Origin of the sequence: Methylophaga sp. UBA2496 (genome assembly GCF_002341635.1) — a bacterium.
Lineage (GTDB): Bacteria > Pseudomonadota > Gammaproteobacteria > Nitrosococcales > Methylophagaceae > Methylophaga.
This window is the reverse complement of the sequence record NZ_DDOK01000004.1, coordinates 460,874-513,135: the sequence shown is the minus strand read 5'-3', so window position 1 is coordinate 513,135 and position 52,262 is coordinate 460,874. Positions and strand designations below refer to the sequence as shown.

The window sequence follows — 52,262 nt, the reverse complement described above, 5'->3', positions numbered from 1 at the left end:
TGGAAGAGCGACTCGGTTGTGTGTTGTTGGCGCGTTCAACGCGTCAGGTCAATTTAACGGAGAATGGCACCGCTTATTACCATCAATGTAAAGAACTGGTTATTGGCCTGCAGCAGGCCAATGAACAAGTCAATCAGCAACAATTGCAACTGAGTGGGACATTGAGAGTGAGTGCGGCAGGCGGGTTTGCAGAACATTTTGTCGCACCGGCATTAATGACATTTGCTCAACAGCATCCTCAATTGACCGTGGAAATAGACTTTAATAGTCGTATGGTGAACTTTGTAGAAGACGAAGTTGATTTTGCCGTGCGTTATGGTGAATTAGCCGACTCCAGTCTGATTGCCCGCAAATTAATCAGCCGGCCGATGATGGCCGCTGCAAGTCCTGAATATTTAAAACAGTATGGCACGCCGACACATCCCAACCAGTTAAAAAGTCACAGCTGCATTATTTCCAATAACGACCACTGGTTGTTTAATATGGACGGTAATCCAAAGAGTGTCCGGGTAAGAGGTCGATGGCGCTGCAACAATGCCAATGTGGTCGCCAAGGCCTGTGAACAAGGCTTGGGTATTGCTTATATGCCGAAAAGTACGTTTGATGAGGGTATTAAACATCACAAGCTTGCTGCCATACTCGAACCTTTCTGGGGTAAAGGAGCAAGCAGCTGGATTGTCTACAAAAACCGTCATTTTCAGCCGCTTCGGGCGCGGTTGGCTATAGATTTTCTCATCTCACATTTTTCCACTTGGAACGATACTTAATTTCAATTCTGCTTAAAACAATCACTTGTCGCATTCTCATCAAAAATATATGATCCGTATATGTTTCGTATATTAGGATGTGTTATGGGGATTGTTAAAATAAGCGATGAACTGCACGAAGAAATCCGAAAATCCAGTTCGGTTATGGTCCGCTCCATCAATGCTCAGGCGGAATATTGGATAAAAATAGGCATGCTGGCGGAGGCGAATCCGAGTATGTCTTTTTCTGAAATTATCCGTGCCCAAATGCAGCATGCCGATGTCGATATAAAGCAGATTGTCGGTGGCTAAGATCAAACTGAAAAATACAGACGAATTGGCTGTGATGCGTGAAGCCGGATGGTTACTCGCCTCGGTGTTCCGTTATCTGGATAATCACGTGAAAGTGGGTATCACGACTATGGATATCAACCATCTGACCGAGCGGTTTATTGTTGACCAACTGGGCGCTCGTCCAGCGAGTAAAGGGCAATACGGTTATCAGTACGTGCTTAATACCTCCATGAATCATGTGGTCTGCCATGGTGTTCCCTCAGACAATCAAAAACTGAAATCGGGCGATATCGTGAATGTCGATATCACGTTGGAAAAGGGTGGATTTATTGCTGATTCCAGCAAAATGTACATGATGGGGGACGTCACGCCGCTTGCTAAGCGTTTGGTCGATAAAACCTATGAAGCCATGTGGGAGGGGATTCGCATTGTGAAACCTGGCGCAACGTTAGGTGATATTGGTCATGCGATTCAGCTTTATGCCGAGAGGCAAGGATATTCTGTTGTTCGTGAATATTGTGGACACGGTATAGGTCGGGAAATGCACGAAGAACCGGCAGTACTTCACTTTGGTCAGCCCGGGAAAGGTCTGGTTTTGCAGGAAGGGATGACCTTCACCATCGAGCCGATGATCAATCAGGGAAAGGCAAAAGTGAAGACCAGAAAAGATGGATGGACGGTCGTTACGGCTGATAAAAAGTTATCTGCTCAATGGGAACATACCATTGCGGTCACATCGAACGGGTATGAAGTGCTGACCCTGCGGGATGAAGAACGTATTCCTGAATCTTTATAAAGATCAAAAGCCCTGCTAAGGGTGCATTTGATGTTTGCTGATCAAAAAAAATACTCGTCGATTTTTCGGTTGGTAGCATTAATCATGGGCGGGTATGTTATCCATTGTTGTAACGACGGATGGCCGTATGCGAATTCAAAACCCGGACCAAATCAAAAACTACTATCAAGCGTTGCTGAACCGTGATGAAGCTTATGTCGGAATTTTCTATGTGGGCGTCATCACCACGGGCGTTTTTTGCATCTCGATCTGTCGTGCCCGAAAACCAAAACCTGAGAATGTCGAGTTTTATAGCACGTTTAAAGATGCGCTGAATGCTGGTTATCGGCCATGTAAAATCTGTCGACCTACCGAGAACGCCAATGAGGCACCCAAACAGGTGACGGCAGCGATTGAGTTAGTCAGAAGCCATCCGAAGCAGAAAATTTCGGATGATCAGTTGCAACAACTCGGTATCAGTCCAGAACAAATCCGCCGTTGGTTTAAGAAACACTACGGCATGACATTCCAAACGTTCCAGCGGATGTATCGTATTAATACTGCCTTTCAGGAATTAAAGCATGGCAAAACAGCGACGGATACTGCTTTTGATAGTAGCTACGAATCACTCAGTGGATTTGGCTATACCTTCAAGAAAGTGATGGGGCGGTCGCCAGCACAAAGTCTGGAGAATAATGTGATCACAATAAATCGATTTACCACACCCTTGGGCCCTATGTTTGTTGGTGCGACAGAGCAGGGAGTCTGTTTACTGGAGTTTGTCGATCGGCGAATGCTCGAAACCGAGTTTAACGATCTTCAGAGGCACTTAAACTGTCCTATTGTAACCGGCGAAAATGAACACACCAAACAAGCCAGGCAAGAGTTGGAAGAATACTTTGCTGGTATACGTAAGCAGTTTACTGTTGCACTACACACCCCTGGGACCGCGTTTCAAACTCAGGTCTGGAACGTGTTAAAACAGATTCCTTATGGCGAGACCACGAGCTACCAGGCGCAGGCAGAGCGAGTTGGAAACCCCAAAGCCGTGCGGGCAGTGGCCGCTGCAAATGGTGGGAACCGTGTTTCCATTATCATCCCGTGTCATCGGGTGATTGGGAAAAATGGAACCTTAACAGGCTATGGGGGTGGCTTGGATCGCAAACACTGGTTACTGGAACACGAGCGTCGTCAACGGTAAAAAACAGAGGACAGATTTATTTTTCTCCTGAATGACAGCAGTTTTCTGAGGGTTGGTAGCGTCCGGTTGAGTCAACATGGCCCTTTGCTTCATAGCGGTCGTGATGTCGCACCCAATCAGTGAGATTAAAATTCGGGCCGGTTTCATTACGTCTTTTCGCCGTCAGATCGAGCAGCATATAAGTCCCTAATATTTCCTCGGCACCGCGCCCGTATGCGGAAAAGGTGTGAAATATTTCACCGGGGTAATCGCTGTCAAAACAGAATTATGTTGAGTGTTAAATAATTATCAGCTTCAGATGGTGAGATGGTAGAAGGGGCCGGTAAGTTGTGATAAATTGCTTTACATTGTGTTCTTTTCCAGGCACATGCCCTGAGGGACGACCCTGAGGTGCTGGTTCACGATTAATGGGGACGACCCCTTCAATTTAAGAGGTTGTCTGCATGAGTTGGTTAATTCTGTTTTTGGCTGGTTTATTGGAAGTGGTTTGGGCAATAGGACTCAAGTTTACGGAAGGGTTTACCAAGCCAGTTCCCTCACTCATCACGTTAATTGCAATGATTGGCAGCTTCTATTTGCTGAGCTTTGCTATGCGTTCCTTACCCATGGCTACTGCTTATGCCATCTGGGTGGGTATCGGTATCGTCGGAGCATCAATAGCCGGGATAGTTATCTTCCAGGAGTCCATCTCTTTCTTAAAAATGGTTAGCTTGCTCCTCGTGGTTACTGGCATTGTTGGGCTCAGGATATCGAGTGTTGCCTAACTTTAAAAGCCAAATAGTCAGCTGACTTGATTACGGATTAATACCAAATTGAAACGATAGAGGTTGAGGACAATGTCTGATACAGCGATTGTTTTAGGTGCAACGGGTGCTGTAGGAACGCAGTTGGTGACTCAGTTAAGTCAGCGGGAAGACGTTGCGAATATCATTTTGATATCTCGTCGTGCGTTCGATGTATTGCTCAATTTCCCGGATGCAATCACTTCAAAAATCACCCATCAGATTATTGATTTTGAGCAGCTGGAGCAGCAGGCAAAACCTCTGATTCCAGCAGGTTCTGTTGCTTTTATTGCCTTGGGGACCACGCAAAAACAAGCTGGTAGTAAAGCGAATTTTCGCCAGATTGATCATGGTTTGGTGATCGCATTTGCACGAGCCTGCAAAGCGGCTGAGGTCAGTAAACTGGGTGTTGTAACCGCGTTCGGTGCCAATATTTCTTCGGTCAGTTTTTATAATCGGGTTAAAGGCGAGGTGGAACGCGATATACAGGCACTTAATTTGCCGAGTGTGTTTTTTGCTCGACCTTCACTGCTGCTGGGGCGGCCGGATGATGATCGCTTTGCAGAAAAACTGGCAGATTCGTTACTCACACCCATTTCATCGTTTTTACCTGCTTCTGTGCGGCCTATTTCCACAAAAAGTGTTGCGTCTGCATTGATTGATGTGACTTACGATGCTGAAAATACTGACTCGTCGCTGGTTTTATCGAATGGGACTATGCATCAGCGTGCTGTCAAAGATTAACGGGTTCTGACGTTCACACACTGAATAACGTGTTTGATGTGCCAAGAGGGGGAGTATATGCAAAAGTCGCTTACCAGCCTCAATCGTGAGCAATCTGCCGGGGAAGAAATAGCCAACGCTGTCAGTCACGGAACAGGACTTGTCGCGGCTTTGATCGGCATGCCTTTTTTAATTGTCCATGCCACCCGGCTGGGTGAAACGGCCTTTGTTGTTGGCGTCAGCGTGTTTTGTGCCACGATGATATTGCTTTATCTAGCTCCACCCTATATCACGCATTACCTGTCGGCAAGGCAAAACGTGTTTTTCGCCGTATTGAACATTCTGCAATTTATTTATTGATTGCTGGCACCTACACACCATTTACGCTCGGTGCACTCAAAGGCCCATGGGGCTGGACGCTTTTTGCTATTGTCTGGGGGCTGGCCTTTACCGGTGTTGCCCTCAAAGTGTTTCAAAAACGACACCATCTGGTTTTTTCCACCGGCCTGTATTTACTGATGGGTTGGGTGATTGTCATTGCCATCCGGCCATTGCTGGAAAATGTGCCTGTTGCCGGATTATTGTGGTTAGTGGCCGGCGGCGTGTTTTATACCGTCGGAGTCGTGTTTTTTGCGATGGATTCACGGCTGAAATATGGTCACTTTATCTGGCATTTATTTGTTCTGGCGGGCACGGCCTGTCATTTCTTCGCTATTTTTGGGTATGCTGACTAGAACCTTTTTTATCTGGCGACCACTGACCCCTTTAAAACCTCGGCCAAAAATGGAAACGGGTATAGTTGGATCCTCATACTTGAATTGTTCAAAGACTTTTTATGAGTAAAAAAATTCAAGTCGAAACTACCACGGGCAGTAAGCCTGTCTTGTTGCAGCCGGCGGGTAAGATTCTTGCAGAAATAGTTCGACAGAAAGAAACAGCATTTCGCACAGCCTGGGCGCATTTTCAAACCACGGAAGATGACCCTGAGGCATTACACGATATGCGTGTTGATCTGCGTCGGTTACGGGTTTGGGTAAAACTGACCCGCGGTGAAATCAAAACCAACAAGGCCGTTGGTAAACGGCTTAAGGCCCTGGCCAAGGCGAGCAACCCCGTACGTGACCACGAGGTGACTTTGGCCTGGTTGTCACTGGCCCAAAAACAGATTGGCGATAGGCCTGCTTTGGCGAAGCTGATTGAATATGGGAAACAGGCGTATCAGCAGTCCACCGAACTGCGATTTTCTCCAAAGCAGAGACTTGAACCTCAGATCAAACAAAAAATGGGTATTGGCTTAGGCAAATGGCTTGAACAAACCGTGGAACAGCGTATTGAGCTGATTGACCAACTTCTGAATGCTGGTATGCAAGAAACGCATCTGGCACGTATTGAAATTAAATATCTGCGTTATCTGCTCGAACCCTTTACCGAAACAGTAAGCAACGCGAAAGCGCTGGTTGAGTGGTGCAAAAAGGTTCAGCAGTTACTGGGGGACTTCCACGATATGCAGGTTTTTCGCAGTCATTTGCCAGAATTCGCCCGTTGGGTTATCGATCAAGAGCTGGCAGAAGTTGCCTTATTAACCGGCAAACAGTCCAGAGCGATTACCAAAGTGTTTGCCAATGCCCGCGAACCCGTCATTGCACTATCTGGATGGCAAGATCAGGAACTGCAGCGACAATGGCATAATTGGATCGCTGTGCGGGAGAACTACTTATCTGTATTACAAGCACTTCGAAAAAATACAGATACACCTAAACAAATGCAGATATGAATCAGGAGGGGGGCAAATGAATTCCATAACTGAACAAAGCGGAAGCTGTTTATGTGGCAACGTCAGTCTGGTAGCCACCCCCAAAAGTTATCATATGGGGGCTTGTCACTGTGAGACCTGCCGAAAGTGGGGTGGAGGGCCATTGCTGGCGGTAGAATGTGGTGGTGATGTAGCGTTTGAGGGGGCTGAAAATATCTCAATTTATGATTCTTCAGAATGGGCTGAACGCGGCTTTTGTAAAACATGTGGTACCCATTTGTTTTATCGCTTGAAACAGGGTGAAATGTACGCCATTCCAGTTGGGTTGTTTGATAATAACGATGAATGGCAATTGGCTGAGCAGGTGTTTATTGAGAGCAAACCGACATATTATTCATTTGCCGAGAAGACCCGAAATCTTACCGGCGAGGAGTTGTTTTCCCAGTTTAGCGACAGCTGACTCAGCCTGAATTGACGCCGGCTTTTTCAGCTGAAACTCATGGCTCCTCAGACGGGTTCACCGCTAGCTGCAAAGTATCCTTACCGAATGACATTCGTATTTCAAGTTTTTTCTATTTGAGTGTGTAAGAAGCCAATTTATCCGGTTCATCATGTGACGGATTTGTTTTCATATCATCGAGTACTAAAAAATAATAAATGTCATATTCCTGCGATCTATTGTGCTGAGTTCCGTATTCATCTTCCGTGAGCAAGTTTATTCTGCAGGTTCTTTACTGGCTGAAAGCCCAACTGCAAAATAAAAAAAGCGAAACCTTTATGAGTGAGAGAGATAAAGCCTTTTTCGATAGAGCGGATGCATTTATCAAATTGGCTAATATGCAAATGGCGAAAAGTGTAGAGGCCGGTGAAGTCAGTGCATCATTTATGTATGGCTTAGCCAGATACAGTGCGTGGTTCTGTGCTTCTGGATGGACTAATGCCATGGATATGGCTGATGCGCGGGATGAAACCGTCGATTTTTTTGTCAATGAATATCGACGTATGTTGGAATTGAATATGGATGATTATATTCAGAATTTCGACAATTATGTTCAGGCCTCTGAACAACTGCAAAACAAAGGGTAAGCGAGAGCTTACCCTTTTTTTATATCCTTTCAAAGCACATCATCAATACGTTTTTCGTGGTGTGTAATTGATCCCAAAATATCATTTCAACTACTATTTCCGATAGCTCTGAACAGCATCAACGCTTCATGCTATTCAAATTGTTGGATGATTAGAGTAGATTCATATGGGAAGATGAAAACGATTTATTCCTCCTCTGGATATTAACATTAAGGCGTGCTCATGAAACTGCGATTAACCATCTTAACTTCATTGGTTTTACTGAGCGGTTGCGCGGTTGAGGAGCCGGTAATGGTTTATGAGAGTCGAAATGCTCTGCAATGTGAAACGTCAGGGATCTCACCCACTGACAGTGCAGAAAAATTATCAACGGCAAATATTGAGGTAATTGAAACTCACTGTGGTCAGCGAACCGGTGTCGCTTATCCGGCTGCGTGTGGTATGGGGACAGGGACTATACTGATTCACCAGATACCACAGGCGGATCTGGTTGCTGCCCGGCAGATTGGTTTTCAAGCCGTTTCTGAACTGATAAATCTTGATGAAGGCACTGGTTATGAATTTCTTGAATGTGATGAGAACTAGCACTATCAACTGGTAAGGTGATGTTAACGGCCAAACTCCGTTTTTTATTGATAGCTGCCTTGAGTCTTGTCTGTGTAGGGATGCTGACCACTTGTGGGGAAGAGTCAGAACCGGACACATCCGTTGCACCACTTGAGCCGAAAACAGTTGAGCGGGTGGAGCAGCGTCCCGCCATGCCAAATATCTATATTGATCAAACCATTACCCCTGTCTCTGCCGGGAACCGGCGTGAACTATATGCGGATTTGCTGAATATCTGCAAGGATGAGGGCGTTTCGATAAAAGCGTTGAGCGAAAATGAGCGGAATCGCCTGGGAACCATTCGACTGCAGCGCTGGCTGGATGAGACCAGAACTGCCTATCGTCTGGAAGCATGGGATTATCAACTGGCTGAACCACAACAGCAGCCACACTGTCATTTCGAACTTGTCAGCAGTGGTCGGCATGTATTGATTGAAGAAGCAGGAATACGCAGTGTACTGCTTGATAATAATCAGCTGTATGAGTCTGAACGACTGACGAATATACAAACCAGTTTGTTGTTGCGAACACCGGCTCGTCAGGATACCAATGCGACTGATCAGTTGCGGAAGGTGGTTGAGCAGCCGTGTGTTGAAGCCACTATTGATGAAGCTGCACTCTGTACATGGGCGGGTGGAATCGAATGGGGATTTGAACCGCGTTCTGACACCATCGACTCGGTAATGGACGCGCAGGATCATCAGCTATTCAGATCTATTATTCTGCGACAGGAACCTGCCGGAAACGCGTTGGATAAAATCAGGACGGTGACATTCAATATTGGTGACAGTCTTGATGAAGCAGCGATGCAACCTGGCCCTGCAACCGCGTTGCCTGCTCGGCAACCGTAATCTTAAATCTTGCTGCTGTTAACACTGTTTTAACATGGCGCTGCCAAACTGCAGCGATTTTATCGCATTGGAGTAATTGAGTTATTTCACTGCTGTTTTATGTTTAAATGCAGACAAATTTAAACCTTGTTGAAGAACAACACTCGAGGGGCGATGAAAGTTCAAGCCCCTAAAATGACTAAGCTTACATACCGCAGTAAAGGAAACACGACTGATGGAAAATCACATCATTGATGTGCGCAATCTCAGTAAACAATATCCTTCCGGGTTTCAGGCGTTAAAGCAGGTTAATCTGCAAATCAAACGTGGTGAGATCTTTGCTCTGTTAGGCCCAAATGGCGCTGGAAAAACCACGCTGATTAGCATTATCTGTGGACTGGTTAACGTCGGTGAGGGCCAGGTGTTGGTAGGTGGTTATGATGTTGTCAAACAGTATCGTCAGGCACGCAAACAAATTGGTCTGGTGCCCCAGGAATTAGCGATAGATGTGTTTGCATTTGTGTGGGATACCATGGTGTTCAGTCGGGGCGTTTTTGGAAAGCCGCGTGATGATGCATACCTGGAAGAAATATTAAGAGCCTTGTCTTTATGGGATAAGCGGCGTGCCAAAATTCAATTTCTTTCCGGTGGCATGAAACGCCGTGTGTTAATTGCAAAAGCCCTGGCGCATGAACCCGAAGTATTGTTTCTGGATGAACCGACCGCCGGGGTGGATGTGGAATTACGCCGTGATATGTGGCGGCTGGTGGAAAAGCTACGCCAAAGAGGCACCACCATTATTCTCACTACACATTACATTGAAGAAGCCGAAGAGATCGCGGATCGAATTGGCATTATTAATCATGGCGAGATCCTGCTGGTGGATAACAAGCAGGATTTAATGAAAAAGCTGGGCCGCAAGCAGCTTATCTTACAGTTACAACATCCGATTACTCAGTTACCCGGTGAGCTGAATGGTTTTGTGTTGCATATTGGCCAAGATGGCAAAACGCTGACCTATGATTATGTTGATAATCAACCGACCAATCATGTGACGGAGGTATTGGCGGCAATTCATCGTTCCGGGATCGAGCTGAGTGATGTGCAAACCAAACAAAGTACCCTGGAACAAATTTTTGTCAGTCTGCTGGAGGAGTCAAAGTGAACTGGTATGCCATTAAAGCCATTTATTTATCCGAACTCCACCGTAGCTGGCGCACGCCGCTGCAAAGTATTGCTTCGCCGGTGTTGTCTACTTCGCTTTATTTCATCGTATTCGGATCGGCCATCGGTTCGGCGATGACTGAAATTGGCGGTGTGAGTTATGGTGCCTTTATTATTCCGGGCTTGATCATGTTGATGGTGTTGACTGAAACCACTTCCAACGCCTCGTTCGGCATTTATATGCCCAAATGGTCAGGGGCTATATACGAAGTTTTGTCGGCACCGGTTTCGGCATTTGAGATTGTGGTTGGTTATGTGGGCGCTGCTGCTACCAAATCGATTATTCTGGCGATGTTGATTTTGCTCACCGCCAAATTATTTGTGGATTACTCGATTCTGCACCCGTTATGGATGATGCTGTTTCTGGTGTTGACCTGTATTACTTTCAGCATGCTGGGTTTTATTCTTGGTGTAGTGGCGGATGGTTTTGAAAAATTACAGGTTATTCCATTGATGGTTGTCACGCCTTTAGCTTTTCTGGGTGGCACGTTTTATTCGATCAGTATGTTGCCTGAGTTCTGGCAGAAAGTGACTCTGTTCAATCCGGTGGTATATCTGGTTAGTGGTTTTCGCTGGAGTTTTTATGGTACAGCCGATGTCAGTCTGACATTCAGTCTGATGATGATTACTGCTTTCCTCATCATGTTTATGATGTTTATCTGGTGGATTTTTAAAACGGGCTATAAGGTAAAAGTCTGATGGATGATATGTTGCTATCAAACTGAACAGGACGGAGTAATAAACCTTTAAAGCCAGAGATCTTGCAGTTGTTTGAAATTCCATTTGCTTGGATCTTCAGGCCCATCAATGGTCTCTTTACAACTTGGCAGGGAGAGATCGATTACCTGGATCTGAATAGGTGCTTTAGAACGCAGGGAAAAAAACACTTTAACTTTTGGCGTGACAAGCGAACCTTTACCGGGCTCTATCACTACGGCCAGCTTTTGTGAAGAAAGTCGTACCAGAGAACCGACCGGATAAATGCCCACCATTTTTACGAAAGCATTAAAAAGCGGCTTATCAAAGTGCCCCTCCCATTTTGCCATTTCCCGAATAGTGCCAGCCGGATCCCAGGCTTGTTTATAAGCGCGTTCAGATGTGACAGCGTCATAGACATCACAAATGGCCGCCATACGGGAATACAATGATATTTCGTCACCTTGTAACCGGTTGGGGTAGCCCAAACCGTTCATTTTTTCGTGATGATGCAAAGCGATGTCGACGACCTCTGGTTCAGCACCGGAGTTCTGAAGTAATTTGGCGCCGGCAACCGGATGTTTTTTCATGATGTTGTATTCTGCATCAGAAAGTTTTCCGGGTTTGTTCAGCACTTCCAATGGCATCAGGGATTTACCAAGATCGTGCATTAATCCGCCGACACCAGCCAACTTAACCTGCTCTTCATTCAGATTGAGTTGGCGTGCCATCGATATCATCAATGCACACACCGCCAATGAATGCATGTATGTGTAGTCATCATGAGTTTTCAGACGAGCTACACTGAGTATTGCGGCTGAGTTTCGCTGCACCATTAAATCAATTTCATTCACTAACGGTAAAGTTGTTTGGGGATCAATGGCTTTACCCAATCGGGCATCTTGGTACATTGCCATAACCTGTGGTTTAGCATCATTGAAGAGTTTCCGCGCGCGATTAATATCCTCTTCCATTGAAATTCGCGCGACAGATTTTTTATCTTTGGCGGTTTGCTGAGGAAGTGAGTCTGATAACGTTTCGGCAGCGGGTGGTGATGGTGGCAGGGAGGGCGATGTTTTAGAAGCTTCACCTTTATCCTCATCGATCCAGACTTCCTCAATGCCTGCCTCAAGAATTTTTTTAATATCATCGGGATCGGTTAATAAAAAACTACTACGTAAAAACGGGTGTTTCATCCATGAACCGCCCAGCTTTTTTATATACATACCAAGCCGGAGTTCACTAGAAGCAATGCGTTGTGTCAAAGTCGGCTACCTTTAGTATTAATTTTTGCTGATATTGTATATAGGCACGCTGTGAAAAAAATGTATTTCAGCACAAAACTTGTGGTTTTAGCTGTAAATTCAGGAAAATCCTTGTCACCTTATTCAGCTAACGCTGAAATGAGTGAAAAAAACAGGGCGTTTTATGGCTAAAATCAGAAGGTTGACTGATGGTCATTTGAGCCCAATATAAGAAGCGGTTTTTTGTTGTAAGCTGAAATCAGCTACTTGCATGATTCAAAATAGACGTAATGAAATGATGGTGCTACTTTGGTCGGTGACGTATTGAGTAAGCTTTATCGATGTCGGCTTTCTAGTTGATGTTTATCGCTAAGTAGTCTGAATGGCGATAAGTTGAATCAAGACAGAATGATAAATCGGCAAAAAACAATATTTATCAATCAGATATGGATAGAGAAATGCAAGAAGATAATCAGCACGTAAGATCAGAACTGGAAGATCTGTTAAATCAGGCAATCGCAGAGGGATTTGTAGAGGTTCCGATACTGCCTGAGGTCGCGAACAAAGCGTTTATGCTGGCCAATGATAAAGAGTCTGATGCCAGTCAAATGGCGCAGCTGATTGAAAGTGATCCATCGCTCGCTGGCCATGTAATGCGTATTGCCAACTCGGCAGCGTATACACCGATGTCAAATTTGACATCACTTCAACAGGCGATTGCCCGTCTGGGTATGGTGACTGTCAGTGAAATTGCTATCAGCGCCGTACTCAATGCGAAATTATTCAATACTCCGGGCTATGAAGGCTATGCGGAATCCATCTGGCAGCAGGCGTTGGCGACATCATTGTGGGCTAAAGAGATTGCCAGTCACTGCAACGTGAACGTCGAAGTCGCTTTTCTGGCAGGATTGATTCATTCCATTGGCCGTCCGGCGGTACTTCAAACGCTGATTGATGTTGCCGCGCAACAGAGTTTGCCTCTGGATGATTCGATTGTTCATCAGCTGGAAGATAAATACTGGCTGACCGTTTCGCAGATGATCGTTATTCGCTGGCGTATGCCGGCTCTGGTCATTGAAACCATTCAGCATCTTGAAACGCCTTCGACTGACAAGGAGGCAAGTCAATTGGCCGCAGTCGTCAACATGGCTAAATATGCTGCTGATGCCATGCTGAATGGTGAGTTGGCAGATAATTTTCCTCAGGCATCCATCGCCATTGTTGAATTTGAATCAGCAGATACCCAGAAACTGTTAACCAGGAAGGATCAGATCAATGAACGACTTAAACAGCTGGCGGCTTAATCATTGTTATTGAGATATTCATTTTTCAGCTTTACGTAGTTCTGACAGGCATATTGGAAATAATTCAGTTCGTCCACCGTTAATGGGCGAATCTGTTTTACAGGAGAGCCGAAATACAGGTAACCGGATTCAAGTTTTTTTCCCGGTGGTACCAGCGAACCCGCACCAATAACCACCTGATCTTCGATAATCGCGCCATCCAGTATAGTAGAGGACATGCCGACAAGCACCTGATTCCCAATCGTGCAGCCATGCAACATCACCAGATGGCCTACTGTGACATCATCACCAATGATCAGGGGATGGCCTTCCGGATTAAATTCACTGGCATGGGTAATATGTAAACAGGAGTTATCCTGAATACTGGTTCTCGCGCCGATACGAATCTGATGCATATCACCACGGATGGATACCAACGGCCATACCGAACTGTCATCGCCGATCTCGACATTACCCATAATCACAGCACTGTCATCTACCCAAACCCGATTCCCCAATCTGGGGCTGTGACCTCGAAAAGATTTCATAACCATCTGTTAACTCAGCAAAGTAATGCCACATAACACCAGCAATGCCACATTAGCGAGCAGGCCAACCATAAAAAACCAGGTTCTCGGGCTGGGGTTTTGCTCAGTAGCAATGGCGTAATAGAGTCCCATATGCACAATACGGGCAATCGCAAATAGCCAGACAAAGATACCGGTCCATAGAGCATTTGCACCGATTAAAATCGCCATAAACGTCGTGCCCAGCAACAATGGCAGATTTTCCAGTGAGTTCATAAACGTGCGATGGGCTCGAAATACAAAAGCGTCATGACTCAGTTCTTCAGCAATTTTGCCGGGAATTGCACCAGCTTGCGAGGCTTTGCTTTTGCTGGCGATAAACCATTGAATAAGCAGGGTCAGCAAAATAATAAACAAGCCGGAGAAGGTCAGATGATACATGTTTGCTAATGTCATTTTTTTGAAGTCTCTTCTTTATATCAGCCGGATGATGGATGGATTTATGAATCCCATCAACGCCAGCTTAACATTGATTGTTTGCATCAGGCGGTCACTATGAATGGTGAAAAAACGCTGTTACTCAGACATCATCTGAATGTCAGCGCCTTCAAGCCGGGCGCGAGTGAATAATGCCTTAGCTTCAACGGTATTCAGTCGAACACCATACGCTGCGTAAGGGAAATCAGTCAGTGGGGCACGGTTTTCATTGAAAAATGGCCACTGTTTATTTTTCCGGTAAAAGGTTTCGACAAAACTGGTTAACGCGATCACACCTTGTTGTCCGTTTTGTTGATTCACTATCCATGGCCCTCCGGAATCACCTCTTGTTGGCATAGGTAAGGTAAATTGATAACGTTCATTTTCCACCCGATTCATGGCTAGCAGGGCGGAGGTTGAGCTGATTACGGCATATTTTGCCAGAAACTGCGCGCGAAATTGCAGGTGCAGTAGGGGGTCAAGCTGTTCGTAGATTTCAGGTACAAAGTGGTAGAAGTCATCTTCTGCAGATAAGACGGTTTTGTTCGCACAGCGAGGGACATTAATGTCGGCATCGTTAATTCCTCGGCCATACCCACATACCAGAACTTGTGGGCTTTCAAGTGAGTTGACGATTGGAATGGCTGCAATCCCTTCAGGCGCGTTTCCGTCAAATATCAGTACGGCCAGATCGGTGGCCAGATTGCGTTCAATTTCATTAAAACGGGTGTAAAGCGCCGCACGTAATACGGGTACCGGCTTGCCTAAAAATATCTTAACAACCGGGATTCGCGTGTTGGGGGTTAATTTAGAGTCACGCAAGCAGTGAGCAACCGTTAATACGGTCAGTGGCTGAGTACCTACTACTACAGAACTGCATTCGTCCTGTTCCGTAACCTGACTGTTGGTGCCGCCATACCATTTAAGTTGCTCAATATGAATCTGGCCCGTTGAAACAACGTCAATCGGTGTTGGTTCACCATGAATAACGCCATAGGCGGGCATCATGATAAAACAACCCAAAACCACTTTGAAAAAATCCAGCATTCAAACAACCCTCCTGAAAACGGAAAGTCAGATTCAAACGGTTATAAAGCAGAAGGCAGTTTTTTCAGTCGAAAGTTCGGCAGGCTGTTGTAATAGTAAGGTAAATGAACCTCACCCCATTATCATATTGGATGTTGATAATGGGGCGAACCAATTGGAGTGAGGAATGTGCAGCTGAATCAACAAGCCCTGGATCAAGGTGAACATTCGCCAATCCGCTCGCCAGAATAATCAGTTTTCATATTTACCGGACCTATTGGGGTGTTCATCTCACTGGTCATTTTGCCCTCAATGCGATTACCTTTAAAGTTGGCATAACCCTTAAAAATGGTTGTCATACCATCCATATTGCAGCTCGCAGCGTAATCAACTCGGTCACGTTTGATATCTGATTGCGTAATATCACATTCCTCAGGCATATTGATGACGTCTTGCCCCTTGTCCAGCTGTGCCTGGGTCAGGCATTCCTGATTGCTGGCCGTTTGAGGCGGGAAATTCATAGGGCCTTCCATGGTGGTGGTGCTGGTGTATTCCCAAAGGCCGGGTTGCAGGTTGGGCGTTTCTGCCAAAGCGGTGGCAGAGATTGAGAACAGACTGGCTATTAATACGGAAAATCGAGTGAGAGATTGCATAATCTGGTTTCCTGAATATTTGGAAAGGATTGCTGAATAAAGCCAACAGATTGAATCTTGCCTGTGACTGATATGGAGTGCAACTGGCAAGCGATAAAACCGGACTGAAATTAACGTTATATGAGCAATAATTGAGCGTAGGCAATAAAGTGGAGCATCTCAAACTCAACCAAATCATCTGGCAAGTGGTCGCTATGATTCCTGAGGGAAAAGTTGCAACTTATGGTCAGATTGCTCGGATTTGCGGTTATCCGGGGCATGCACGTTATGTGGGAACTACACTAAAGCAACTTCCGGATGACTCTGATTTACCCTGGCATCGCGTGATTAATGCCAAAGGTGAAATCGCGTTTCCGGTGGGCAGTGATGGCTACCAACGGCAACGAAAATTACTGGAAAACGAGGGCGTGCAGTTTAAGCAAAATAAAATAAAATTGTTGGATTATCGTTGGGAATAGTGGCAGTCAGATGATTGTCACTGCTGCTTTTGCCATTGTTTAATAGATTGTTCGGCCTGCCGGATTTCGTTTTCAGACATTTTTTTGAGTAATACGGCTTTAATATGCTGAAGATCTTCAGCACCATTTTGTTCCGCTAAAGACCACCACATATACGCCATTTGATAATCCTGCATTACCGCCAGGCCTTGATAGTACATATTCCCCAGGTTGCTTTGCGCCTCGGCGTAACCCTGATTTGCCGCAAGTTGCATCCATTTAATTGATTCGGGATGATTTTGTTCAACCCCTTGGCCCAATTTGTACATGATGGCGAGATTAAATTGGGCTGGAGCATAGTTGTTCTCAGCAGCATGGCGAAACCATTTTGCTGCCTGGTGATAATCCTGTTCGACGCTTTGCCCGTTGAGATAAAGAAACCCCAGTGTATTTTGGGCAATAGCATCGCCCTTGCTGGCGGCACTTTTGCATTTTTCTAAATAGGCTTCTTGGGTCAGTGGTACAGATTTGGTCACAATGCTTTTCCGAAGGAGTTCAACACGAACGCTATGATAGCAGCTCGCGGTTTCAACAGAAGAAATCTCAACGACGTACGCTGACTGCTTTCCAGAAATGGCGAGACCAGTAGCTGTTGTCCATATTGGAAATCATTACACCACGTGTTGTTGAGGCATGCAGGAATTTGTTCTCTTCCAGATAAATTCCGACATGGCGGCCATTGCGAAAGAACACCAGGTCGCCGGGTCGCAATTGTTGCCGGTTAATGCGTTGCCCCATACGCGATTGCTGTTCAGTGGTTCGCGGCAAATCCATACCGAATACATCACGAAATGTCACTTGAACAAAAGCCGAACAGTCGATGCCTGAACGATTGACTCCGCCAATACGATAAGGCGTGCCTTGCCATGCTTCATGCTGTTGATAGAGCAGTAGCATGGCCTGTATTTCATCGTAATAGTGAGCCTCATCTGCTGGTTTGGGGAACTCCGCTCTTTCTGGTGTTTTTGTGAGACCAGACGGAGTTGTTCCACAAGCTGAAAGCATGGCGAACATTGGCAACAAAAATAAGCATAAGCGCCAATGTGGCGTGATGAAAATCAAGTGTTTTGTTCTGGTCATTAGTTTTTATGGTGTTAGTTTCTTAATTATTCAAACAGATTAAAACCCATAAAGTTCTGCCGTTACAGGTTATTTTCATGATTTTCAAAGTAATAACAAAAAAAGGACATCAGTAACTTTTGTCAGCTAAGCTGGCGTTAGCTTAGACAAGAAGCAGATGGCAGTATTTTTGACTTATATGCTTCCCTGGCCAGAGATAATGTATACAGGTAATCCGCTAATAGTTAACATGGTAATAAAATTGCCATGAACTTTCAGTAAGTTATTAACTACCAATGCTCTATCTGCTGTTAATACATAGCCAGCTTGATAATTAATGACTTGATTATAAGGTGATTACATGACGGACCAAATTTCTGAGTTAGTACTCATTATCCTCATTGCAGGGGCGACTCTGGCGTTGTTCTCTAGTAATAGTCGATGGCGTTTTTTAGAGGATAATAAGTGGGATAATGAAATAACGGCGCTGACGATTGTTACCCTGATAAGTATGGTTAGCCTTCCCCTGATTGATGCCACGTTGCCATGGTTGGAATTTGCCGATTTGCGGTATTATGACGAAATTGCGTGGTTTGGTGTTCTGAGTGGCAGTTTGGGGATATGGCTGTTGTACAGAGCGGTTCGTGATTATAGTGCTCCCGCTAATTACCAGAAAAAACTGGTTGCCAAAGGGATTTACCGATACATACGTTATCCCTTTTATTCCGCGCTTTTAGTCCTGGCATTAACGCAATTATTGTTATCGCAGAATTGGTTGGCCGGAGTGGCAGGGTTAATGACTTTTGTATTGGTCTATTGCTTGAGAGTACCTCGGGAAGAAGAAGATGGGCTGGAGAAATACGGGCATCATTATCTTGATTATATGTCTCAGACGGGTGATATATGGCCGCGGCTCCCTTTAAAACATCAGGATTGAACATCGTTATGGAAAACATTTATGCTTAATATTCGCCCCCTTTCTGCTGAGCATTTAGCCACCCTGATGGAAACGGCTACTGTGATCGAAAAGGACAAAAAAGGACCTAAAGTGGCCGTACTAGCTGATGGCCAATTTTTAAAGTTTTTTTATCGTAAACGGTTTTTTAACAGAGAATTGCTGGCGCCGGCAGCGGTTAAATTTGCCCGTAACGCTCATCAATTAGAACAGCTTGATATCCCAACGCTGAAAGTGAAGGCATTGCATCGCATTGTAGGTGAATCACACACTGTTGCTATTTACTCCCCTTTGGCAGGCCGTACTTTACGAGACATTGTTAAATCCAATGAAGCCGATGCAAATCTGATGTACCGCTTGGGTGTGTTTTTAGCCTTGGTGCAGCGCCGGGGAATTTATTTCCGCTCAATCCATCCCGGAAATATTATTGTCAATGAAATGGATTTTGGCCTTATCGATATTCTTGATATGCGTTTTCAATCCTGGTCTTTAAGTCGTTGGGCCAGACGTCGCAACTGGCGGCATTTTTTCCGGTATCCACAAGAATGGGTAAATCATGGTGATTTGATTGAAGCGCTCATCAAAGGCTATCGTCATTCTGCTGATTTGCCTTTGCGTGAACTGAGCTGGATAGATCGTATCGTTGGCAGAGTCATCTCAACCTAGGACTAGGTTATCTTTCAGCCTTTAAGTTGTCAGTCATTTGCGGGTATTTTTGCGTAAAATGCCCGTCCATGACAATCAATAACGAACTTTCCAATCAGTATGACGTAATCATTATCGGCGCCGGTGCCGCCGGGTTGATGTGTGCTATTGCTGCCGGACAACGCGGTCGACGGGTGTTGGTACTTGAGCATGCCAATAAGGTGGGTAAGAAGATACTGATGTCTGGTGGTGGTCGCTGCAACTTTACAAACATGTATTGCAGCCCGGAGAACTTTATCTCCAATAATCCGCACTTTGTGAAATCAGCACTCAGTCGTTACACCCCATGGCATTTTATCGAGATGGTTGAACGTCATCAGATTGCCTATCACGAAAAGAAACTGGGGCAACTGTTTTGTGATGAGTCTTCGAAAGATATCGTGCAGATGTTAGTCACCGAGTGTGAGTGGGCCGGGGTAACCATCAAGACCAATACGCCGGTTAAGGTGCTGGAAACTGCCGGACAAAAGTTGGTTGAAACGTCAGAAGGTAAATTGCAATGTGCATCTCTGGTCATTGCGACGGGTGGCTTATCGATCCCTAAAATGGGGGCGACAGGATTTGGTTTTGAACTGGCCCGCAGGCTCAATATTCCGCTGTTACCCACGCGGGCGGGTTTGGTTCCCGTAGTACTGGATGACCACAAACTTAAACCGCTGGCTGAATTAAGTGGTATTTCCCTGGACTCCATCACCGAAACAGATACCTGTTCGTTTCGTGAGAATATTCTGTTTACCCACCGTGGTTTAAGTGGCCCGGCAATATTGCAGGCATCCAGTTATTGGCAGCCCGGGGAAGTGTTGAAAATAGATATGTTTCCCGGAATCGAGTTAACCGCTTATTTAATGGAAATGCGTCGTGAAAAATCCAAAACGGCTCTGAAAACCATACTGGCCGAAAAACTGACCCGCCGCGTCGCACAGCTTTGGTGTGAGCAATGGATTGAAGACAAACCTGTTGGTCAGCTTTCCGATGCTGATATTGAACAGATTGTTGCGCATTGCCAACCCTGGACAGTTAAACCTTCGGGTACCGAAGGTTATCGAACCGCCGAGGTGACACTGGGAGGTATTGATACCAATGCTCTGTCTTCCAAAACCATGGAAAGCAAGGAGCATCCGGGATTGTATTTCATCGGTGAAGTCGTTGATGTTACTGGACATTTGGGTGGGCACAATTTCCAGTGGGCCTGGGCTTCAGGCCATGCAGCCGGGCAATTTGTTTGAGTAGGCATTAAGCCTCAGTAAATTCAATAATACCAAGCGAGGAGAGATTACTGACAATGGCAACAGAAATTCTTCCACATCTGATGTTTGATGGCGATGCGAAACAAGCCATGTTGTTATACGTAGAGCTGTTCCCCGATTCTGAAATTATCGAATCAACCGAATATACTTCTGGTGAAAATAAAGGCAAATTACAATTTGGCAGGTTTTCGTTAAACGGGCGAACCTTTAATTGCATTGACAGCCCAGTCAAGCATGACTTTGACTTTACCCCGGCGTTTTCAATCTTTGTGAACTGCGAATCAGTTGACGAACTCAGCACCCTATTTAAAACCCTTGCCGAAGGCGGTCAGATTCATATGCCGCTGGATAATTATGGCTTCAGTCAGCAATTTGGCTGGTTACAAGACCGTTTTGGTGTTTCATGGCAGCTGAATTTCCCCTGAAAGTGCACCGTACACGATTCAGCTATTTGAATAATCGTGCATATTCCGCTTCCAGTGTTGTATGGGTAGCCCAAAACGGTGGGGGTGTTTGATTATTAAGCTGTGCCAGAAGAAATTCCAGATGCACATGCCAGCCTCCCGCTACAGAAAGCTTTTGTTCCGATTTAAGCAAGCGGGAGTGGGTGACGGTTAACCGAACTTTATCGCCATGCTCGGTTAATTGAAAACGCACCTCGGAGTTTTCATTGTCTCCCATCGGCCAGGTATAGCTGAGTAAAAACGGCGGGTCACAAGCCGTTATATTGCCTCTAACAATATGTTCACCGCCATAGTCGGCATATTTTTCAGGTGGCAGATCTCCAGCGGTGGTCAATGAATTATTGTTGAATACCAACGTCACTTCACCACCCATTTCCAGCTCCATGGGACCTGCAGCCAGCCATTTTTGCCGTAACTCAGGCTCAGTCAAATAACGCCAGACACGCTCAATCGGGCCAGGCAATGTTCGTTCAATCTGTAATGTGTCAGGGGTAATTAATTCACCATAAATGTTGGACATCACATTGACTCCTTATGAGATTAATTTGACTCTGGTTTACTAAGCAACTGCTCCAGCGTATCCAGTTGCTGATTCCAATAGCGCTGGTAATGCTGTATCCATTCAAGGCCGCCATGCATCGGTGCTGCATTCAGTTCGCAGATATGACTCCTGCCTTGCACTTTGCGATTAATTAAACTTGCCTGTTCCAGAACCCGAATATGTTTCGAAGCCGCTGCCAGTGACATATCAAACGGTTCGGCAAGCTCACCGATCGACCGGCTTTGCAAAGCCAGAGCCTGCAACATTGAGCGCCGTGTTGGATCAGCCAGAGCATGAAATAAAGTATCTAAATTTGTCGCGTTATATTTAACCATGAGGTTTAATATCCTCTCATTATTAATTATTGTCAACCATTTGGTTTAATAATGTGCTAAACCACTGTTATGGATGGAGTTTTGTGATAGGTTCGGTGAAAATAATGCTTGCGGTAAAGTGTAAACTGTGAAATATTTCACAAAAAATATAAGAGATGCGAATGATGCGTATCACTTTATCTCCAGTCAATGCAGCTTGAGCCCAGATGGTTACTAACGTTGTATTTTGTCTTAATAGCGGGCTTTCAATGCCTGGACTTTATCGCTTTGTCCCCCCATTTCCCAATGCTGTCTGTTTGGAAGAGTCATCTCCAGTGATATTTTTCCCGACCTTTGAAAAGGAGTTCAGCCCATGAATCCAAGAAAACTCAGCCTGATTCTGATGCTGGCGGGTATGGTCATTTTGCTGATATCGCTGGTGTGGTTTTTTGCAGCCTACGCATCCACTCTGGATACAATGAGTCGTTATGGCAATAAAGATGTCATCACGCAAATGATGGCGTGCATCTATTCCTCGCCACCGATTTGCCGTGGAGCGGCGGCATTAAGCGATGGTCTTTCCTACAGCCCTATGATTTTCTGGCTGGGAATCCTCTTGTTACTGGCTGGGGTGGTCGCGTTTTTTTCGCTGAATAAGCAAATAAAGCAGTCGCCAGATTTTGATGATCGGGTTGGAGAGAACCTGAGCAGTGACAAACTATTAGGCTTTATCGCTAAGGAAAAATATACACGTTACAGCTATATACTGTTTCTGGTGGGCGCTGCAGGGGGGGTATTATTGCCGCCACTGGCGGTAGCTGCTTTGTTGGGATTTATATTGGCCATGCTGGGATATTTTGTCTGTTCACAACAGTTAACCAGTTTGGATAAAAACCATCTTGCAGTGCTCAGTGTGGTGTACATCGCTTCAACGCTACTGCTTTTAATGACCATTGGCAGTGCGTTGTTTCTGTTGGTGGCGTTGCTACAACTTGGGTTGTATTACATCGGTTTTAATAGCTATCGGTTTGGTCGGGTTATCAAAGTCAATAATCTGAAAGATGAGGTTGTACTGGCTTTTAAACCTATACGTGATCGGTTTTCTCATGGAGAGAAAAGCTGATTTTGTCTTCCTGAACTTCTGACTTTATGAGGTAATGTTATGAAAACCACACTCACTCTGCTCAACAATATTAAGTCGGCAGGCTGGAGCCGGTTAAGTCCTTTATTGTTAGCGATAACACTCACTGCCTGTGGTTCTGATTTTCAGGAAGGAGCCTATGTCGATGCACAATATGGTACAGGTTATGAGTTTAATGCCGATGGTCAGGGACAGCTGATTGGAGGAGTACCTGGTGCCTATAGTTTTACCTATGAGGTCGACAGCAATGAAGTGGTGACTTCCGGCGATATCAATCTCACTTTCAAACGCATTGATGACAAAACCCTGGAACGACCTGATGGGACTCGGCTGACCTTGAAAGAAGAATAAGCCATTTACCATTAATACGGCTGGAAAGAACTTATCAGAACACAGGTGTATTGATTTGAGGGTGTTTATTTTTCTCAAATCGATGTATTTGCCAGACAAAGAAAATGCCCGTGATCATCACAGCGGCCGCCATCCACATGGAGGACAGGTAATTACCTGTCAGTGTCGACAGATAACCCGCCAGAGCGGGTGCGATAAGTTGGGCTATACCGTAACTTATGGTCAGTTTTGCCATAGCCTTTGCCGGGTTATGAGGAAATTTGTGCCCGACATAAACCAGCATGAGGCTGACAATCCCGGCAAAGGTCGCTCCAAATATCAAAGCGCCTATCAGGTTGAAAAAAAACGATTCACTGACAAGCGGAATCAGAATTGATAGGAGAATCATCACATAGGCTGTCATGATGGCTCGGGTTTCACCAATGCGTTCTGCCACTTTGTCCCAAATAATGCAGGATGGAACTGCCGCAATACCCAACATCACCCAGATTAAACTGCCTTTGCCCGACAGGCTTGGCATGCCTTCCAGTATCGCTACAATGAAAGTGGCGCTGATAACATAACCCACACCAGCACAGGCATAAGCGGCAATCATCAAACGCATCCACTTTGAATTAGGCGCAGCAAAATCAGCTGATGGAGTGTGTTGTAGAGCAGGGGCAGGCATCAGAAACCAGGCGGGCAAAAAAAACAAAATACCAAATAACCCCATAACCAGCCATTGCTCAGCCCAATTGTAATAAGGCGTTATCAACACAATAACAATACCGGGTATCGCTATACCCAGCCCCAGCCCTGAAAAATGAATTCCCAATGCGGATTTGTAGCCGTTTTGTTTCAGCCAGCCCATCACAAAGCCGGCGGCGAGAATAATCCCTGCGGTGCTGGTAAGGCCACCAATAAATCGCAAAATACTCCATAAAACGATATCGGTGGTGACGGCCATTAATATCGTACTTAATACGGCCAGAACAAGATTGATGCGATAAAACAGAAACTTGGTTTTGAGGCTGGTTAAAAACGAAATCAGCACCACACCAGACAGGTAACCGATGTAATTAAATGTTGCCAACCAGCCACCGCTGAGTTTATTCAGTGACGTTTCGGTTAACATGATCGGTAAAAAAGGCGTATAAGCAAACCTGGCAATTCCCACCGTCAGGATTAATGCACAGATACCAGCCAATATCACCTGATAGCGTGGCGAAAGTTGCAACCAGTTTGCGTTCATAAAAAATATGACCTGAGTGAAAATCCGTCCTACGTTTTACCATAAGTTTTCACACGCTGCGTTGTTGTGAAAAATGTATCCAATAAACTTGAGAGATTTAAAGTAAAGGATTGCCATCCTGTCTGTTAATCCCCACTTAATTCCATCCAGCTAGTCTTATGAACCAACCGTCTAACGGAGTTATCAATGAAGAAATTTATCATCCCTGTTTTGTTACTTTGTATCGGCTTCGGAAGTTACTGGGCGATAGCTGAACAGCAGGAGCCCGAAGTTATAAGCTATATCAAAGAACAGGGTGTCACCATTATCGACAGTTTTGACGCACCTGCCGGGTTGACCGGTTATGCCGCCAATATTCAAGGTCAGCCGATGAGCATTTATCTTACCGAAGACAAACAGTATGCGTTGATTGGTAATCTGATAAATGCACAGGGCGACGATTTGGGCGAAGAGGCTCTGTATGAACTGGTCAGCGCTCCACAGAATGAAAAAGTCTGGCAAACACTGGAACAGGCGAAATGGATCCAGGATGGGCCACAAAACGCCAAACAGATTATTTACACCTTTACTGATCCATATTGTCCGTATTGCCAGCGATTACGCGAAACTGCCGAGCCATATATTGCATCGGGTGAGGTGCAGTTCCGTCATATTATGGTAGGCATACTGCAGGAAAACAGCATTGAAAAATCGGCATCAATTTTAGCCGCTGAATCCCCGGAACAAGCCTTGCAGCAGCATATTCAACATTCTGGAGATTCGGCTAAAAATACGGATGAACAAACATCAGCCGAGGGTAAACGGCGGGTTGAGGAAAATAATCTGTTGATGGAACAGTTGGGGTTAATGGCGACCCCGACCAGTGTTTATAAAGATCAAAACGGTCATGTACGACTGGTGGAAGGCATGCCGATGGGTGACGAAATCAGCAGGATGTTTGGTCAATGATGTCGATTAATCTCGGTCCATTTTCCTTGCCACTGGAGCCGTTGCTGTTATTTGGCAGTGCGCTTATCGGGATTCTGGTGGCCTCAATTCTGTCCAGAAAAAATCAAGGTTCGGTGACTGATCCGTTGTTAATGATGTTGCTATTCGGGTTGGTGATTGGGCGTATCGTGTTTGTCATCAAATTTGCTGATCAATACGACTCAGTCTGGCAGATGCTGGATTTCCGTGATCGTGGCGTGGATTGGATTTCCGGGACGATAGCGATGGTGCTGTTTTTGCTTTTGCAAATCAAACGTCTGTCACAGCAACGTATGGCTTTATTCGGTGGCGCAGTCTCAATTTTACTGTTTTTTTCAGCCTCTTCGCTGCTGTTAAATTTAGGTGGTGATCAGGTTGTCATGCCTGAAATTGCTGTAGAACAGCTTAATGGCGAAGCAATATCTCTGAATCAACTCACTGAAAATAATGTGACGGTGGTGAATTTATGGGCCAGCTGGTGCCCGCCATGTCAGCGTGAAATGCCTGCCTTTCAAAAATTACAACAGCAGTATCCTGATATCCGGTTTGTGATGCTCAATCAGCAGGAATCGCTGGAAAAGGTTGAGGCGTTTCTCGCTGAAAATGACTTGAAATTTGAGCATGTTTTACTGGATAAAACAGGAAAAGTCGCAGATGCCTTCAATGCTTATGGTTTACCTGTCACGTTGTTTTTCGATCAGCAGGGAATGCTGATGGAGAGTCATATGGGGGAGGTATCTGCGGCAAGATTAACGGCAACGTTAAAAAAGATAACAGAGTAATCAGCAAGTCATTCTGACCCGGTTAAATGTATATTTTATGGAGCTATTTATGGACCTGCAACTCGAAAATAAAATCGCTTTAGTCAGCGGCAGCACGGCGGGCATTGGTTTTTCCATTGCAAAAGCACTGGCAGATGAAGGGGCCAATGTAATCGTCAATGGACGTTCGGAATCCTCCGTCAAACAGGCTGTTGAATCATTAAAAACAACTGCAAAAGGCACTCTGCATGGATTTTCTGGGGATCTGTCTCTGGCATCTGAAGCGGAAAAATTAACTCAGCAATATCCCCGCGTAGATATTCTGATTAATAACCTGGGTATCTTCGAGCCAGTGCCGTTTGAAGATATTCCGGACGAAGACTGGCTGCGCTTTTTTGATGTGAATGTACTCAGTGGTGTGCGATTGACGCGGGCCTATCTGCCAGCGATGAAACAGCAAAACTGGGGCCGGGTAATTTTCATTTCCAGTGAAAGCGGAGTGCAGATCCCTGAAGAAATGATTCATTATGGCATGACCAAAGCGGCTCAGATAGCCATTGCCCGTGGTCTGGCCGAACAGGTTGCCGGTACCAATATTACGGTGAATTCTGTATTACCCGGGCCAACACGCTCACGAGGTGTCGAAACTTTTGTGACGGATCTCGCCGCCAAAGAAGGTCAAAGTCTCGAAGCCTTTGAAAAAGACTTTTTTGAACATGTCAGACCCACTTCTTTGATTAAGCGTTTCGCCACCACGAATGAAGTCGCTTCAATGGTCTGTTATCTATCCAGCCCATTAGCTTCGGCCACAACGGGTGCCGCTGTTCGTGTTGATGGTGGGGTTATTAAAAGTGCTTTTTAAGTATTCAACATGACCGGAATGAGTTATTCGTGGATTTTTTTGAGTTTTTATTTTTAACAAGAGATTTTTATGACAGCGTTATTTACTGAGTTTTCGCTAAAAGATGTGACATTACGCAACCGCATTGCGGTACCCCCGATGTGTCAATACAGTGCTAATGATGGATTGACCAATGACTGGCATCTGGCGCATTACACCCAATTAGCCCGTGGCGGTGCGGGGCTGGTGATCGTTGAAGCGACGGCAGTTAGTCCCGAAGGAAGAATAACGCCAGGATGTACTGGCATCTGGAATGACGCCCAGGCAGAAGGCATGGCAAAAATTGCTTCAGCCATTAAAAAAGCAGGTGCTTGTCCAGGCATTCAGATAGCACATGCGGGACGTAAAGCCAGCGCCAATCGTCCATGGGAAGGCGATGACCATTTAGCGGATGATGATCCGCAAAGCTGGCAAACCATAGCGCCTTCTGCCGTTGCATTTGGTGCCAATTTGCCCAAAGTCCCCAAAGCCATGACATTGGAGGATATCGAGCGGGTTAAGGCTGATTTTGTTGCCGCTGCCAAACGTGCGAGAGCCGCAGGCTTTGAATGGCTGGAATTGCATTTTGCGCATGGTTATCTGGCACAAAGCTTTTTTTCAGTTCATTCCAATCAACGCGACGATCAATATGGAGGCGATTTGGCCGGTCGTAGCCGATTCTTATTGGAAACATTACAGGCGGTACGTGACGTCTGGCCAGAAAATCTGCCATTAACTGCTCGTTTCGGGGTGATTGAATATGACGGCCGTGATGAAGAAACGTTGAGTGACTCTATCCATCTGACCCGCCAATTTAAACAAACAGGTCTGGATCTACTCAGTGTCAGTATTGGGTTTTCCACCCCTGATGCAAATATTCCCTGGGGACCGGCATTATTGGTACCGATTGCCGAACGAGTGCGGCGTGAAGCTGAAATGCCAGTCGCTTCAGCCTGGGGTATTGATGAACCTGACACGGTGAACCAGGTTATTACGGATCAACAGCTGGATCTTGTTATGGTGGGACGAGCCCATTTAGCCAATCCTCATTGGCCATACCTTGCAGCTAAAACCTTAAAAATTGCTGATCCTGCCTGGGTGTTACCGGCACCTTATGCACATTGGTTATCGCGTTATCATGCTCCAGAGAGTTGAACATTAAACAAGCGCCAGCAATGCAATGATCTCTAAAATAGGAAACACCGAAATTCAGCCCTACCATAAAGGCAGTTGCCATTGTGGTGAGGTTGAATTTGTTGTGCATTTGCCAAATGGTATTGAAGATCCTCGTCGTTGTGATTGTTCCATGTGTCGGAGAAAGGGCGCTATCGCAGCGTATGTTACGATGTCTTCCCTGCAAATTACCAAAGGGGCCGATAAGCTCTCTTCGTATCAATTTAATACCATGACGGCCAAGCATTATTTTTGTTCGATTTGTGGCATTTATACCCATCACCAGACCCGAGCAAATCCCGACTTCTTTGGCTTTAATCTCGCCTGTCTGGAAGGGGTGAATCCTTTTGAGTTGGGTGAGGTTAGAGTTAATGACGGAATTAACCATGTCTCAGATAAACGTTAACGGAAATTATTTTGCCAAATCCGTTTACTCAGCGTAATTTGCTGCTACGCAATTCATCTCTCAACACATAATCAGGATCTCACTTGCTAAGCTACCGCCATTCCTTTCATGCTGGCAACTTTGCTGACGTGCTCAAACATATTGTCTTAATTGAGATTTTGCAGCACCTCGGTAAAAAAGAAAAAGCCTTTGACTACATAGACACCCATGCTGGGGCTGGCCTTTATCATCTGGCTTCAGCTCATGCTGAGAAACTACAGGAATACCAGAATGGTATTGCTAAATTAAAGGTGGCTGACTGGCCGGAACTGGCCACGTATTTTGCTGTGATTGATGCTGTTAACTCTGGTAAATCGCTGGAGTATTATCCTGGTTCTCCGTTTATTGCTCTGCATTGTATGCGGCGTCAGGATCGGACCTGGTTGTATGAGTTGCATCCCGAAGATGCCGGTCTTTTATTACAAAATACCCAAAAAGTGAAGCGGGCACGGGTGATGCGTGAAGATGGTTTAAAAGGCTTATTGTCTTTATTGCCACCGGTTTCACGACGTGGATTGGTATTGATTGATCCATCTTATGAAATCAAATCTGATTACGATTTGGTATTTCAAACAATCGAAAAAGCTTATGCAAAATTCCCTACTGGCAGCTATGCCATCTGGTATCCAGTGGTTGAACGAAGTCGAATCACTCGCCTGGAAAAACAATTTAGTAAAAGTGGCATCAAAAATATTCAACGTTTTGAGTTAGCGGTCACTGCCGATTCTGACGAGCGCGGCATGACCGCATCGGGCATGATCGTGATTAATCCCCCTTGGCAGTTAATGGAAACGATGAACAAGTTATTGCCAAAGCTGACCAATAAATTGGCGGTTGATAGCGGCGCTTTTTATAAATCAGAAATACTGGTAGCAGAATAATCCCCACAGACATAATCTGCATTAAAGTCTGTGTTAAGCACTCATGTCATGATAGCGCCAGATTCAGTATTACGGATTTGCAATCACCATGAGTCATTCGGTTATCTACAGAAAACCCCATGGCAAAACGTTCAGTTATCGTTATGCCAATGGTAAAACAGTTAAGAACGCCGCCTTAAAACGCTGGATAAAAAGTCTCGCTATTCCACCTGCATGGGAAGAGGTTGAAATTCAGCAGGATCGCGATGCCAAAGTTATAGTGACTGGACGGGATAATCAGGGCCGAAAACAATATATCTATAATCCGAACTGGGTCGAAACGGCCAGCGAACAGAAGTTCAAACGCATTTTGCGATTTGCCGAACAATTGGAAACCATGCGGCGGGTAACCGGGCAACATATCCAACGAAAACCGATTGATCAAATCACCGTGCTCGCCTGCATGACCCGAATGCTGGATGATGCGTTTTTCCGACCAGGCAGTGCCAGCTATACCCGGCAAAACCATACGTATGGTTTGACCACATTGCGGGCAAAACCCTGGGTTATTTTCGTCGCCAATTTAAACGTTACCGTGGGAAATTTCTCAGTCTGGATGAAAAAGCGACGATGAAATTATTAACCGCATTAATCAAATCATAAAAATTCTTACGTTTACTGCAAATTGAACCGTTAGCAGGACAACCGGCACGCTATATATTTGTACTTGATTGCTGCTACTATTCGCCTGAGTTCTTTGTAAGAAGGACTAAACGATTACACCGACTTCAATTAAGAAGATAAACGAGTCTAATCAATTCATTAGCTGTGAAGACTTAACGCAAAGGAGAGAGCGAATGGACGGTTTTTATGCAGCGTGGCAACCACGTGTATTGAGTATTCTGCGAATCGTGACTGCATTTATGTTTATGCAGCATGGTGGACAAAAATTATTTGGATTTCCGGCACCACAACGTTATGAATTTGATTTGTTTACGCTATCCGGTGTTGCCGGTGTATTGGAAATCGTTGGTGGCTTTTTGATCCTCATCGGCCTTTTCACCCGGCCGGTAGCGTTTATTTTGTCGGGACAAATGGCCGTGGCCTATTTTATTGCCCACGCGCCGCAGGCATTCTGGCCATTGCTCAATAATGGTGAGCTAGCGGCATTATTCAGTTTTATCTTTTTGTACCTGTTTGTTGCTGGCGGTGGTGCCTGGAGTGTAGATAGCCTTCGCAAACGTCACCCATAAACCAGATATATAAACGAATACGTTTAGGGGGATTTTCAACGTCATCCGACTGAAACGGCAGGGATGAGTATGATAAGTACAAAAAAGCCCGTTGTATCGAACAACGGGCCTTTTGGGATGTAATGAGGCTTTTTAGAAGTTTTGGAATAAAGCTAATGCAGCAGCATATTCTTCACTGTTTTCATCCAGCTCCACCACGCTTATACCGGTATCAATGCCCAGTTTCTGGAAAGACAATACTTTATCCCTTGTGTTTGGATCCAACGCTTTACTGGTATTAAAGTAGCTTTGCAGGTTGGCGACCTGAACTACGTCAGTCAGATCCGGACCGTTCTGGCTGTTGCGATTAAGATTGGCATGTTCTGCTGCAACAGTGACGAGAGTTTCCGGGAAATCCCAGCTTTTCAGAATCGCAGCACCAATTTTTGGATACAGATTCTCAATCAATGTGTCCAGACGGCGAGTATCTTCCAGCAGTTCAGGCATATCGGCGGCTTTCATCAAAATCGGTAATGCACCAATTTCATGGAGCAGGCCTGCAAGTAGCGCTTCATCGTTTGCAATATGGGGGTGTTTGGATGCAATGACCTGACTTGCTGCGGCAACTTCGATGCTGTGTTGCCATAAATCGCGCATTCTGTTTTCCAGTCGCTTATTGGTAGGACGGAACATTTGTTCCATTACCAGGCTGGTCACCAGGTTGCGTATCATTGGAATCCCAAGCCTGGTAACCGCCGTTTGCACCGATTCAACTTCGACTCGACCGCGATATAATGGACTGTTTGCCACTTTTAAAAGCCGGGCAGATAGGGCTGCATCAGTTGTAATTACATCGGCGAGCTGCACTGCAGTTACGTCTGGATTATTGGCAACTTCACGAACCTTGAGGGCTACCTCAGGCAGTGTAGGCAACACCAGTTTTCCCTTTTGGAGATCATTAATGATCGTCGTGTACAATTGGTCTTGTTGACTCATATTAATCCACTGTATTAAATCAATTTGAAGTGTGAATGATTTTCAGTTATTTTGCTTGGTTTGCCAACCGTTTTAGCTAATAGCAGGTGCTCAGTTGAACGACGAATTTCCCAGAATCAAGCGTCTTCCGCCATACGTTTTCAACATTGTAAATGATTTGAAGGCAAAAGCGCGTGCGCGCGGTGAAGATATTATCGACTTTGGTATGGGGAACCCGGATAAACCGGCGCCCGCGCACATTGTAGAAAAATTAGTCGAAGCTGCGCAAAGACCGGACACCCATCGTTACTCCGTTTCCAGAGGTATTCCACGTCTGCGTAAAGCCATCTGCGACTGGTATCAGCGCAAATATGATGTGACCCTTGATCCGGACTCCGAAACCATCGTGACCATCGGCTCCAAAGAAGGTTTGGCGCATCTGGCATTGGCAACCGTTGGACCTGGCGACGCAGTATTGGTCCCCAATCCTGCCTATCCGATTCATCCATATGGATTTGTGATTGCTGGCGCAGATATTCGTCATGTGCCGTTAACACCGGATGTCGATTTTTTTGCGGAACTGGAAAAATCGGTTAAGGATTCCTGGCCGAAACCGAAAATGCTGGTGCTGAATTTTCCGGGCAATCCTACTACGCAATGTGTGGATCTGGACTTTTTCCAACGTGTTGTTGATTTTGCCAAAGAGCATCAGATTTGGGTTGTCCATGATTTGGCGTATGGTGAGATCACCTTTGATGGTTATAAAGCGCCATCCATTTTGCAGATCCCCGGCGCGATTGATGTAGCTGTGGAGTTTTATACCTTATCTAAAACCTACAATATGCCCGGATGGCGTGTAGGCTTTATGTCAGGTAATCCTACATTGGTTGCGGCACTGGCCAGGATGAAGTCCTATCTGGATTACGGTATGTTTACGCCGATTCAGGTGGCAGCCATTACGGCTCTGGATGGGCCGCAAGAGTGTGTGGCTGAAATTGTTGAAACCTATAAACAACGCCGTGATGTGTTGTGTGAAGGGTTGAATGCGATTGGTTGGCCTGTAGAAAAACCAAAAGCAACCATGTTTGTATGGGCGAAAATTCCGGAACAATTCCGTGAAATGGGGTCTCTGGAATTCAGTAAGAAACTGCTTAAAGAAGCTAAGGTGGCCGTATCTCCGGGTATCGGATTTGGTGAATACGGCGATGAATATGTGCGTTTCGGACTGATTGAAAATCAGCACCGTACCCGGCAGGCAATCCGTGGTATCCGTGACATGATGAAAAAAGGTTAGGGGGCAAAAAGTGCAATCAGTCAAAATTGGTATTCTTGGCTTAGGCACTGTTGGTAGCGGTACTGTCAGTGTTTTAAAGCGAAATTCTAAAGAAATTAGCCGTCGCGCTGGCCGTGGTATCGAAATTACGCGTGCAGCGGATAAAAATCTGGATTCACCCAAAACCTGTGACCTCACTGGTATTGATTTAACCGATGATGCTTTTTCAGTCGTCAATGACCCGGAAATTCAGATTGTCGTTGAATTGATTGGTGGCACTGGTATTGCCCGCGATTTAGTGATGCAAGCGATTGAAAACGGCAAACACGTTGTTACTGCCAACAAAGCGTTAATCGCCATGCATGGTAATGAGCTGTTTGCCAAGGCTCAGGAAAAAGGCGTCACCATTGCTTTTGAAGCGGCGGTAGCTGGCGGTATTCCTATTATTAAAGCCATCCGCGAAGGTCTGGCAGCAAACCGGATTGAATGGTTGGCAGGTATCATTAATGGAACCGGCAACTTCATCCTTACCGAGATGCGTGATAAAGGCCGTAACTTTGCCGATGTACTGGCTGAAGCCCAGGCGCTGGGTTATGCCGAAGCGGATCCGACATTTGATGTCGAAGGCATTGATGCGGCACACAAGCTGACCATCATGGCCTCTATTGCATTTGGTATTCCGTTACAGTTTTATAAAGCCTATACCGAAGGCATCAGCAAAATTTCCCAGGAAGATGTGCAGTACGCTGAAGAATTGGGCTATCACATCAAACATCTGGGGATTGCCAAAAAAACAGCACAAGGGGTTGAGCTGCGGGTTCATCCGACATTAATTCCAAAACGTCGTTTGATTGCTAACGTAAATGGTGTAATGAATGCCGTGGTAGTAAAAGGCGATGCGGTAGGACCAACGTTGTACTATGGAGCCGGTGCCGGTGCTGAGCCGACTGCATCAGCCGTGGTTGCAGATATCGTGGATATTGTTCGAGCCTTGACCACGGATCCGGAAAATCGTGTACCGCATCTGGCTTTCCAGCCTGATTCGTTAAAGGACACACCAATCTTGCCAATGTCTGAAGTAATTACTTCTTACTACCTGCGAATCAACACGGAAGACAAACCCGGCGTGTTGGCAGACATTACCCGCATTTTTAGTGAGCAGGACATCAATATCGAAGCGATATTACAAAAACAACCGGAAGAAGAAGAAGGTACCGTGCCGATCATCATGCTGACCCAACCGGTAGTTGAGAAAAATATGGATGAAGCTATCGCTCAAATCGAAGCATTAGACACTGTTAAGGATGCGATCATGCGTATTCGCATGGAATCGCTGGGCTGATTTAAACGCCCGTTAAAGAATTAAAGAGGAAACATTTATGCCATTTCGTCCACGCTACACTGGCTTGATTGATCGTTACCGTGACCGTTTACCGGTCAACGATGACACTCGTCTTATCAGTCTTGGTGAAGGTAATACGCCTTTATTAAAGCTGAACAATATCCCCAAACTAATTGGTAAAGATGTTGATATTTACGTCAAATATGAAGGTCTGAACCCAACCGGATCTTTCAAAGATCGTGGTATGACCATGGCAGTAACGAAAGCCGTCGAAGAGGGCAGTAAAGCGATTATCTGTGCTTCTACCGGTAATACGTCTGCTGCTGCGGCGGCTTATGCGGCGCGTGCCGGTATTACCGCATTCGTCATTATTCCGGATGGCAAAATCGCCCAGGGTAAACTGGCTCAGGCCATGATGCACAATGCTGTTGTGATTCAAATCAAAGGTAACTTTGATGAAGGTATGCAATTAGTCAAAGATGTAGCAGAACATGCTCCGGTCACCATTGTGAATTCAATTAACCCATATCGTCTGCAAGGTCAGAAAACTGCGGCGTTTGAGATTATTGAAGAGCTGGGACGTGCTCCCGATTATCATTGTCTGCCAGTGGGTAATGCCGGTAATATCACCGCGCACTGGATTGGCTATTGTGAGTACTCATCAGCCAGCGGCGATCATGTCACCGAAGCTTGTGCCTACTGCCATGGACATTGTAAATATGCCGGTGGGGCTATTGTCGGTAATCGCCCCAAAATGGTCGGTTATCAGGCAAATGGTAGCGCGCCGTTTATGCGTGGTGCCATGGTGGATGATCCAGAAACAGTTGCGACAGCAATTCGCATCGGTCATCCACAAAGCTGGGATATGGCCTGGAAAGTTAAAGAAGAATCGCAGGGCTGGTTTGATGAATGTTCTGATGACGAAATATTGGCCGCTCAGAAATTACTGGCCGAAAAAGAAGGTATTTTCTGCGAACCCGCTTCCGCAACATCCGTCGCTGGTGCTTTGCGTGATATTCAAACCGGTAAGATTCCAGAAGGAAGTACCGTTGTCTGTACACTGACAGGCCACGGTCTCAAAGATCCGGATATTGCCATCAAGCAAAGTAGTTCACCTGTGATTACCGTAAATGCTACATTGGACTCAGTACGCGAGGCGATCATCAACAACCTGGCCAGATAATATGACTGAAATAACGGCACCAGAGGAACATGAAAGAACGGCGGCCAGAATGCCGCACGATATCTTTTTAACTAATCTGATTGCGAATCATATCCTGCTGTTTACGGCGATTGCCGCAACCGGCAAGAGTTATTTTGAGTTTATAGTGCTGGTGCCGTTGTTATCGTTTTTGTTTCTCGGTTACACGTTTATACGAGCCAGTCGTATCAAACGTGAGGAGAGTGAGTTTGTCTATATACATTGGCAGATCGCCCGGCGCTGGAGCTTTTTCTTTGCCATTGTATTAACGGTGGTTGTCAGCATTGCTGTGTTGGGTTGGTTGAGTTATACCTATCTTGGTTTGATGAAAGAGGCGGCTTTTGCCTTTGTCGGAGGACTGAGCTTTTTGCCGACATTGGTCAGTGTGCTGATATTGATTGTGATTGAAATGGATTCACTTCATCATGCCAGGGTCGGCACATTACCGGCATGGGCAAAACGCCGTTTTCTGGGCGAGACTTAAATACCTTGCTTCGCTACTCTGGTTTTCGCTGAACCACCGAGTGAATCACCAGCTGGTTTTCAAAGTACACATCAAACTGCGAATATTGCCAGCGTGTAATGGCTGGTGTGCCTTTTGGGGCAAATTGCTGCTCTGCTGTCCCAAATTTCTGTTCGACTTGTTGCATCGTCATCCCACGTGTAGGACGAAGCACACCAGACTCGGAATTCGGGGTGTTATAGGTGGGTTCGGCAATGGATAAAACATCAGCCTGTAATGGCATGGTCATTAATAATGTGATTCCCGCAGCCAGAAGATGGCGTTGCAGCATGGTGGTGACTCCCTTAAATACCTGTGCCAGCATATTATTGCGGCAAAAATAGTTCAATTAAACTGTTTAAATAACGTTGACCTAATTCCGTAGGTCGAATCCACTTAACGGAATACTCAATCAATCCCCGTTCTTCAGCTTCAGCGAGTTGGTTCTTTATCGTCGCCAACGGCATCCCACAATGTTGCATAAATAATGATGGGGCAAAACCATCCGTCAACCGTAATGCATTAAGCATAAACTCAAACCCAATGTCATTAATGCCAACCTGTTCTTGTTTCAGAATACGTTGTGGACTATCGACCAGATCCAGATAGGCTTGGGGCTGTTTTTGTTTAACGATACGTTCAATGGACTGTGTGGCCGCATTGGAGACTTTACCGTGAGCTCCGGCTCCGATACCCAGATAATCACCAAACTGCCAGTAGTTGAGATTGTGACGGCTCTGGCAGCCTTTTTTGGCATAGGCCGACACTTCATATTGCAGATAGCCTGCTTCAGCAAGCCGTTGCTGATTGGCGAGTTGCCAGTCATTGATCGGTTCATCATCCGGTAATGGTGGTGGTGACTGATGAAAAAAAGTATTGGGTTCAATGGTCAGCTGATAATAGGAAATATGAGTTGGTTCAAGGGTAATCGCCATTTCCACATCTTTTCTGGCAAGTTCTGCGGTTTGTTTGGGCAGGCCAAACATTAAATCCAGATTGAAATTATCAAAGCCGGCGTGATGTGCAATTTCTGCTGCACGAATAGCCTGTTTGCCATCATGAATACGGCCTAAGGCTGTCAATGAGTCACCATTAAAACTTTGAATGCCGATTGATAAACGATTAATACCAACGGCACGATAGTCGGTGAACCTGGCAGCTTCAAAGGTACCGGGGTTGGCTTCCAGAGTAATCTCCGCATCGGCACGGATAGGCAATAACGCACGCAAAGCGGAAAATAAGCGGTCGTAGGCTTCAGCACTGAACAGACTGGGGGTACCACCGCCGATAAATATGCTTTGAATTGTACGTCCCCAGACCAGAGGAAGATCCTGTTCGAGATCCCGTATCAATGCGTCGATATAGGCTGTTTCAGGAATCGTTTCACCGGCCTGATGTGAATTAAAATCGCAATAGGGGCATTTACGTACGCACCAGGGCACATGGATATACAGGCTTAGCGGTGGCAAAGCAGTGAAGTTGAACATGGCACTATCAGCCTGAATGGTTTTAGTCTGCAAGGCTGAATAACTGTGGTATTGAATGCGTTGTGAACATGTGATGTCGATTAAGGTTGATGACGGGTATATTTAAATTCTTCCATAAATTGACGCATGGCTTTACCACGATGACTAATCGCATGTTTCTGTTCAGGTGAAAGCTCTGCCGCTGTGCAATCGGTTTCGGCCACCCAAAATATAGGGTCATATCCAAACCCTTCATCACCTAGTGGTGACTGCAGGATTTGTCCCTGCCAACTTCCCTGACAAATCAGTGGAGTAGGATCTTCGGCATGACGCATAAATACCACCACACATTGAAAGCGGGCCGTTCGTTCCGTTTCGGGCACATCTTTCATTGCCTCGAGCAATGCCTGGATATTATCGGTATCGGAGGCATCCGGCCCGGCATAACGTGATGAAAAAATGCCCGGCGCACCATGTAATGCATCAACTTCAATTCCGGAATCATCGGCAATCGCCGGTAAACCAGTCAGCAGCGATGCATTACGGGCTTTAATGAGCGCATTTTCAACGAAACTGAGACCTGTTTCATCGGCTTCAGGAACATTCAAATCAGATTGTGCGATCAGCTCTAAACCCAAAGGACTGAGGATCTGTGATAGCTCTCTCAGCTTACCGATATTGCCGCTGGCCAGAACGATTTTAGACATCAGTTTGCCAATGCCTCGCGTTGTTTAGTCATCAGTTGTTCAATCCCTGTTGTAGCAAGAGCCAGCATGGACTGCAGTTCATCCGTCCTGAAGGCATGACCTTCCGCAGTGCCCTGTAACTCAATATATGCCCCGGCGTCATTCATCACAACATTCATGTCCGTTTCGGCATTGGAGTCTTCCGCATAATCGAGATCCAGAACGGCAGTACCATTGTGAATACCTACTGAAACAGAAGCTACTTGACCATGCAAGGGACTTTTCTTGATTTTGCGCATTTTAATTAAATAGTCAATCGCATCATGTAACGCTACAAAGGCACCGGTAATGGAAGCGGTACGTGTGCCACCATCAGCCTGGATGACATCACAGTCAATGGTGATCGTTCGCTCGCCCAGCGCTTTTAAATCAATCGCTGCACGTAAAGAACGCCCAATCAATCGCTGAATTTCCATGGTGCGCCCACCTTGTTTACCGCGGGCCGCTTCACGTTGCATTCGTGAACCTGTAGAACGCGGTAGCATACCGTATTCGGCGGTAATCCAACCTTCACCCATGCCGCGTAAGAATGGCGGTATACGTTCTTCAACCGAGGCTGTGCATAACACTTTGGTGTCACCAAACTCGACCAGCACCGAGCCTTCCGCATGTTTTGTGTAGTTGCGGGTAATACTGATCTCGCGGAGTTGATCGGGTTGTCGGCCACTTGGACGCATCTGCTTTATCCTTTACGTAAAATACAATGATTATACTGATGCCAACCAACTCACGCGTGCTTTTTACGTTGAGTTTTCGTTACCATAGGCGCTTAACCGCTACAGGAAAATTACCGTGATACGAAGCATGACCGCCTTTGCCCGCCAGGAACAAGTAACTGAACTCGGTACGCTTATCTGGGAAGTCCGATCCGTTAATCACCGTTATTTAGAGCTTGCTTTGCGACTGGAAGAATCATTTCGACCGCTGGAAATAGATATCCGTAAAATTTTTGCTGAACGCATGGCGCGCGGCAAGATAGAAGCCACCCTGCGATATCATCCTTCTCAGCAGCAAACGGCGCTGAATATTAATGAAAATCTGGCGCAATCGGTTATTAATGCCTGTGATCAACTGACACAAATGGCAGGTCAGACCATGCCGCTTGATCCGTTACGGTTATTGCAATGGCCTGGTGTCGCCGATACAGAACAAGTTGATTTAACGGCATTGAAACAACAGGCCGTGGATGCTTTGAACATTGCGTTGGCGGACTTTATCAGTGGCAGAGAAAGGGAGGGGCAGGCATTAGCAGAAATGATCCAGCAGCGTTGCGAAGAAATTTTGCAAATCGCTGAAGCGGTAAAACAGCGTATGCCAGAGATCCTCGAGCAACAGCGCCAACGTCTGTTACAAAAAGCTGCAGAGCTTGAAGTCACACTGGAGCCCGAAAGACTTGAGCAAGAGATTGTATTGATCGCCCAGAAAAGTGATGTCGCCGAAGAGCTGGATCGCTTGCAAAGTCATGTGGATGAAGTCAAACGCGTTCTGCAGCGTGATGAACCGGTTGGCCGCCGACTGGATTTCCTGATGCAGGAACTCAACCGTGAGGCGAATACCTTGGGATCCAAATCCATTGATACCGATACCACACGTTATTCCGTCGATTTGAAAGTATTGATCGAACAGATGCGGGAACAGATCCAGAACATCGAATAATTCCTCAAGATAATAAGCACGGAATATTCTGGCAATTTTTCCTTGCCTGATGACAAATCGTTGTTTGATTAATCACATAACCAACTCTAAATAAACCATAGTTTTGGCCGCTACTGAGTTGTATCTTCAGAACGTCGATAAAGCGTTTTGCCTTTAAAATAACGCTGAATGGCCGAATGAAAAGCGCAGCGGATTTATGAGCATCCAATGAAAAAAATATTACTATGTTCTCTAGCGCTTTTTGCTGGTGCCAGCCATGCCACTAACGGTATTAATCTAATTGGTTTTGGCGCTGAGTCCACTTTAATGGCGGGTGCGGATATAGCTGTTGCCCGTGATACCAGTGCGTTGAACACCAATCCGGCCGGCCTGACTCAAATCCATAACAAACATTTTGATACTTACGGTTCCTTACTGCGGATAACGGATTTATCGCATGAGGATCAATTCGGTAATGACCGGCATGCCAGTAATCTCTACACCGGTTTGGGCGGGATGGGCTATGCACAGAAACTGGAAACGATAGCGTGTACTGTCGGGGCAGGGCTATTTGCACAAGGCGGTTCAGGCGGAGTGTTTGAAAACCTGAATACGGCTTTTGGTACGCAAGATGACTATTCGGGCTTGTTTGCCGTGGGCAAGCTGACCGGTGGCATAGGATGTGAAGTCAATAATAAATGGTCAGTCGGCGGTAGTTTCGGTTTGGTTTATGCGCAGGCGGAACAAAAGATCTTTGCTGATACCTCTGCACCGCCAACATTCGCGGGTATCGAGATTGAAGATGCCAGCAGTTTACGCACCAGCTTTAAATTAGGTATTCAATACCGGGCAACTCCCAGACTTACTTTAGCGGCAACTTATACAGGTAAAACAGAGCTGCCGTTAACGGATGGTGAACTTAAACTTAATATGACCGGCGCCGGACTCGGAGTGGTGAAATACGATGATGTTTCATTGAAAGGACTGGCTTTACCAGAAGAGATTGGTGTTGGCGCCGCCTATCAGATGAATGACAAACTGCTGCTATCGCTAAAACTAAACTGGATAAACTGGTCTGATGCGATGAAAAAGACCGAGTTAAGGGCGACGGATCCTTCCATCGCTGGTTTAGCTGACATTAACAGTACTTCAACCATGAACTGGGATAATCAATTGGTTTTTGCCACTGGTATGGCCTATCAATACAACGATAAACTGACTTTATATGCAGGATATAACTACGGTAAAAACCCGATTCCCAAAGAACATACCAACCCTGTGGTTGCCGGTATTTTCGACCATCACCTGACTTTTGGCGGTAGCTACAAGTACAACTCACAATGGACGCTTTTTGGAGGAATTGAGTACGATTTCCGTAAAAAGGTGGAATACACCAATCCTGAATTACCGTTCGGCAATGATGCCCAGTTACGTAATGAGGCTGTTTGGCTGCATCTGATGGTCAGCAGACAATGGTAGCGTTCTTTTTTATTAAGCATTTCTCAGGCCTGTTCTAAGCCCATTGACGGTTATTAGTACGTTTTTGATGATACATGCGTTTATCTGCCAGTACTCTGAGCTCATTAATATTGATGCTTTCTACCATATTCGCTGAGCCATGACTGACGCCGGCTTTTTCAAATCCGTTCTGTCGCATGTAACTGATGGTTTCTGAAATGACCTCTCTGATATTTTCTGCATAGGAAATACTATTACTGGTGATGGCAAACTCATCACCTCCCATACGGTGCAGTACCCCCAGATTTCCAAGTTTTTCAGACAGGATTCGGGCAAACATCTGCAGCATTTCGTCACCTTTCAGATGCCCGAAGGTGTCGTTATAAAGCTTCAGGTTATCCATGTCCAGTAACGTTAACATCCCGTTTTCTGGCAGTTTTTCCATGGAAATATCCAGGGCATAACGATTAGGGAGACCAGTCAATGCATCATGATGGGCAATTTGCAAACTGTGCTGTACCAATACCAGGTTACGTTCTTTTTCACGATAAACTTCGGCGAACTGGTAGCCCAGAACCAAGCCAATCAGCAGCACTTCCACTGTTACAGCTAACAGACCAATATGCTCAATATAGATAGTGTAGACGCCTTCCAGATCCTTGCTGGAAATGGCTATTGAGCCAATAACAAAGAAGGTGGCAATAGCTACCAGATAAAAATAGGCGATTTTATAACCTTCAAAGGCTCGCACCAGTGCAGCAATCAATCCATAAAGCATCATTAAACCGACACCATAGCGGGCACATTCGATGATCAGGTGTTTATTGAATATGGCGGTAGCAAGTAGCACAGCAAGTATCAGCAAAAACAGTTTGGCCAGGAGATCCAGTTTGGGGTGAGTATCAGCCCTTATCTGTAATAAATGCTTGGCAAACAGGATATAGGCAAAGTTACTTAATAAAATAGGACCACCGACAAAATAAAACCAATGGATATTGAACAGGTCAGGGGTAATTAACAGGGCAGTACCGTTGTAAATCACATTCATCAAGATAAAAAAGGTATACATGATTTCAGTGGTGCGTCTTCGGACTAACGCCAGAATGCTGTAATACACTCCAAGACTGATCAATACGCCCATGCTGACCAGCGTAATGACACTGCCCCATTTTATGGCCTCGCGGTAATGTGACAATGTGTCCCAATAAGGCTGAGGCTCAGCAATAAAATAGGGAGAAACCAATTGTGTCGTGAGCTGATATCGACCAGGGGGAAGTTTGAATTCTCGTCCATGACGCATAAAAAACGTATTTTTTACTTCCGACTCAATTCCCCCTCTCGCTTCGGCAACAATATTCCCTGTCGCATTGGAGATATAGTGATGAAAATGACCTAATACACTGGCATTTTTAAAATCAATGACAATGGTTTGATCTGAATCTGTGATTTCGAAAGATGAATTGAAGACAAATTGCCCGCCGGTCAGTGCTGGCGCATTAATGGACTTAACAGGCTGCTCAGGAAATTGCCATTCAGAGTCGACTTCATACCACTGCCCCGCAAATTGTTGCTGGGCAATACCGGTCGCTGGAATAAGTAATATGAATAGCCATAAGAGCCTGATAAATAAAAGCTGAAAAGGGGCTAAGCCAAATTGTAGACAATTCATCATGTTCAGCTATTCACAATCCAATAAATATAACTTTTCATCTGTTCAGGGTTTGGATTTGTTCATTGGGGATGGTTTCTTTTTTGAAGTTTAGCAAGACCATAGCAACTATTATGAGTGGTATGTTGATATTTTTACATGTTGTTAAGAATCCTTATGTTCTGGGGAAATGATTTTGTGGTTGTCAGAGTGAAAGATAAAAAAAAGCCGTGCTGGGCACGGCTTTGAATGATGATGAAGTGCCTTATTTGACAAGGCGGCGTCTGAAGCTCAGAAAGCCTAATAATGCTGGGGCAAATAACCACAGTGCAGCAGGAATTGGCACAGCTGATACAGGAGAAGTATTGAAGTAGGCCACATGCGAGATCCCTAAGAGTCCGTCATTGTTATAAAACAATGAGGTAATGGGCGTATCGAATAAACCTACCAGAGTAAAATTCCCGACTTTCATTAAAAAGCCTTCAAATGCAAGGCCCAGCGATGAAGAGTCAAACATATTACCTGCAGGAGGTGGTTCAATTTTAGTAAAGTCAGTGACAGTGAAACCGACACCTGCTGCATTAAAAGCGGTTTGTAATTGAGATCCATCCACCGCATTAGGAATAGCATCGGCTATGTAATAACCTTGCGATGCACCGGGCATGTAGTCAGTGATATTCACCACTGTTGAAATGGTTCCAGTGTTACCCGGAGGACCTCCTGTTGGATAACTGACAGGATTTATAAGTGATAATGTTGCTGCATTAACCGTCAATGACAATGTTGTCAGGCATGCAACCAACAACGTATTAATATAACTAGAAATTTTCATAAAATGCCCCCCAGCGGTTGTTAATATTATTGTGTACTACATCTCATAATTTAGGCCGTTGTGAATCGCCTGGATAGTGTACTTTGGTACTAATTCCCTATTTTTTGTATGAAAATTTCCTACCCCTATGAGTGTGCTAAAAGAAATCATGAGAATTTTCAGTGGATTCTAAAATGGATCCGCCGAAAGGAAAGAGAAAAAAGGAAGTTTATCGACAACGGCAACGGAAGAAATCAGTCATGATTGAAAAGTTTGGCTGTAGAAATAAAATGCAAAAAAAAGCCGTGATAAACACGGCTCTTTGTGTAAAGGGGGAAAGCTTATTGAATCATGCGACGTCTTAACCCTAAAAAACCCATTAAAGCCGGAGCAAATAACCATAAAGCTGCGGGTAAAGGTACTTCTGAAACAGAGGTGTTGAAATAGGCAATATGTGAAACGTCTTTCCCATCGTGTGTTAAGAAATCCAGGCTGGAAATTGGGGTATTGAAAAGACCAATTAAAGTAGTTGTGCCGTATTTCATTAAGAACCCGGAAAATGACAGCCCTAGTGGAGATGTATTCAAATCGTTCGAAGCGGGATTTTCAATTTTGAAAAAATCCGTTACCACAAAGCTGGATCCTGCTTTAGATATTGCGGTTTGCACATGCGCAGCATTCATTGCATTTGGATTAGGTTTGGCGGCATAAAAGCCTTCTGAAGCGCCAGGCATAAAATCATTGATATTTTCAACCTGAGAAACCGTTCCCTTAAAGCCATTAGCGTTATAGTTTACTGTACCAGTCAAAGATAATGATGCCGCATTAGCAGTGACGCTTAATGAAGCTGTTACAAACAACAACACGGTTTTGATAAGGGTGATTTTTTGCATACAGGTTTGCGCCTCCAGGGGCAGGGGGGGATGGGAATTACGATGCATAATTTATAGATATTGCAGCAAATAGATATAGTACCTTGGTACTACCTCACACATATTTTCGTGGTGTATTCAGGGAAAATCTGAAAACACGGCCAAATGGTCCGCTTCCAGACGAATTCCAAGAAATTCACCGATCTCATGCTGATGATGACTTTGCACCAGGCACAAAATCTGTTGGCCACTTTGCAGTTTGAGGGTGTAGAGATAAACTGCGCCACGAAAAGCCCTGGCGACAATTTCGGCTTTTAACGGACTATTATCGTCATGGATGATGTCATCCGGTCGTAGCAGCAAATTTACCTTCTGGCCTGTAGCCGCATCGGACGTCATTTTACCGCTGACAATGCCCAGTTCTGTGCTGACCTTGTTATCAGCAATAATCTCTCCGGGGAGAAGTACGCCTTGTCCGATAAAATCAGCGACAAAACGACTGGCCGGGCGATGATATAAATCATAACCATTTCCCCATTGCAGCAGTTTACCTTGTCCCAGTACGCCGATCTGATCGGCCATGGCAAAGGCTTCATGCTGATCATGCGTCACCATAATCGCAGTCACACCATCACGTCGCAGTAAGTCACGCACATCACGAGCGAGTTGTTCACGTAAATCGGAGTCCATACTGGAAAACGGTTCATCCAGTAACAGAATATCGGGACGAGGAGCCATGGCCCTTGCCAGTGCCACGCGTTGTTGCTGACCACCGGAAAGTTGATGCGGATATTGATCTTTAGAATCGACCAACTCGACTAATTCAAGCAGTTCGTCAACACGTTGCTGTCGTTGTTTTCGCGGCAGTTTTTGCAAACCAAAACCAATATTTTTCGCGACAGTGAGATGTGGAAACAAAGCAAAGTCCTGAAACACCATACCGATTCGGCGTTTTTCCGGAGATAGGAAAAAATCAGCGGAGCTGACCGTTTTACCATGCAATACAATATTGCCCTGCATAACCGGTTCAAAGCCGGCAATGGCTCTTAATACTGAGGTTTTACCGCAGCCCGAAGGACCCAGTAAACAGGCAATCTCACCGTCTTTTAATTGAAAGGAAACGCCTTCCACAACCGGCCTGCCCGCATAGCCGATACTGATATTGTTTACCTGTAATTGGGATATGTGCATTGTGGTATCAGTTTTCATCAATTGCCACTTTAAGCTTGCGTGATCGGGTAATGGTTTTACTCAGTAGTATGACCGGAATAATACCTGCAATGACGATAGCCAGTGCTGCGGGAGCGGCTTCTGCCAAACGTTCATCGGAAGCCAGCTCATAGGCTTTTACCGCTAAGGTATTAAAGTTGAATGGTCGCAAAATGAGCGTAGCGGGTAATTCTTTTAAAACATCAACAAATACCAGCAATAATGCCGTCATTAATGAGGCACTTAACATCGGGATATGGATCTGCCTGAGAATCTGTAATGGTCGAAAACCAAATGATCGGCCAGCCTCATCCATGGAATGCGTGATACGCGTCAAACCACTGTCAACGGTTTGTAATGAGACTGCAAGGAACCGTGTCAAGTAGGCAAAGGTAACTGCGACCAGAGTTCCGCTGAGTAATAACCCGGTGGAAAAGTCAAAATGGCTGCGAGCCAGATCATCAAGTGTATTATCAATCCAGGCAAAAGGAATCATCACCCCAACCGCAATAACGGCACCCGGAACGGCATAACCCATACCTGCCACACGAACAGCACCACTGACTAATTTACCGGGATAGAGCCGCTGGGCGTAGGCCATTATGATGGCTAACACTAATGCCAGTACTGCAGCAAATGCAGCCAGTGAAAGACTGTTCATCAGTAATCTCATAAATGCGGCATCAATCACGGTATCAGCCACATGAATGGTCCAGCTAAGCAGTTGTATGGCGGGTAATAAAAAGCCCAGACTGAGTATCAACATACAAAAACAAAATGCCAGTAAAGCACGGCTTCCGGTTAATTGAAATCGACGTAGATCCTGATGCCGACGGCTAGTGTGATGATATCGGGCTTTGCGGCGTGAATAGCGTTCCACGATTATCAGGGCAAACACAAATACCATGAGTCCGGCAGCCAGCTGAGCTGCCGCAGCGGCACTGCCCATACCGAACCAGGTACGGAAAATACCGGTGGTAAAGGTGCTGACACCAAAAAACTGTACGGTGCCATAATCTGCCAGGGTTTCCATTAAAGCCAATGATAAACCGGCAATGATTGCTGGACGAGCCAGCGGCAGTGCCACGCGCCAGAACGTTTTCCACGGCCCGTTACCCAGTGTTCGACTGACATCCAGAACGCAGATGGATTGATTAAGAAATGCGGCACGGCTCAGCAGATAAACATAAGGATAAAGCACCAGCGTCAACATGGCCACCGCACCATTTAATGAACGGATCTGGGGAAACCAGTAATCACCATATTGCCAGCCAAACCAGTCACGTAAGGCCATCTGTACCGGCCCGGCAAAATCCAGCATGCCGGTATAGGTATAGGCAATAATGTAGGCGGGCATGGCCATAGGCAGTAATAGTGCCCATTCAAAAACACTGCGTCCGGGAAACTGACACATGGTCGTGAGCCAGGCGGTGGTTACCCCAATTAACAGGGTGCCGATGGCCACCCCCAGCATTAATAATAAAGAATTACGGATATAGTCGGGGAGAACTGTAGTGCTCAGGTGTTGCCAGATATCGCCACTGGGGACAAAAACATGGGCCAATACCACTATTACCGGCATTGACAATATGATTGCCATTACCAGAATGAATAGCGGATATGGACGGTATTGGCTTATTGATAACATGGAATTGTAAAATTGGCAGTTCGTCTGACAAAACTGCCAACTTTACGCATGGAAACGCTTATTGCCAACCTGCACGATCCATCAAGCGCAGTGCATCCGCGTTAAATTCACCTAATTTATCCATGACCAGAGGATCGGCTTTGAACTCTCCCCATTGTTCCAGTAGTTCGCCTTTTTCGATATCTGCTCTAACAGGATATTCACCATTGGCTTCTGCATACCATTTCTGGGCAGCATCGCTGGTCAGAAACTCAATCAGTCTGATGGCATTTTCCTGATGTCTGGCATCTTTAATGACGGCGGCTCCCGAAACATTGATATGTACACCACGATCATCCTGATTGGGCCAGAAAACCCCCATCTTTTCAGCGGCTTCTCTTTCCTTGGGGTCATTACTGGTTAACATACCGGCAAGATAATAGGTATTGGCAATCACGATATCGCACTGACCCGCTGCTGCTGCATTAATTTGATCACGATCACCACCTTGCGGCGAGCGTGCAAAGTTGGCCACCAGTCCTTTTGCCCAGTCTTCTGTTGCGGCTTCGCCATTTGCAACAATCATGGAGGCAACCATTGACTGGTTATAGATATTGCTTGAAGAACGCACGCAGATTCTGTTGTTCCAGCGAGGCTCCACCAACGCTTCATAAGTTGAAAGTTCTGCAGGATCAACGCGATCTTTCACATACATAATCGGACGTGCGCGCAGCGATAAACCAAACCAGTAATCTTCAGGATGGCGATATGACGATGGAATACGTTGCTTCAGAGTATCTGATTCAACAGGTTGTATCAGTTCCATTTCCATTGCCCGATGCAAACGGCCTGCATCGGTTGTTAATAAAATATCTGCCGGTGTATTACGCCCTTCATTTTGTAAGCGTTGCAATAACTCATCAGCGTTACCGGTAACCAGATTGACTTTGATGCCCGTTTCTTCGGTGAAATCGTCCAGCAACGGTTTGATCAGCGATTCAATTCGGGCAGAGTAAAGATTAACTTCATCGTGGGAATCACTGCTGCAACCTGTGACGAGTAATACGCTTAATCCCAGCCAAACACATAGAAAAATACCTGCTTTACGCATAGAACACTCCGTAGTTAATATGTATTACAATGATAATGAGATTTATTTTTGTTTGGAATAGCATACAGAATTTTTTCTATGCTGAAGTTGCCATAAGATTATCGATGCGGGTTAGTCAAGCCCCGTTCAGTCTGCTTTTAGCTTTGCAAAAAACTGGCACAAAAAAGCGTAAACCAGTATTGTTTTGACTTAGTGAATACAGGTTTCAAAACTGAAACCGCGCAATCTGCAAGGTATCAAAATGTCTGGAAGTTTATTTATTGTGGCGGCGCCTTCAGGTGCCGGAAAGACCAGTTTAGTGCGGGCTTTGGTTAAACAGGATCCGCATGTCCGGTTATCGGTTTCGCATACCACCCGACCTGCCAGAGCCGGTGAGGTTGATGGAGAAGATTATTTCTTTGTTAGCCAGGATATTTTCAGCAAGATGCGTGATGCAGGGGATTTTCTTGAATCCGCCACCGTATTTGATAATAGTTACGGTACGTCGTCTGCCGCAGTGCATCATCAGTTGCATGCGGGTAATGATGTCATCCTGGAGATTGATTGGCAGGGCGGCCAGCAGGTCAGAAAAAACTTTCCTGACAGTAGCAGCATTTTTATTTTGCCACCCTCCAAACAAGCGCTTGAACAACGTTTAAGAGGTCGTGGTCAGGATGATGAAGCGACAATTTCGCGCAGAATGCGGGATGCTGAGAGCGAAATGTCACATTATGTCGAATTTGATTATCTGATCGTGAATGATGACTTTGATCATGCACTTGCCAGCCTGACTGCGATTATCGTTGCCAGTCGGCACAAACTGGCTGTTCAGCAGTCAAACTACAGTACCTTATTGGCTGACTTGCTGGCTTAAGCGGCGCATCTCTCGTAAAATTACATGTTTTAACCACAGGACAAATTATCATGGCACGTACCACAGTAGAAGATTGCCTCGAAAACGTAGATAACCGCTTCCAGCTGGTTTTGGTCGCCGCAAAACGCGCTCGCCAAATTGCCATGGGTGATGATGCAATGGTGCCAGTCGACAACGACAAGCCAACCGTTCTGGCGTTGCGTGAAATTGCAGCCGGTTTGGTTGACCGCACGATATTAACCAAAACCTCAGCTCGTCAGCATGCTGAAGAAAGCATTGTCAGCGACGAAGAGCTGCAAAGCGAAATTTAAGTATTGTGAGCGCAAAACCTTCTGTTGCCTCTGAGCTCGACTTCATTCAGGAGTCTGAGCCTAAGCTCACGATAGATGATCTGTGTTTTGCGACCTCCAATTATTTAGAAAATAATCAGGTCGAGTCCATCCGGCGAGCTTATCATTTTGCCGAACAATGTCATGAAGGGCAGACCCGACGCAGTGGTGAGCGTTATATCACCCATCCCCTGGCAGTTGCGCATGTTCTGGCAATGATGCATATGGATTATGAATGCATCATGGCCGGTTTGCTACATGATGTTATTGAAGACACGGAAATGTCTAAGCGTGATGTCATTGCCGAGTTTGGTGAGCCGGTTGCTGAACTGGTCGAGGGTGTGACCAAACTGGCGCAGGCCGCATTTGAAACCCGCCAACACGCTCAGGCAGAAAATCTGCGAAAAATGTTGCTGGCGATGTCGCGGGATATCCGGGTTATCATCGTCAAACTGGCTGACCGGCTGCACAATATGCGTACGCTGGGTCATTTGCGACCGGAAAAACGTCGCCGGATTGCCAATGAAACCTTAGAAATTTATGCCCCGATAGCCCAGCGATTGGGAATGAATCTGATGCGCTGTGAACTGGAAGATCTGGGCTTCCATGTGCTGTATCCGATTCGATATCGTGTATTGGGCGATGCTATCCGTAAAGCACGCGGTAATCGTAAGGAAATCGTCAGTCAGATTACCGCATCTATTCTTAACCGAATGGAACAGGAAGGTCTCAGTGCCGATATTCAGGGCCGCGAGAAAAATCTTTACAGTATTTACAAGAAAATGGTCAGCAAACAGCTGTCGTTTTCAGAAGTCATGGACGTCTATGCTTTCCGTATCATTGTTGATGATGTGGATGCCTGCTATCGCATGCTTGGCGTAGTACATAACCTGTACAAACCGGTGCAGGGCAAGTTCAAAGATTATATTGCGATTCCCAAAGCCAATGGCTATCAATCATTGCATACCGTATTGTTTGGTCCTTATGGGGTGCCGATAGAAGTGCAGATACGGTCCCGTGATATGGATCAATTGGCAGAAGCCGGGGTGGCTGCTCATTGGCTTTATAAATCGGGTGAGGCCGCCGGCAATACCCTGGCGCATCGTAAAGCCCGACAGTGGTTGCAAGGCATTCTGGAAATGCAGAAAGGTTCTGGCGATTCGATGGAATTTCTGGAAAATCTGCGTATCGATTTATTCCCGGATGAGATTTATGTTTCCACTCCAAGAGGTGAGATTTTAACGTTGCCTCGCGGTTCTACAGCCGTCGATTTTGCTTATGCCGTACATTCTGATGTGGGTAACAGCTGTGTTGCTGCTCGGGTGGGTCGTCATCTGGTGCCATTAAGCTCGCAACTGGAAACCGGACAATCTGTCGAGATAATCACTTCTCCGACGTCACACCCGAATCCGGCCTGGCTGAATTTTGTGGTGACCCCTAAAGCGCGCACCAATATTCGCAACTATCTGAAACATCTGCAGGGTGAAGAGGCGATTCAGCTTGGGCAGCGTCTTCTGAACAAACACCTGACAGCGTTTTCCACTGCACTGGAAAATATTCCAATCAAACGTATTAATGCTTTATTGAAAGAATATGAGCTGGATAATTTTGATAAATTATTAAGCGATCTTGGGCTGGGGAATATATCCGCCTTACTGGTTGCACAAAAGCTGCTGCAGGAAGAAACACCGAATAAAGAACCACAGGCGTTGTTGATTGCCGGTACGGAAGGCATGGTGGTGAATTTTGCCCGCTGCTGTCATCCGATCCCGGGTGATCCGATTCACGGTTTTGTCAGTGCAGGTCGTGGCATTATCATTCACCAGCGCAGCTGCAAAAACACTACGCATTTACGTGAGCAGAATGAAAAATGGCTGGATGTCGCCTGGGCCAAAGAAATTAACCGTGATTTTCCGGTGGATTTGATGATGCATTTACGCAATCAACGTGGTGCACTGGCGACCATTGCATCGGTGATTTCAGAGGCTGAGTCCAATATTGATAATGTCATGGTTGACGAACGCGACGGTGGATTTACCCATCTGCGGCTAACCATTGAAGTCACTAATCGTCAGCATTTAGCCCGCATTATCCGTCGTTTACGCCAACTGGAAATGGTCGAACGCATTAACCGTATTAATAACTGATTTGTTTAATCTGTCGTTTTAAGACGACTTAGCCGGAGTTTTTATGTCCCGAGAAATCATTCACACCAGCAACGCGCCAGAAGCGATTGGAACTTATTCACAAGCAGTCAAAGTTGGCGATGTTGTTTACTTGTCCGGTCAAATTCCCTTAGTGCCGGAAACCATGACGGTTATTGAAGGTGATTTCGCTACACAAGTGCGTCGGGTGTTTGATAATTTATCTGCTGTTGCAGCCGCGGCGGGCGGAAGTTTACAAGACGTCGTCAAACTGAATATTTATCTGACCGATCTGGCGCATTTCGGCACCGT

62 protein-coding genes and 1 pseudogene (1 of these 63 cut by a window edge) are annotated in these 52,262 nt (G+C 45.7%); 41 read left to right on the top strand and 22 right to left on the bottom strand.

The features are described from left to right. From B2W60_RS05740 to B2W60_RS05725, 4 genes are all read left to right on the top strand, one after another. On the top strand, positions 1–767 hold a 767-nt coding region (locus tag B2W60_RS05740), incomplete at its 5' end, for a substrate binding domain-containing protein (RefSeq protein ID WP_292363963.1). A gap of 84 nt (positions 768–851) precedes the next feature. Further along, on the top strand, positions 852–1,058 hold the full coding sequence (locus B2W60_RS05735) for a ParD-like family protein (RefSeq protein WP_292362172.1): 207 nt from the start codon (positions 852–854) through the stop codon (positions 1,056–1,058). Further along, entirely contained in the window at positions 1,051–1,836 is a 786-nt protein-coding gene (gene map, locus B2W60_RS05730; RefSeq protein ID WP_292362173.1) for a type I methionyl aminopeptidase, read from the top strand. The genes B2W60_RS05735 and map overlap by 8 nt, the downstream gene beginning before the upstream one ends. A gap of 127 nt (positions 1,837–1,963) precedes the next feature. Further along, positions 1,964–3,016, top strand: coding sequence for a bifunctional transcriptional activator/DNA repair enzyme AdaA (locus tag B2W60_RS05725; protein ID WP_292362174.1), 1,053 nt, complete (start codon positions 1,964–1,966; stop codon positions 3,014–3,016). A gap of 16 nt (positions 3,017–3,032) precedes the next feature. On the opposite strand, the pseudogene B2W60_RS14325 reads toward B2W60_RS05725, so the two are convergent. After that, positions 3,033–3,266 (bottom strand): annotated as a pseudogene (locus tag B2W60_RS14325) (DUF899 family protein); the annotation flags it as partial. A gap of 193 nt (positions 3,267–3,459) precedes the next feature. On the opposite strand from B2W60_RS14325, the gene sugE reads away from it, so the two are divergent. The 11 genes from sugE (at position 3,460) to B2W60_RS05670 (ending at position 10,719) form a co-directional block, all read left to right on the top strand. Beyond that, positions 3,460–3,780, top strand: coding sequence for a quaternary ammonium compound efflux SMR transporter SugE (gene sugE / locus B2W60_RS05720; RefSeq protein ID WP_292362175.1), 321 nt, complete (start codon positions 3,460–3,462; stop codon positions 3,778–3,780). Positions 3,781–3,852: 72 nt separating this feature from the next. Continuing rightward, positions 3,853–4,542: an NAD(P)H-binding protein gene (locus B2W60_RS05715; protein WP_292362176.1), complete on the top strand. Its 690-nt coding sequence runs from the start codon at positions 3,853–3,855 to the stop codon at positions 4,540–4,542. A gap of 57 nt (positions 4,543–4,599) precedes the next feature. Further along, positions 4,600–4,881, top strand: coding sequence for a hypothetical protein (locus B2W60_RS05710; RefSeq protein WP_292362177.1), 282 nt, complete (start codon positions 4,600–4,602; stop codon positions 4,879–4,881). Beyond that, on the top strand, positions 4,770–5,255 hold the full coding sequence (gene trhA / locus B2W60_RS05705) for a PAQR family membrane homeostasis protein TrhA (RefSeq protein ID WP_292362178.1): 486 nt from the start codon (positions 4,770–4,772) through the stop codon (positions 5,253–5,255). Before B2W60_RS05710 ends, trhA begins: the two co-directional genes overlap by 112 nt. Before the next feature lie 101 nt (positions 5,256–5,356). Beyond that, a complete protein-coding gene (locus tag B2W60_RS05700; protein ID WP_292362179.1) occupies positions 5,357–6,295 on the top strand; it encodes a CHAD domain-containing protein in 939 nt (312 codons plus the stop codon). A gap of 16 nt (positions 6,296–6,311) precedes the next feature. Next, the gene (locus B2W60_RS05695; protein ID WP_292362180.1) at positions 6,312–6,734 is read left to right on the top strand and encodes a GFA family protein; all 423 of its coding nucleotides are present in this window, start codon (positions 6,312–6,314) and stop codon (positions 6,732–6,734) included. Positions 6,735–7,051: 317 nt separating this feature from the next. Next, complete coding sequence (locus B2W60_RS05690) at positions 7,052–7,360, top strand: DUF3144 domain-containing protein (protein ID WP_292362181.1); 309 nt, start codon at positions 7,052–7,054, stop codon at positions 7,358–7,360. Positions 7,361–7,582: 222 nt separating this feature from the next. Beyond that, entirely contained in the window at positions 7,583–7,945 is a 363-nt protein-coding gene (locus B2W60_RS05685; protein WP_292362182.1) for a hypothetical protein, read from the top strand. A gap of 20 nt (positions 7,946–7,965) precedes the next feature. Beyond that, on the top strand, positions 7,966–8,817 hold the full coding sequence (locus B2W60_RS05680) for a hypothetical protein (protein WP_292362183.1): 852 nt from the start codon (positions 7,966–7,968) through the stop codon (positions 8,815–8,817). 214 nt (positions 8,818–9,031) lie between these two features. Beyond that, a complete protein-coding gene (locus tag B2W60_RS05675) occupies positions 9,032–9,961 on the top strand; it encodes an ABC transporter ATP-binding protein (protein ID WP_292362184.1) in 930 nt (309 codons plus the stop codon). Next, entirely contained in the window at positions 9,958–10,719 is a 762-nt protein-coding gene (locus B2W60_RS05670) for an ABC transporter permease (protein WP_292362185.1), read from the top strand. Before B2W60_RS05675 ends, B2W60_RS05670 begins: the two co-directional genes overlap by 4 nt. Before the next feature lie 47 nt (positions 10,720–10,766). Here B2W60_RS05670 and B2W60_RS05665 read toward each other — a convergent pair whose 3' ends face one another. Beyond that, positions 10,767–11,942, bottom strand: a complete 1,176-nt coding sequence (locus B2W60_RS05665) for an HD-GYP domain-containing protein (RefSeq protein ID WP_414673525.1) — start codon at positions 11,940–11,942, stop codon at positions 10,767–10,769. Between the two features lie 476 nt (positions 11,943–12,418). Here B2W60_RS05665 and B2W60_RS05660 point away from each other — a divergent pair, with 476 nt between their 5' ends. After that, on the top strand, positions 12,419–13,264 hold the full coding sequence (locus tag B2W60_RS05660) for an HDOD domain-containing protein (RefSeq protein WP_292362187.1): 846 nt from the start codon (positions 12,419–12,421) through the stop codon (positions 13,262–13,264). On the opposite strand, the gene B2W60_RS05655 is transcribed toward B2W60_RS05660, so the two are convergent. The 4 genes from B2W60_RS05655 to B2W60_RS05640 form a co-directional block, all read right to left on the bottom strand. Beyond that, positions 13,261–13,797 carry a gamma carbonic anhydrase family protein gene (locus B2W60_RS05655; protein ID WP_292362188.1) on the bottom strand — a complete coding sequence of 179 codons (537 nt, stop codon included), beginning with the start codon at positions 13,795–13,797 and terminating at the stop codon, positions 13,261–13,263. The genes B2W60_RS05660 and B2W60_RS05655 overlap by 4 nt on opposite strands. A gap of 3 nt (positions 13,798–13,800) precedes the next feature. Beyond that, positions 13,801–14,226 (bottom strand): MAPEG family protein, encoded by a 426-nt coding sequence (locus tag B2W60_RS05650; protein WP_292362189.1) that lies wholly within the window; start codon positions 14,224–14,226, stop codon positions 13,801–13,803. 120 nt (positions 14,227–14,346) lie between these two features. Further along, a complete protein-coding gene (locus tag B2W60_RS05645; protein WP_292362190.1) occupies positions 14,347–15,294 on the bottom strand; it encodes a trypsin in 948 nt (315 codons plus the stop codon). Between the two features lie 194 nt (positions 15,295–15,488). Next, complete coding sequence (locus B2W60_RS05640) at positions 15,489–15,926, bottom strand: DUF3617 domain-containing protein (protein WP_292362191.1); 438 nt, start codon at positions 15,924–15,926, stop codon at positions 15,489–15,491. Between the two features lie 131 nt (positions 15,927–16,057). Here B2W60_RS05640 and B2W60_RS05635 point away from each other — a divergent pair, with 131 nt between their 5' ends. After that, positions 16,058–16,384 (top strand): MGMT family protein, encoded by a 327-nt coding sequence (locus tag B2W60_RS05635; RefSeq protein WP_292362192.1) that lies wholly within the window; start codon positions 16,058–16,060, stop codon positions 16,382–16,384. A gap of 17 nt (positions 16,385–16,401) precedes the next feature. Here the strand turns inward: B2W60_RS05635 and B2W60_RS05630 are convergent, their stop codons facing one another. Together B2W60_RS05630 and B2W60_RS05625 are read right to left on the bottom strand one after the other, a co-directional pair. Next, the gene (locus B2W60_RS05630) at positions 16,402–16,899 is read right to left on the bottom strand and encodes a tetratricopeptide repeat protein (RefSeq protein ID WP_292362193.1); all 498 of its coding nucleotides are present in this window, start codon (positions 16,897–16,899) and stop codon (positions 16,402–16,404) included. A 67-nt stretch (positions 16,900–16,966) separates the two neighbouring features. Then, positions 16,967–17,503, bottom strand: a complete 537-nt coding sequence (locus B2W60_RS05625) for an NlpC/P60 family protein (protein ID WP_292362194.1) — start codon at positions 17,501–17,503, stop codon at positions 16,967–16,969. Between the two features lie 340 nt (positions 17,504–17,843). Here B2W60_RS05625 and B2W60_RS05620 point away from each other — a divergent pair, with 340 nt between their 5' ends. The 4 genes from B2W60_RS05620 (at position 17,844) to B2W60_RS05605 (ending at position 20,814) form a co-directional block, all read left to right on the top strand. Then, on the top strand, positions 17,844–18,419 hold the full coding sequence (locus tag B2W60_RS05620) for a methyltransferase family protein (RefSeq protein WP_292362195.1): 576 nt from the start codon (positions 17,844–17,846) through the stop codon (positions 18,417–18,419). 21 nt (positions 18,420–18,440) lie between these two features. Then, positions 18,441–19,103: a toluene tolerance protein gene (locus tag B2W60_RS05615; RefSeq protein WP_292362196.1), complete on the top strand. Its 663-nt coding sequence runs from the start codon at positions 18,441–18,443 to the stop codon at positions 19,101–19,103. Positions 19,104–19,171: 68 nt separating this feature from the next. Continuing rightward, the gene (locus B2W60_RS05610; protein ID WP_292362197.1) at positions 19,172–20,368 is read left to right on the top strand and encodes an NAD(P)/FAD-dependent oxidoreductase; all 1,197 of its coding nucleotides are present in this window, start codon (positions 19,172–19,174) and stop codon (positions 20,366–20,368) included. A gap of 56 nt (positions 20,369–20,424) precedes the next feature. Next, positions 20,425–20,814 carry a VOC family protein gene (locus B2W60_RS05605; RefSeq protein ID WP_292362198.1) on the top strand — a complete coding sequence of 130 codons (390 nt, stop codon included), beginning with the start codon at positions 20,425–20,427 and terminating at the stop codon, positions 20,812–20,814. A gap of 22 nt (positions 20,815–20,836) precedes the next feature. Here the strand turns inward: B2W60_RS05605 and B2W60_RS05600 are convergent, their stop codons facing one another. Both B2W60_RS05600 and B2W60_RS05595 read right to left on the bottom strand, forming a co-directional pair. After that, positions 20,837–21,373: an SRPBCC family protein gene (locus tag B2W60_RS05600; protein WP_292362199.1), complete on the bottom strand. Its 537-nt coding sequence runs from the start codon at positions 21,371–21,373 to the stop codon at positions 20,837–20,839. Positions 21,374–21,393: 20 nt separating this feature from the next. Then, entirely contained in the window at positions 21,394–21,729 is a 336-nt protein-coding gene (locus tag B2W60_RS05595; RefSeq protein WP_292362200.1) for an ArsR/SmtB family transcription factor, read from the bottom strand. A 352-nt stretch (positions 21,730–22,081) separates the two neighbouring features. On the opposite strand from B2W60_RS05595, the gene B2W60_RS05590 reads away from it, so the two are divergent. Next, entirely contained in the window at positions 22,082–22,831 is a 750-nt protein-coding gene (locus B2W60_RS05590) for a hypothetical protein (RefSeq protein WP_292362201.1), read from the top strand. Positions 22,832–22,870: 39 nt separating this feature from the next. Beyond that, positions 22,871–23,200: a hypothetical protein gene (locus B2W60_RS05585; RefSeq protein WP_292362202.1), complete on the top strand. Its 330-nt coding sequence runs from the start codon at positions 22,871–22,873 to the stop codon at positions 23,198–23,200. Positions 23,201–23,234: 34 nt separating this feature from the next. On the opposite strand, the gene B2W60_RS05580 is transcribed toward B2W60_RS05585, so the two are convergent. After that, a complete protein-coding gene (locus tag B2W60_RS05580; protein ID WP_292362203.1) occupies positions 23,235–24,431 on the bottom strand; it encodes a YbfB/YjiJ family MFS transporter in 1,197 nt (398 codons plus the stop codon). A 186-nt stretch (positions 24,432–24,617) separates the two neighbouring features. Here B2W60_RS05580 and dsbG point away from each other — a divergent pair, with 186 nt between their 5' ends. The 8 genes from dsbG to B2W60_RS05540 all read left to right on the top strand — a co-directional run bounded on the left by dsbG (position 24,618) and on the right by B2W60_RS05540 (position 30,769). Continuing rightward, positions 24,618–25,379 (top strand): thiol:disulfide interchange protein DsbG, encoded by a 762-nt coding sequence (dsbG, locus tag B2W60_RS05575; RefSeq protein ID WP_292362204.1) that lies wholly within the window; start codon positions 24,618–24,620, stop codon positions 25,377–25,379. Then, a complete protein-coding gene (locus B2W60_RS05570) occupies positions 25,376–26,179 on the top strand; it encodes a TlpA family protein disulfide reductase (RefSeq protein WP_292362205.1) in 804 nt (267 codons plus the stop codon). Before dsbG ends, B2W60_RS05570 begins: the two co-directional genes overlap by 4 nt. A gap of 49 nt (positions 26,180–26,228) precedes the next feature. Beyond that, positions 26,229–27,020, top strand: coding sequence for an SDR family NAD(P)-dependent oxidoreductase (locus B2W60_RS05565; protein WP_292362206.1), 792 nt, complete (start codon positions 26,229–26,231; stop codon positions 27,018–27,020). 69 nt (positions 27,021–27,089) lie between these two features. Next, positions 27,090–28,193 (top strand): NADH:flavin oxidoreductase/NADH oxidase, encoded by a 1,104-nt coding sequence (locus B2W60_RS05560; RefSeq protein ID WP_292362207.1) that lies wholly within the window; start codon positions 27,090–27,092, stop codon positions 28,191–28,193. A gap of 25 nt (positions 28,194–28,218) precedes the next feature. Further along, complete coding sequence (locus B2W60_RS05555) at positions 28,219–28,617, top strand: GFA family protein (protein WP_292362208.1); 399 nt, start codon at positions 28,219–28,221, stop codon at positions 28,615–28,617. Positions 28,618–28,700: 83 nt separating this feature from the next. Further along, positions 28,701–29,537: a 23S rRNA (adenine(2030)-N(6))-methyltransferase RlmJ gene (locus B2W60_RS05550; protein ID WP_292362209.1), complete on the top strand. Its 837-nt coding sequence runs from the start codon at positions 28,701–28,703 to the stop codon at positions 29,535–29,537. An 88-nt stretch (positions 29,538–29,625) separates the two neighbouring features. Further along, the gene (locus tag B2W60_RS05545) at positions 29,626–30,150 is read left to right on the top strand and encodes a hypothetical protein (RefSeq protein WP_292362210.1); all 525 of its coding nucleotides are present in this window, start codon (positions 29,626–29,628) and stop codon (positions 30,148–30,150) included. Between the two features lie 223 nt (positions 30,151–30,373). After that, positions 30,374–30,769, top strand: a complete 396-nt coding sequence (locus B2W60_RS05540; protein ID WP_292362211.1) for a DoxX family protein — start codon at positions 30,374–30,376, stop codon at positions 30,767–30,769. Between the two features lie 132 nt (positions 30,770–30,901). Here B2W60_RS05540 and B2W60_RS05535 read toward each other — a convergent pair whose 3' ends face one another. After that, positions 30,902–31,744: an HDOD domain-containing protein gene (locus B2W60_RS05535; protein WP_292362212.1), complete on the bottom strand. Its 843-nt coding sequence runs from the start codon at positions 31,742–31,744 to the stop codon at positions 30,902–30,904. A 94-nt stretch (positions 31,745–31,838) separates the two neighbouring features. On the opposite strand from B2W60_RS05535, the gene alaC reads away from it, so the two are divergent. From alaC to B2W60_RS05515, 4 genes are read left to right on the top strand one after another with little or no spacing between them, the layout of a single operon-like run. Next, positions 31,839–33,017 (top strand): alanine transaminase, encoded by a 1,179-nt coding sequence (alaC, locus tag B2W60_RS05530; RefSeq protein ID WP_292362213.1) that lies wholly within the window; start codon positions 31,839–31,841, stop codon positions 33,015–33,017. 10 nt (positions 33,018–33,027) lie between these two features. Further along, complete coding sequence (locus tag B2W60_RS05525) at positions 33,028–34,338, top strand: homoserine dehydrogenase (RefSeq protein WP_292362214.1); 1,311 nt, start codon at positions 33,028–33,030, stop codon at positions 34,336–34,338. A 37-nt stretch (positions 34,339–34,375) separates the two neighbouring features. Then, complete coding sequence (gene thrC / locus B2W60_RS05520; RefSeq protein WP_292362215.1) at positions 34,376–35,521, top strand: threonine synthase; 1,146 nt, start codon at positions 34,376–34,378, stop codon at positions 35,519–35,521. A gap of 1 nt (position 35,522) precedes the next feature. Beyond that, positions 35,523–36,023, top strand: coding sequence for a hypothetical protein (locus tag B2W60_RS05515; protein WP_292362217.1), 501 nt, complete (start codon positions 35,523–35,525; stop codon positions 36,021–36,023). A 13-nt stretch (positions 36,024–36,036) separates the two neighbouring features. On the opposite strand, the gene B2W60_RS05510 is transcribed toward B2W60_RS05515, so the two are convergent. From B2W60_RS05510 to rph, 4 genes are all read right to left on the bottom strand, one after another. Further along, positions 36,037–36,333, bottom strand: a complete 297-nt coding sequence (locus B2W60_RS05510; RefSeq protein WP_292362218.1) for a hypothetical protein — start codon at positions 36,331–36,333, stop codon at positions 36,037–36,039. A gap of 34 nt (positions 36,334–36,367) precedes the next feature. Then, the gene (gene hemW, locus B2W60_RS05505) at positions 36,368–37,528 is read right to left on the bottom strand and encodes a radical SAM family heme chaperone HemW (RefSeq protein ID WP_292362655.1); all 1,161 of its coding nucleotides are present in this window, start codon (positions 37,526–37,528) and stop codon (positions 36,368–36,370) included. 80 nt (positions 37,529–37,608) lie between these two features. Next, positions 37,609–38,214 (bottom strand): RdgB/HAM1 family non-canonical purine NTP pyrophosphatase, encoded by a 606-nt coding sequence (rdgB, locus tag B2W60_RS05500; RefSeq protein ID WP_292362219.1) that lies wholly within the window; start codon positions 38,212–38,214, stop codon positions 37,609–37,611. Beyond that, a complete protein-coding gene (gene rph, locus B2W60_RS05495) occupies positions 38,214–38,930 on the bottom strand; it encodes a ribonuclease PH (RefSeq protein ID WP_292362220.1) in 717 nt (238 codons plus the stop codon). Before rph ends, rdgB begins: the two co-directional genes overlap by 1 nt. 127 nt (positions 38,931–39,057) lie before the next feature. Here rph and B2W60_RS05490 point away from each other — a divergent pair, with 127 nt between their 5' ends. Beyond that, positions 39,058–39,909: a YicC/YloC family endoribonuclease gene (locus tag B2W60_RS05490; protein ID WP_292362656.1), complete on the top strand. Its 852-nt coding sequence runs from the start codon at positions 39,058–39,060 to the stop codon at positions 39,907–39,909. Positions 39,910–40,116: 207 nt separating this feature from the next. Next, entirely contained in the window at positions 40,117–41,367 is a 1,251-nt protein-coding gene (locus tag B2W60_RS05485) for an OmpP1/FadL family transporter (protein ID WP_292362221.1), read from the top strand. Between the two features lie 34 nt (positions 41,368–41,401). On the opposite strand, the gene B2W60_RS05480 is transcribed toward B2W60_RS05485, so the two are convergent. The 6 genes from B2W60_RS05480 to B2W60_RS05455 all read right to left on the bottom strand — a co-directional run bounded on the left by B2W60_RS05480 (position 41,402) and on the right by B2W60_RS05455 (position 48,624). Continuing rightward, positions 41,402–43,018 (bottom strand): GGDEF domain-containing protein, encoded by a 1,617-nt coding sequence (locus B2W60_RS05480; protein ID WP_292362222.1) that lies wholly within the window; start codon positions 43,016–43,018, stop codon positions 41,402–41,404. A 241-nt stretch (positions 43,019–43,259) separates the two neighbouring features. Next, positions 43,260–43,826 carry a hypothetical protein gene (locus tag B2W60_RS05475; RefSeq protein WP_292362224.1) on the bottom strand — a complete coding sequence of 189 codons (567 nt, stop codon included), beginning with the start codon at positions 43,824–43,826 and terminating at the stop codon, positions 43,260–43,262. A 320-nt stretch (positions 43,827–44,146) separates the two neighbouring features. Further along, positions 44,147–44,698 carry a VPLPA-CTERM sorting domain-containing protein gene (locus tag B2W60_RS05470; protein WP_292362225.1) on the bottom strand — a complete coding sequence of 184 codons (552 nt, stop codon included), beginning with the start codon at positions 44,696–44,698 and terminating at the stop codon, positions 44,147–44,149. 117 nt (positions 44,699–44,815) lie between these two features. After that, positions 44,816–45,886 (bottom strand): ABC transporter ATP-binding protein, encoded by a 1,071-nt coding sequence (locus tag B2W60_RS05465; protein ID WP_414673264.1) that lies wholly within the window; start codon positions 45,884–45,886, stop codon positions 44,816–44,818. Further along, positions 45,876–47,486, bottom strand: coding sequence for an ABC transporter permease (locus B2W60_RS05460; protein WP_292363962.1), 1,611 nt, complete (start codon positions 47,484–47,486; stop codon positions 45,876–45,878). The genes B2W60_RS05465 and B2W60_RS05460 overlap by 11 nt, the downstream gene beginning before the upstream one ends. 106 nt (positions 47,487–47,592) lie before the next feature. Then, positions 47,593–48,624 carry a Fe(3+) ABC transporter substrate-binding protein gene (locus B2W60_RS05455; protein WP_292362227.1) on the bottom strand — a complete coding sequence of 344 codons (1,032 nt, stop codon included), beginning with the start codon at positions 48,622–48,624 and terminating at the stop codon, positions 47,593–47,595. A 241-nt stretch (positions 48,625–48,865) separates the two neighbouring features. On the opposite strand from B2W60_RS05455, the gene gmk reads away from it, so the two are divergent. The 4 genes in view from gmk to B2W60_RS05435 are tightly spaced (at most 50 nt apart) and all read left to right on the top strand, a layout consistent with a single transcriptional unit that may run on beyond the window. After that, on the top strand, positions 48,866–49,477 hold the full coding sequence (gene gmk / locus B2W60_RS05450; protein ID WP_292362228.1) for a guanylate kinase: 612 nt from the start codon (positions 48,866–48,868) through the stop codon (positions 49,475–49,477). Positions 49,478–49,527: 50 nt separating this feature from the next. Next, positions 49,528–49,788: a DNA-directed RNA polymerase subunit omega gene (gene rpoZ, locus B2W60_RS05445; RefSeq protein ID WP_292362229.1), complete on the top strand. Its 261-nt coding sequence runs from the start codon at positions 49,528–49,530 to the stop codon at positions 49,786–49,788. Positions 49,789–49,832: 44 nt separating this feature from the next. Then, positions 49,833–51,953: a RelA/SpoT family protein gene (locus B2W60_RS05440; RefSeq protein ID WP_339612385.1), complete on the top strand. Its 2,121-nt coding sequence runs from the start codon at positions 49,833–49,835 to the stop codon at positions 51,951–51,953. A gap of 43 nt (positions 51,954–51,996) precedes the next feature. Continuing rightward, positions 51,997–52,262: the 5' portion of a RidA family protein gene (locus B2W60_RS05435; RefSeq protein ID WP_292362231.1), read on the top strand. It continues 121 nt past the right edge of the window; only the first 266 of its 387 coding nucleotides appear in the window; it begins with the start codon at positions 51,997–51,999; the stop codon falls past the right edge of the window.

What these genes read in the sequence shown, in the direction of transcription:
- B2W60_RS05725 (WP_292362174.1), top strand. Translation starts at nt 1,964, where the DNA reads ATGCGAATTCAAAACCCGGACCAAATCAAAAACTACTATCAAGCGTTG.
- rdgB (WP_292362219.1), bottom strand. Translation starts at nt 38,214, where the DNA reads ATGTCTAAAATCGTTCTGGCCAGCGGCAATATCGGTAAGCTGAGAGAG.
- B2W60_RS05485 (WP_292362221.1), top strand. Translation starts at nt 40,117, where the DNA reads ATGAAAAAAATATTACTATGTTCTCTAGCGCTTTTTGCTGGTGCCAGC.
- B2W60_RS05515 (WP_292362217.1), top strand. Translation starts at nt 35,523, where the DNA reads ATGACTGAAATAACGGCACCAGAGGAACATGAAAGAACGGCGGCCAGA.
- B2W60_RS05590 (WP_292362201.1), top strand. Translation starts at nt 22,082, where the DNA reads ATGAATCCAAGAAAACTCAGCCTGATTCTGATGCTGGCGGGTATGGTC.
- B2W60_RS05680 (WP_292362183.1), top strand. Translation starts at nt 7,966, where the DNA reads ATGTTAACGGCCAAACTCCGTTTTTTATTGATAGCTGCCTTGAGTCTT.
- B2W60_RS05735 (WP_292362172.1), top strand. Translation starts at nt 852, where the DNA reads ATGGGGATTGTTAAAATAAGCGATGAACTGCACGAAGAAATCCGAAAA.
- B2W60_RS05470 (WP_292362225.1), bottom strand. Translation starts at nt 44,698, where the DNA reads ATGCAAAAAATCACCCTTATCAAAACCGTGTTGTTGTTTGTAACAGCT.
- dsbG (WP_292362204.1), top strand. Translation starts at nt 24,618, where the DNA reads ATGAAGAAATTTATCATCCCTGTTTTGTTACTTTGTATCGGCTTCGGA.
- B2W60_RS05460 (WP_292363962.1), bottom strand. Translation starts at nt 47,486, where the DNA reads ATGGCAATCATATTGTCAATGCCGGTAATAGTGGTATTGGCCCATGTT.
- B2W60_RS05490 (WP_292362656.1), top strand. Translation starts at nt 39,058, where the DNA reads ATGACCGCCTTTGCCCGCCAGGAACAAGTAACTGAACTCGGTACGCTT.
- B2W60_RS05580 (WP_292362203.1), bottom strand. Translation starts at nt 24,431, where the DNA reads ATGAACGCAAACTGGTTGCAACTTTCGCCACGCTATCAGGTGATATTG.
- B2W60_RS05600 (WP_292362199.1), bottom strand. Translation starts at nt 21,373, where the DNA reads ATGTCCAACATTTATGGTGAATTAATTACCCCTGACACATTACAGATT.
- hemW (WP_292362655.1), bottom strand. Translation starts at nt 37,528, where the DNA reads ATGTTCAACTTCACTGCTTTGCCACCGCTAAGCCTGTATATCCATGTG.
- B2W60_RS05465 (WP_414673264.1), bottom strand. Translation starts at nt 45,886, where the DNA reads ATGAAAACTGATACCACAATGCACATATCCCAATTACAGGTAAACAAT.
- B2W60_RS05660 (WP_292362187.1), top strand. Translation starts at nt 12,419, where the DNA reads ATGCAAGAAGATAATCAGCACGTAAGATCAGAACTGGAAGATCTGTTA.
- rpoZ (WP_292362229.1), top strand. Translation starts at nt 49,528, where the DNA reads ATGGCACGTACCACAGTAGAAGATTGCCTCGAAAACGTAGATAACCGC.
- B2W60_RS05625 (WP_292362194.1), bottom strand. Translation starts at nt 17,503, where the DNA reads ATGACCAGAACAAAACACTTGATTTTCATCACGCCACATTGGCGCTTA.
- gmk (WP_292362228.1), top strand. Translation starts at nt 48,866, where the DNA reads ATGTCTGGAAGTTTATTTATTGTGGCGGCGCCTTCAGGTGCCGGAAAG.
- B2W60_RS05620 (WP_292362195.1), top strand. Translation starts at nt 17,844, where the DNA reads ATGACGGACCAAATTTCTGAGTTAGTACTCATTATCCTCATTGCAGGG.
- B2W60_RS05690 (WP_292362181.1), top strand. Translation starts at nt 7,052, where the DNA reads ATGAGTGAGAGAGATAAAGCCTTTTTCGATAGAGCGGATGCATTTATC.
- B2W60_RS05665 (WP_414673525.1), bottom strand. Translation starts at nt 11,942, where the DNA reads ATGTATATAAAAAAGCTGGGCGGTTCATGGATGAAACACCCGTTTTTA.
- B2W60_RS05540 (WP_292362211.1), top strand. Translation starts at nt 30,374, where the DNA reads ATGGACGGTTTTTATGCAGCGTGGCAACCACGTGTATTGAGTATTCTG.
- B2W60_RS05695 (WP_292362180.1), top strand. Translation starts at nt 6,312, where the DNA reads ATGAATTCCATAACTGAACAAAGCGGAAGCTGTTTATGTGGCAACGTC.
- B2W60_RS05475 (WP_292362224.1), bottom strand. Translation starts at nt 43,826, where the DNA reads ATGAAAATTTCTAGTTATATTAATACGTTGTTGGTTGCATGCCTGACA.
- B2W60_RS05710 (WP_292362177.1), top strand. Translation starts at nt 4,600, where the DNA reads ATGCAAAAGTCGCTTACCAGCCTCAATCGTGAGCAATCTGCCGGGGAA.
- B2W60_RS05560 (WP_292362207.1), top strand. Translation starts at nt 27,090, where the DNA reads ATGACAGCGTTATTTACTGAGTTTTCGCTAAAAGATGTGACATTACGC.
- B2W60_RS05685 (WP_292362182.1), top strand. Translation starts at nt 7,583, where the DNA reads ATGAAACTGCGATTAACCATCTTAACTTCATTGGTTTTACTGAGCGGT.
- B2W60_RS05640 (WP_292362191.1), bottom strand. Translation starts at nt 15,926, where the DNA reads ATGCAATCTCTCACTCGATTTTCCGTATTAATAGCCAGTCTGTTCTCA.
- B2W60_RS05570 (WP_292362205.1), top strand. Translation starts at nt 25,376, where the DNA reads ATGATGTCGATTAATCTCGGTCCATTTTCCTTGCCACTGGAGCCGTTG.
- B2W60_RS05565 (WP_292362206.1), top strand. Translation starts at nt 26,229, where the DNA reads ATGGACCTGCAACTCGAAAATAAAATCGCTTTAGTCAGCGGCAGCACG.
- B2W60_RS05655 (WP_292362188.1), bottom strand. Translation starts at nt 13,797, where the DNA reads ATGGTTATGAAATCTTTTCGAGGTCACAGCCCCAGATTGGGGAATCGG.
- B2W60_RS05675 (WP_292362184.1), top strand. Translation starts at nt 9,032, where the DNA reads ATGGAAAATCACATCATTGATGTGCGCAATCTCAGTAAACAATATCCT.
- B2W60_RS05615 (WP_292362196.1), top strand. Translation starts at nt 18,441, where the DNA reads ATGCTTAATATTCGCCCCCTTTCTGCTGAGCATTTAGCCACCCTGATG.
- B2W60_RS05480 (WP_292362222.1), bottom strand. Translation starts at nt 43,018, where the DNA reads ATGATGAATTGTCTACAATTTGGCTTAGCCCCTTTTCAGCTTTTATTT.
- B2W60_RS05555 (WP_292362208.1), top strand. Translation starts at nt 28,219, where the DNA reads ATGATCTCTAAAATAGGAAACACCGAAATTCAGCCCTACCATAAAGGC.
- B2W60_RS05605 (WP_292362198.1), top strand. Translation starts at nt 20,425, where the DNA reads ATGGCAACAGAAATTCTTCCACATCTGATGTTTGATGGCGATGCGAAA.
- rph (WP_292362220.1), bottom strand. Translation starts at nt 38,930, where the DNA reads ATGCGTCCAAGTGGCCGACAACCCGATCAACTCCGCGAGATCAGTATT.
- B2W60_RS05535 (WP_292362212.1), bottom strand. Translation starts at nt 31,744, where the DNA reads ATGAGTCAACAAGACCAATTGTACACGACGATCATTAATGATCTCCAA.
- sugE (WP_292362175.1), top strand. Translation starts at nt 3,460, where the DNA reads ATGAGTTGGTTAATTCTGTTTTTGGCTGGTTTATTGGAAGTGGTTTGG.
- B2W60_RS05455 (WP_292362227.1), bottom strand. Translation starts at nt 48,624, where the DNA reads ATGCGTAAAGCAGGTATTTTTCTATGTGTTTGGCTGGGATTAAGCGTA.
- B2W60_RS05715 (WP_292362176.1), top strand. Translation starts at nt 3,853, where the DNA reads ATGTCTGATACAGCGATTGTTTTAGGTGCAACGGGTGCTGTAGGAACG.
- B2W60_RS05545 (WP_292362210.1), top strand. Translation starts at nt 29,626, where the DNA reads ATGAGTCATTCGGTTATCTACAGAAAACCCCATGGCAAAACGTTCAGT.
- thrC (WP_292362215.1), top strand. Translation starts at nt 34,376, where the DNA reads ATGCCATTTCGTCCACGCTACACTGGCTTGATTGATCGTTACCGTGAC.
- B2W60_RS05610 (WP_292362197.1), top strand. Translation starts at nt 19,172, where the DNA reads ATGACAATCAATAACGAACTTTCCAATCAGTATGACGTAATCATTATC.
- B2W60_RS05595 (WP_292362200.1), bottom strand. Translation starts at nt 21,729, where the DNA reads ATGGTTAAATATAACGCGACAAATTTAGATACTTTATTTCATGCTCTG.
- B2W60_RS05645 (WP_292362190.1), bottom strand. Translation starts at nt 15,294, where the DNA reads ATGCTGGATTTTTTCAAAGTGGTTTTGGGTTGTTTTATCATGATGCCC.
- B2W60_RS05510 (WP_292362218.1), bottom strand. Translation starts at nt 36,333, where the DNA reads ATGCTGCAACGCCATCTTCTGGCTGCGGGAATCACATTATTAATGACC.
- B2W60_RS05585 (WP_292362202.1), top strand. Translation starts at nt 22,871, where the DNA reads ATGAAAACCACACTCACTCTGCTCAACAATATTAAGTCGGCAGGCTGG.
- B2W60_RS05650 (WP_292362189.1), bottom strand. Translation starts at nt 14,226, where the DNA reads ATGACATTAGCAAACATGTATCATCTGACCTTCTCCGGCTTGTTTATT.
- B2W60_RS05700 (WP_292362179.1), top strand. Translation starts at nt 5,357, where the DNA reads ATGAGTAAAAAAATTCAAGTCGAAACTACCACGGGCAGTAAGCCTGTC.